We start from the raw sequence: 56,919 nt of genomic DNA on the forward strand, positions 1-56,919 counted from the left end.
CATACAAAAAAGAATCAACTAAATAATAATCTATTTTTTTCTATGTTTTTTCTCTTTTTCTTTCATCGCTTCAAACAAAGCGTGAAAAATAGTATAACGCTCTGAACTAGCAGAGGAATGCTCATCATCGCTGTTCTTTCCGTTTTTGTTTACCAAAGCCTTCTCCGAAACTGTGGACTCTTGCATGATATATCAAGGATATTTCAGCTGATGACATATAACAAAGAAACAACACATAATCTTAATTGCACGCTTACCGGTTTTGTTTTTCTCTAAACTCTGAACTAACTCGAAGGAGTGACGCTATTGCTATAATTTGCAACGTAAGGGTATAAAGGATAATCAGAATAAAAGACGCGCTCAAATCAGCAAACAGACCAAATACTGCGCCGCTAATGACGAAGCCGACACCGTAAGCTGTGTTAAATATGCCGTATGCGGTGCCTCTGGAAGAAATTGACGTAAGTTCTGAAACTGCAGCACGATAGATTGATTCTTGCATTCCAAGAACTACGCCAAATATTATTGCGGCAACTATGATTGTAGGCAATTCAAAGCTGACTAGAGTAAGCAAAGAAGGAAACATTGAAAGAACAAACGGCACAACAAGAATTTTTACGCCAAACTTATCATAGGCGTATCCACTAAGCAACGCGACGGGCGCGTCTACACCCTGAATAACTAGATAGATTAAAGGAACAATCCACGTTTGTCCTGTAGGCTGTAGAATCTGTGATGCTCTATACAGAATAAGCGTGTAAGATATCAAGCCAGCAGTGTTCAAGAGAACAGCAAAAGTGTAAATATAGAAAGACTTTGGTAACCGTTCTTTCTTATCGCCTTTCTCTTGAAGTTCTACACCGATTGCCTTTGAACCTATTTTCTTGTAAGTATAAGTTAAAAACGCTAAAAGCATCAGAAAGGGTATGAAAAGAAGGCTCAGAGTGTAATTGTAATTGTTGCTGGTTAAAAACATCAAAGTAGCTACTATCGCAGGTCCAAGCATACCGCCTATCTGGTCCAGAAATTCATGAATGCCGAAGGCTTTGCCAGCTCCTACACCTTTACTTACAACAGATAGCACAGTATCTCTCGAAGGCGACCTGAAAGCCTTTCCAAACCTCTCAAGCAAAACAAGTATTATGGCTACTTCTAAACCGAGAGGGATACCCAAAAACGGAATGGCGATAATCAAGCCGTAACCTAAAAATATGAAAAACCAATAGGCACGAGTTGTATCTGCCAAAAATCCGCTAACAAGCCTGAAAGCGTAGCCTAAAAAATCTCCTAAACCACCCACAAAACCTACAATAAACGCTGTGGCGCCTAAAAGTTCCAGATAGCTTGGAACTATTCCTCTAGAACCTTCATAGACGATGTCGCCCAGCAAACTTACAATTCCGAGAAGAAGAATGGCAAGGTACGCATTTTTTCGACTATCTAAGTTTGTTTCTTGCTGCATTTTTATCTCCGAGTACCTACGCTTAATGGCTCTTTTACTTTTTTCGTTGTTGAATAAACCGTTTTATTGCTTTTTCATGCTTTTCCAAGGATCTTCCAAATGCTTCCGTTGCGTCTTTTTCAAGCCAGTTTAGATAGGCAAGGCTTACAACAATCACGTCTGCTATGTCCACTTCAATGTCTTTTCCAAATCGTCCCTCTGTAACGTATTTTTCTGCGACTTGACCTACTTGTTCTGCCAGAAGAGTTATGAAGAAACTAGATGTGAAAATCTCTTTTTTATGGGCTTCGTAGGAAATTTTCTTCACTGCTTCCTGAGCTTTTAATAACATTAACATCAAACCTTTCGCTTTACTCTTAAAAAATTGAAGTATATAAGATTAGAAGATGAGAAAGCTATTATTGCCTTTGGGCTCTAGCACTATCCCATGCCTGCGTTATTTCCTTAACAAGTTGCGGATAAAGCATGAAAATATCTTTAGGGTCTTCAACGTAAATGTAAAACATGTAATGTCTAGCAAAACTCGTTAACTTCGTCGATTGATATTCTGGCTTTCTAGGCAACCTTTCAACATAACGCTCAACAACGGCGTCTAAGATTTTTTCAAGTTTTTCTGTAGGCAAACTATGATCAAAAGTTAACTCAAATCCGTAACAAAATAATTTTGATTCCTCTTCTCTAAAACGAAAATTTATGATATCCTTGTCCAAAATTCTTAGAGTGCTTATAGAAGCAACACTATTTGTTGGCGTTAGAATTTTTGCGTAGTTCAACGTTATTTCTTGCACTATGCCTTCAACACCGTCTATGCGAACATAATCACCTACGCGGAATGGCCTAGTGACCAGGATAAACAGACCCGCTATTAGGTTTCCAATCGTGCGCGTAGAAGCAAAACCAACCGCGGCCCCACTAAGAGCTGAAAAACTAACTATTACATCTGCTGGGACTCCTCCGAGATGCAGAAGCGCCACAGTCGCTCCGACAAGTATTATGAGCCGCCCAGTTAAGACTAGTCCATTTCCAACTTCTGGAGGCATTTCAGTTCGCTTTATGAGCCGCCTCAGCCACCTTGTGATTAAACGCTCCAAAACGGCAGCCACAACGGCTATAACAATTACCCATATTACAGTAATCAAATATGGATATTCAGCAAAGATGTCGAAAGCCATCAGCTTTAAACTTCCTATATTAATAAGGAACAGTTAGACCAAAATCTAAACTTAAGTTTATCTGATTTTACGCTTGGAAAATCAAAGAGGAAGTTTTTGTTAGCGAAAGTTTTTATTGATGTTAGAAACTTACATTGGCATTACGTTAGAGGATGAAAAGTTATGGCTTTGCAGAAAGGAGACTTCATACTAATAGATTACACGGCTAAGGTTAAGGAAACAGGCGAAGTTTTTGACACAACCATTGAAGAAACCGCCAAGAAGGAACGTCTATATAAAGAAGGTGAAATTTACGAACCAAAATTAGTCGTAATCGGTGAAAGTTGGGTTCTCAAAGCCTTAGACGAAAGCCTAGCAACAATGGAAATAAACAAACCTACAACCGTGGAAATTCCACCGGAAAAGGCTTTCGGAGCCAGAGATTCCGAGAAAGTCAAAAGAATATCCTTGAAACACTTAGCCGACAAAGGAATAACTCCAAGTCTTGGAATGCGCATCGAACACGACGGAAAGATGGCTACCATACGCGCAATAGGAGCCGGAAGAGCTCTACTAGATTTCAACCCTCCTTTGGCAGGAAAAACTCTCATATACGAAGTTTCCATCAAAAAGAAACTTGAGACAACAGAAGAGAAAATAGCCGCGCTTATTCATCGCCGAATACCAGGCGTGGAACAAGCCAAATTCAAATTCTCGGTTAAGGAAAAAGCAGTCAGTATAGAAATGCCTGAAGAATCTTTCTATTTAGAGGGGATTCAAGTGGCAAAAAGAGGCATAGCCATGGACATACAGAAATTCTTCCCAAAAATAACCACCATCAAATTCACAGAAACCTTTAAAGCTGAACCTAAAACTCAAACAGAAAAGAAATCACAGTAGGTTCCATAGTAAAACTAGTAAGTATAGTGTTACGCGTTGAGACAACTTATAGAAAGTTTTTTATCCTCTTTACCTTCAACACATTGGTAATATCTGCTTAATGTGGTAGATGAAGTAATTTAGGGATTCAAAGATGATGGCTAGAGATGTTTACATAATTAATGAGGTTAGGACCACTTCTTTCAAAGATTATTTATGGATTAAAGCTAGTTGTATGGCATATTTTTTTCTGCAAATAGCGCATTCTGAAAGGGTGGTCTCATGGTAGAAGCGTTTGGAGCTAAAACCGCTGTCTCATTCGTTTTACCCGCCTATAACGAAAGCGAAGTTATAGAAAACGCTTTGGAAAGATTAGACTCCACGATTAATGGTCATGGTTTTCGTTATGAAGTGGTTGTTGTTGATGACGGCAGTGTTGATGATACTCGTTTGCGAGCTTTAAAATACGCGTCTAGAAATGGGCATGTCAGAGTCATTGGATATAACAAAAATATTGGGAAAGGGTTTGCAGTTAAAACTGGTTTTTGGCGCGCATCCGGAGGCGCTGTTGTTTTTATTGACAGTGATTTGGACATAGATATTGGACAAATCAGACGTTACGTTAAGGCTTTGGAAAATAGTGATATTGTTGTTGGTTCCAAATGGCATCCTAATTCCGTCGTGACTATGCCCCTCATTCGGAAAGTGTTAAGCCGTGTTTTTAATCTTCTGGTTAGACTATTAACAGGCGTTAAAGTTAGTGACACTCAAACTGGAATAAAAGCTGTTAAGCAAGAATCTTTAGTTGAGGTTTTTAAGTGTTTAAGCGTTAAACGTTATGCTTTTGATGTAGAGCTGCTGGCTCTTGCCAAAATTTTCGGTTTGAGAGTTATTGAATTGCCTGTGAAGCTAAAGATTAGCAAACTGTTCAGCCTTAAGGAGTGTTGGCACATGCTTGTTGATTTGCTCGGTATTGCGTATAGACTCAGAATTGCAAAGTGGTATCAGCACAGGTTTTCTTATCTTTATGGGTCAGGATAGATGCTATTAGCAATATTCAATAATTGATATTTGATATAATCTTAGCACTTGCTCACTTGGAGCATACAAAGTATGAAAGTAGGTGTAATTTCAGTTTATCCTCCATCGAGGTTAAAACACTCAAAACATAGTGGTGTTGCATCATACACGAAGAACTTGGTTGTTTCTTTACTAGAAAATTGCCAAGTAGATGTTTTTGCAGATAAGATACCCCACACGACTGATTATTATGGGGAAGGTGAAAAAGTTTATAGATGTTGGAATAAGGGCGTTTTTTATCCGTTTCAAATTTTTAAGCAGTTATTGCGCAAGAATGTAGATGTTGTGCATATACAGCATGAAATATACCTTTATGGTGGATTTGGTTCGGCGATAATTTTTCCATTTTTGCTTTTTTTGATTAGGTTACTTCGGAAGCCCGTGGTGGTTACGTTGCATGGAGTGATTCCATTATCTAAAATTGATGAACGTTTTCTAAAGGAAAACTGGATAAGAGGTAGACCCTTTGTAATGAAAATTGGATTGACCTTACTTGTAAAAATTATAGTGTTTCTCTCAACTGCAATTATTGTACATGAAGAAAGCTCTAAAGAAACGTTAAAAAGTGAATATCGATGTCCTCCTCGTAAAATCTTTGTCATTCATCATGGCGTTGAGGAAGGATCTGATTTAATTGAGAAGGACGAAGCGAAAAGAAACTTGGGCTTAAGCGGAAAGAACTTGATTTTATTCTTCGGTTATATTGCTGGTTACAAAAACGTGGAGTTACTAATTGAAAGTGCTAAATTTTTGAAAACATCCAATTGGGTCTTGATTATAGCTGGGGGTCTGCATCCTAGATTGAATGGTGATCGTGAGTATCTTAGCTATGTCTCAAGTTTGCATGAGAAGGCTTCGGAGATATCTAAAGACCGTATTTTATTCAAAGGTTTCATTTCAGAAGGAGAGATTCCATTGTATTTTTCTGCGGCAGATTTGATAGTTTTTCCCTATAAAATTAGCATGCATTCTAGTGGTCCACTTGCTCTTGCTGCTTCTTATGGAAAACCATTTCTAATTAGTGACATGTTTAGCGAGGTGATTTTTTTCAGAGAGGCTGTGTTTAAGAATGATCCTAAAGAGCTTGCGGGCAAAATAGATAGATTTTTTGGAGATGCTGAGTTTCAATCAAAAGTTTTAAGATGTTCTGAAGAATTTAAGATGAAGCGATTGTGGAGTGATGTTGCTAGAAAGACATGTGAGCTTTATCGAGAAGTGGTATCACAAAAATGAAGTTTGAATCTGCGTTTCCAGTTAATTATAAATCGCCATATGTTTTCGTGGTTTTTTTAGTTGTCTTCGCGTCAATTATACGTCTTTATCAGTTAGGCGTGATTCCTCTTTCGTTGTATTATGATGAGATTACTAGCGTTTACTTTCCATTTCTATATTTTCAAGGCGAGAAAAGTCTTCCTGTGGTATCGATTTTAATTAGCATAGTTACTGGAACTATTTCCATTTACGGTTTTGCTGGTCCTTCTGCGTTTTGGACGAGGGTTCCATCGGTTGTGTATGGTGTGTTGTTTGTTGTTGTTTGTTGGGCATTGGGAAGAAGGTTGTATGGGCAGAGAGTTGGAATTTTAGCTGGTTTATTAGCCAGTGTTATTCCTTGGTCGCTTCATTTCAGCAGATATGGAGTAGTATGCGTGGTAAGTTACGCGTTTTATGTTGCGTTAGCGGTTTACTTGCTTGTGCTCTATTTTCAAACGGGTAAAGACCGTTTCAAGTTTGCAGCTTTTATTGTTGTAGGAGTTTCGCTTTATACTCATGCTATGGCGCTTATTTTTGACACTTTATTTTTTCCGTTAATAATTTTTGCTGGACTTGTTTATAACCGAACAAAATTGCGCAAAATATTAGGGAACATGCTATTGTTTTTTATGATTTTTTTGGTTTTCGCATCGCCTTTTTTGATTAGTTACCTTTTTATGGCTGAACAATTTTCATTTCAGACGCACACAACAATACAGCATTACAGTGGCATAATCGAAGTGGTAGAGGGCGTCGTAAAAAGGGCATACTTGCATCTTTCTCCGGACTTTCTAGTAATTTCTACTGGCAAATCATTTTCAATGCTTAATGGTTCGGGTGAGTTTATAACACAAAGCGGGCTTTACTATTTTGGTACTGCTGGAAAGACTGGAATCTTAAATACTTATGGCATATTTGTCTATTTGGGATTTTTATGGTTGATATATAAAGTAGTTAAGCGTCCAATTGTTAGTTTTCGATGGATTCTTTTAATTTGGTGGGTAGCTTCTTATGCTATTGCTAGTGGCTTTGCATATTATGATAATCCGAACGCAGCAAGAAACATCGTTGGGTTGCCCGCTTTTATTCTTGTAATTAGTTTGGTAATCAGTAAAGTTTGGCATGTATTGTTTAATTCTAATGATGGTTACATATCTAAACGAGCGTTTAAGAGGTCGTTTCCTGTGAAAATGTTGAAAAGTTTATTCTTAATTTCTCTTATAGTTCCTTCAGTGTATTATTTGCCTACATACGTTATGACCTACGAGTCTTCATATGACTACTTTGATTATGACTATAAACTTCTCTCCGATTATCTAACAGAAAACCAACTTTGGAACAATAGTATCGTTCTTAATGAGACACGACCAGATAAGTGGTATGCTAATATAGTCTTGTCTTTTTATAACCATTCTGCCAGCAAAAGAATAGTCGTCGGTAATCTGTCTACCGCTTTGTCTATGTTAAAATATAGAAAAAACACAGTTGTATATGTGACCAGAAATATATCGAACCAAAGTAGTTCATCTCCATTGTTCCGTTTTACGTTTCTGAACATAATTTATTATCCAGATAATACGCCGGTTTTTGCAGTATGGAAAATAAATCGGCTTTAAGGAGAAACGGACATGTTAACCGAGACTAAAAGAGCAACAACTAAAATATGTAGAATTAACACCAGCAAGGGACTAATAGCACTGATTCTGATAGAAAGCTTTGTTTACAGATTTGCCAAAGAACTCTTGCATTATTCATCTCATTATGATGAGCATATCCCGGTTTTCAAAATGGAAGGAGAAATTATTCAAAAAAACTCTATAATCGAAGAACGACGTAATTCACTTTTGCAGTTGCGAAAAAGATGGGTGGCAAATTAATTGAGAGTTTTGCTCATTAACCCTCACATTTTTTCAGGCGGAGCTGAACGAGTGATTATTTCATCTGCTCGGTGGCTAAACAAACTTGGAGTAAAATGTGATATACTAACACTATCACTAGAGTTAGAGTCGCTCAGAAAAGAAAAAGAGATTCGCTTGCTTTTACCTCCAAAAGAGATTAAATACAATTTTAATTTGACAATTCACGGTGCAGCAAAAAGATTATTTCTAGAACTTAAAGAATTATGCTCTTCTTTAAATGCAATAAAAGATGACTACGATATTTTCAATCCGCATAATTTTCCTGCGTATTGGGTTTTCGGTCTCGTAAAGACACCAAATAGGGCTAAAGTCGTGTGGACATGTCATAACGTCTTCGATGTCTATGGTCCGATGATAGCTATTTTCCAAAAAAACGGACTACCACATAAGTTATTTAAGATACTCACAACTTTTGATAAACGCGTAATAACTAGAAAAGTCAACGCAATAGTAACAGTATCTTCATTACATGCAAGAGAAATCACTCGCAGTTATGGCAAACAACCGTATATCATTACTCCCGGAATTGATTTTGAGTGTTATGCGCAAGGAAATGGTAGGGTATTTAGAGAAAAATACAATGTGTTAGACTCTTTTTTGGCGATTCATGTAGGCAATTTAATCCCTATAAAAAATCAAGAAATCAGTATTAGAGCCATTGCGATTTTGCGAAATGTAATCCCTAACATACGTCTTGCAGTGATAGGTGGCGGTCCTGATTTGTTAAAGCTTAAGAAATTAGTGGTAGATTTGAATCTGGAAAAGAATGTGTTTTTTACAGGAAATATGGACGAACATGAGTTAAGGAATGCCTACAAAGCTGCTAACGTCAATTTATTACCATCTGCACTTGAGAGTTTCGGTTTAACGCCTATAGAAGCGCTAGCTTCTGGTACGATTAGTATCGTTTCAAAAGAGGCTGGCGTGGCAGAATTTCTCGAAAAATACAAGGCTGGTTATGTTTTAGAGAATAGAATACCAGCTGAATTAGCAAAAGCAATCTTACACGTTTATGAGAATCCAGAAGAAGCCAAAATTAAAGTTGAAAAAGCTCAAACTATCTTGCAAGAGAAGTTTTCATGGAAGAGTTATGCACAAAGGCTTCTAGAAGTCTATAAAGACGTGTTGAGAGAGGATACACAACGTTTAGCATAGATTTTATTGAGTTAGCATATGAGTTTCCTGCAAGTTTGAGCCCTCCGAAGAACGAAGACTATTTTAGACTGCCAGTTTTGGTAGCCAAAGAGATGGGTTTACGAGCATGTGTTTATAGTATGCGGACACCAGTTAGAACTAAGAAGCAGGAATCTGTTAGCGAAGTTCTAGTGCGTAGGTTTGATGACCCATTTTTCTTATTACTCTCGACTGTTGCTCAGAAGCCACTAATTGTGCATGGACATAGTTTCGGGTGGATACCCTCTAGCACTGCTCCGTTACTCATTAAAAAATACGTGTTTACTCCGCACATTTACCGTTTAGATAAATTTAACGGAAACTTGACTAAGTTGATTCTTACTTTGATCAGCAGAGCTAATGCTATTATTGTCCTCACCAAGTTTGAGGCAGGTTGGTTTATCCCATATGTTGAAAAGGAAAAAATACACATCATACCGCATCCTATTGATTTTCACTTTTTCAGTAACCTTAAAAAGGATGAATGCGATGAAATCCGTAGACGCTTTCAAATTGATAATGAGCTTGTATTAACAGTAGCTAACCTTGTTCCACGCAAAAATCTTGAGACATTACTAAAAGGCTTCAAATTAGTAACTCAGACCCTGCCCAAAAGCAAATTAATAATCGTTGGCTCTGAGCCTCCAACAATATTGGGCGTAGTGAAAACAAGAAAGACAAAAATAAGCTATTACGAGAGTCTCAAAAAGATGGTGACTAGTCTAAGCTTAGAAAGGCAAGTGATTTTTGCCGGATACAAAAATGAGTATGAGCTGAGGAAATTTTATGCTGCTGCGGATGTCTTTGCGCTTCCATCAACCACCGAAGGCCAGTTATTGTCTGCTGGAGAGGCTGCTGCTGCCGGTTTGCCGTTGGTTTTATCCAGTTTAGAGCCGCTGGTGGAGATTTACAAAGAGTGCGCTTTATTCCATGCCCCAACAGACCATGTTTCATTAGCGAACCATATAATTAATCTGCTCACTAACAAAGAACTTGCTAAGAAACTGTCCGAAGCAGGCAAGAAAAAAATGCGAGAATATGATGTGTCTGTGATAAAACCTAAACTTAAGGCATTATATGAAAAATGCCTAAAAGACATGTAGGCAATCTGCAAGTTTCTTGTCAATCATATATGTCCAATTCTGAAAGTATGTTCTAGAACAATTGCATACTGAAAGTATTGTTATATCACATTCGTTGTCTTTGCGAGTTTTTCACAAGTTTCCTTGTTCAAGTTCAGCTTGTTGAGGATCGTGTATCTTTCCGGTCTTATCGTTGCAGCGATTTCTAACGCTTTCACAGCATCCTCTTTCTCTATGTCTAGCTCGTTTGCGTTTGTTGGCGCTCCCAGCTTCTTCAATGTGTCTCTTATTCTTTTCCAGTTTGTCCTATGCAGATAAGCCATCATAATTGTTCCCACACCGCATCTTTCGCCGTGCATGGTATGGTTTGGCTTGATCATGCCAAGGGCGTGGGCAAAGAGGTGTTCTGAGCCGCTGCAGGGGCGGCTGCTTCCAGCGATGCTCATGGAAACTCCGCAGCTTATTAGGGCTTCTATGACTACTCGCACTCCTTCTTCGTTATCAGGTTTGATTTGCTCAGCGTTTTCCATAACGAGTTTGGCACTCATCAAAGCCAAGCTTGCAGCGTAGCTTCCGTAATACTCGTTTTTTTCTTCATGCGCTAGCTTCCAGTCTCTAACTGCGGTGAATTTTGATATGATGTCTCCGCAGCCGCTTATGAGAAAGCGCCATGGCGCTTGCATTATTATGTTTGTGTCGGCTACTATGGCTATGGGTGCTTGAGCCATAATGGAGTAGGGTTTCTCGTATCCCCTCACAGAAGAGAGGGGGCTTGCAATTCCATCATGTGAGGCGGTTGTTGGAACGCTAATGAATGGAATTTTCTGTCGTGCAGAACTCAACTTTGCAACGTCGATTTTTGTTCCGCCACCCACTCCGAAAACGACTTCAGGTTTTAGAATTTTTATTTTTTCTTCTACTGTTTCTACGTCTTTAACCGTGGCTGATTCTACGAGGAAAACGTCAACTGCAATTCCCTCTTTTTCTAGGAGCTCCTTAACTGTTTTTCCAGCGATTCCGTAAGTTTTGGAACCTGCGATTATTAGTGCTGATTGGGTAAATCCGAGCCTGCGTGAGATTTCACCGATGTGTTCTATGGTTCCGTTTCCAACGATTACTTCTCTTGGAAGTTGCATGCGGTGATGTTTTAATGACAAATCAATCACATTTTAGCTGTGTTTTTTGCGATAATTCCCTTTTACTGTGTATGCTCAGAACCCTTTTAAATCCAACGGTTCTCGCGGTATAATATTGTTATATCTTTTGAACCGTAATATTAATAAATCCCATGGCGTGATTACATGGTGTCTACTTCCTAGCGAAGTAATCTTGACGTGTTTAGGTTTTGGGAGAAAAATCGACATGACAAACAGTGATTTGGAAAAGCGGTTAGTGATGAAAGGAACCACAACCATAGGCGTCGTCTGCAAAGACGGAGTCATATTGGCTTCAGACACACGGGTAACCATGGGTTTCTACGTGGCTCATAAACATGGGAAGAAAATATACAAGATAGACGATCATATAGGCATGACTATTGCTGGTTCAGTGGCTGATGCGCAGAGAACTGTGGATATAGTCACGGCTAATGCGCAGCTTTATAAGATAAATATGAACCGACCAATTCCCGTTAGTTCTGCAGCGAGAATTATTGCGAACCTTCTGTTTTCTGCTAGGTATGTGCCTTTTCTGGCGCAAGTTCTGGTGGGCGGTGTAGACGACACTGGGCCTCATGTATTTTCTTTGGACCCTTTTGGCAGCTTGACTGAAGAAAAGTGTGTTGCGACTGGTTCTGGTTCGCCGATAGCTTACGGTGTTCTTGAAGACCAATACAAGGAAGACATGTCTGTTGAGGAGCTTTTGCCTGTTATTGTTAAGGCTGTCAGTTCTGCTATGAAGCGTGATGCAGCAAGCGGAGACAGCTTTAACATTGCAGTAATCGACGGGAATGGCTATAGAGAGTTGCTTGACAAGGAGAAAAAGAAGCTTCTGCATAGTTGAGGAAGTTAAAAGTGGCGCCAAACTCTGAAAAAGACAAAATAGAAATAAGCCAGTACATATTAGGGCACGTTCCGAAAGAGGCTGAAGTAACAAGAATCGAATATGAAGGGTCAACGCTGGCGGTTTACGCCAAAAAACCAGAAATTTTAGTCGAACAAAGCAGCTTAGTTGCGGACATAGTCAATGTGATAAGAAAAAGGATAGTCATACGTTCCGACCCATCAGTGAGGCTTCCAGAAAAAGATTCAGAGCGTGCAGTGCGTGAAATAATTCCGCCGGAAGCTGAAGTGACAGACATAAACTTTGACCCAAGTCTCGGCGAAATAATAATTGAAGCGAAAAAGCCAGGACTTGTCATCGGAAAAAATGGTGCAGTTCTTCAAGAGATTATAAAGCGGACAAAATGGCGGCCTCATGTTTTGCGGAGCCCTCCATTACGTTCTAAAATAGTAACTCACATGCGCCATTACCTTCATTCTGAAAGTAAGGAAAGAGAGAGAATACTGCGGATGATTGGAGAGAGAATTTTTAGACCTAAAACTTACGAAATTGGTGACGTGCGTGTTACGGCGCTCGGCGGAGTTCAAGAGGTTGGGCGGTCAGCGTTTCTGGTTCAGACAAGAGAAAGCAGTGTATTGTTAGACTGCGGCATTAATCCTGGTTCTTCTAGGCCTTTTGAGGCTTTTCCGAGGCTTGATAACCCGTTGTTTGAGCTTGATTCTTTGGATGCTGTGGTTGTTAGTCATGCACATCTTGACCATTGCGGTTTGGTTCCGTTCCTTTACAAGTATGGGTATGACGGCCCAGTTTACTGTTCTGCGCCGACTTCGAACCTTATGACGCTTCTTCAACTTGACTATCTTGACGTGGCTAACAAGCAAGGCATAACGGCACCTTACGACCAGAAGGATGTTCGCGAATGTGTGCTGCATACTATTCCTTTACGGTATGGCGTCGTTACGGATATTGCTCCGGACATTCGTTTAACTCTGCATAATGCTGGTCACATTTTAGGCTCTTCGATGGTTCATTTGCATATAGGCGAAGGCTTGCATAACGTGGTTTATACTGGCGACTACAAGTATGCCCGAACGATGCTTTTGGAAGCGGCGACATCAGAGTTTCCAAGAGTTGAAACTATAATCACCGAAAGCACTTACGGAGGTCCAGACGATTTCATGCCTTCACGCGTTGAAGCTGAAGAACGTTTGACGGCGATTGTAAATGAAACTCTTGAGCACAAAGGCAAAGTTTTGATTCCAGTGCCAGCAGTTGGAAGAGCACAAGAAATAATGCTTATTATCGATGGTTATATGCGACGTGGTTTGATGAAGGAGGCGCCCGTGTTCATCGAGGGCATGATTTCTGAAGCCACAGCAATTCACACGGCTTATCCGGAATATTTGGGAAGAGAAGTTCGCAATAGCATACTTCATGACGGAGTTAATCCTTTCCAGTCTGATTATTTTACGGTTGTTGAGCACCCGAATGTTAGACAAGAGATTATCGAAGGTGAACCGTGCATTATTATGGCAACTTCTGGAATGCTCGAAGGCGGACCCGTAATAGAATATTTCAAAAGTTTAGCAGACGACGAACGAAACACTGTGGTTTTCGTTAGCTACCAAATTGAAGGCACTTTGGGAAGAAGAGTGCAAAAGGGCTTAACTGAAGCTACTATGATGAGCGCTGAAGGAAAAATGGATGTTGTTAAAGTTAGATTGCATGTGGACTCGATTGAAGGCTTTTCCGGGCACTCGGATAGACGACAAATAATCAACTACGTGACTCATTTGAAGCCAAAACCCGAAAGAGTTGTCATATGCCACGGCGAAAGAGCAAAATGCCACAGCATAGCAAACTTCATCCAGAGAAACTGTGGAGTACAAACGCTTGTGCCGGCAACCATGGAAACTTTCAGACTTCTCTAGACGCTTTTGTTATCATTTTTGAGCTTCAATAAGATAGTTTACGCCCCAACTCCAATGGATTTCCTTGCCGCTTATCAATTGTAAACCTCACTATTGATTTAAAAAGAAAGTTGAACCTATAAATAAGGGGGGGTATAAACTCCAGAGAGCAAATAATCTTCTTCTACTAACCATTCAGTTTCTTTATGGCTTCTTTAATTGTTAACACTGAGTTTTCAAAACGCCTTTTCACTTCTGACGTCAATTCCAATTCTAGCACTCTTTCTATGCCGTTCCTGCCAAGAACCACAGGAACACCAATGGAAACGTCTGAAAATCCATATTCACCCTGCAAGTATGTGGATACACTCATCACTCTGTTTCTGCCTCGGAGAATAGCATCAGCCATAATTGCGATTGTTGCCGCTGGCGCATAAGTTGTCGATCCCTTCAACTTTATCACGTCAGCGCCAGAACTCACCGTTAAATTCACTATTTTCTCAATCTGTTCTTCCCTAAGCAACTTCGTTATAGGTATCCCAGAAACAGAAGCATACTCAACAAGCGGAACCATAGAATCACCATGCTCACCTATAACTAAAGCACGAACATCCTCCCTAGAAACATTCAACTCAGTCGCAATGTAAGACCTGAAACGCAGAGTGTCCAAAATGTTTCCCATCCCAAAAACCCGATTTCTTTCAAAACCAGACTCCTTGTAAGCCACATAAGTCATAATGTCAACAGGATTCGTGACAACCATCAACTTACAATCAGGCGCATACTTCACAATTTCCTTAACTACAGATTTAACTATAGCCGCATTCTTGTTCATAAGGTCAATCCGTGTCATCCCCGGTTTTCTCGCTTCACCAGCTGCCAATATTACAATTTCTGAGCCTTTCATTGCACTGAAATCATTTGTTCCCACAATTTTCCCATCAAACTCAATCGCTGGTGCTGTTTGCATCATGTCTAATGCTTCGCCTTTAGCTAAATTCTCAAAAATGTCAATTAACACAACATCGCCTATTCTGTACCTTAAGATGTTGAATGCTGCTGCGCTTCCTACTTTTCCAGCGCCAATTATAGTTATCATACGAAAACGATTAGCTAATTCTAAATAGATATACTTAACTGCACTTTTCAGTCCGCTCTTCCTTTCATGTTGGTGGTCCTCGCAGCGTCCATTCGGGAACACGCGCATTCGGAACAGAATCTGCCCTAGGAAGATATGGTTTAACATCTACAATTGGCGAATCTTCGAAAGCGTCAAGCCCCCTCACAGTCAGACTGCACTCTTCAACTTTAACCAGCTCCACAACACACAAACCTATCGGATTTGGACGTGAAGGGCTTCTACAAGCAAAGACGCCCGTTTCCACGTTCCACGCGTGCTTTTTTGGAAAAACCAGCAATGTCCGTCTTTCCTCTTCTTTATCACGCAAATGCATCCAGTAAAGAATGATAATATGCGAAAAATCTTGTATGCCCTTAAGCCCAGCACAAAATTCTGGAAAAATCCGCACTATGGCTTCTTGTTCTCCAGCTTTTTCAACAACTCCAATAAAGCGAAGTTCACCCTTAACACTCATTTTCTCATACACCCAATTCTCTTTTTCACAAAGCAATTGAGAACTGCAAATCAATATTCTAAATTCATAAGTGTTTTAATATTTTTCACGTAAGCTATGTGATTGCAGGGTGAAATTGCCTTGAGCGAACAAATCTTTCAAAGTTGCAAAGAACTAATAGACGACGCAAAGATGGGCTGCGCAGACCTCGTTTTTAAAGAAGTTTGCCTTGAAATTTTGTCAAGAGCACGAAACATTTTAACAGAAAAACAGTTTAAACAATTAGTGGCTTATGCCGCGGAAAGAATGAAAGAGAAAATTCCTTTTGAGTTGCAAGAGCAATTAATGGCGCACAAGTGAAACATAAAACACGTTCGCAAGCTTACTATTTAATCATCAACGGTTTGCGGGGCAACGCAGCATCGAAGGCAATTCTACCCTGCAACCTTCACTTTTGTGAAATACCAAATTCTGCTTAGCCAAGCTTATAACCGATTTTCCTTAAGAACTCCTTCCTTGCTTTAACATCCTCAGTCTTTTCTACTCCTTTACTCTTGAACCCATCAACAACGCCTACTATCCCTCTGCCCTGTTCAGTTTCAACAATTATGACTTCAAGAGGATTCGCGGTAGCAGCGTAAATGGTGCAAACTTCTGGCACTTTTTTGATTTTGTCTAAAACGTTTATTGGATAAGCCTCTTTAATGAAAATTAGGAAACTGTGACCGCACGCAATCTCAAAGGCTTTTTCCGCCGCTAACCGTCTTAATTCTTCATCGTTTCCTTCATGTCTCACCAAGCACGGTCCCGAACTTTCACAAAAGCCTATTCCAAATTTTATGTTCGGCACGGCATTAACCAAAGCTTCGTATAAATCTTCAACTGTTTTGATGAAGTGTGCCATGCCTAAAATCACATTGCAGTCCTTTGGTACTTCAACCTTCACGGTTTTAAATTCCAACATTACACCATCTCCAAATGCTGTTTTTGTCAACGTCAGATTAAAAATTAAGCGTCACTTTCAATTTTCCTCCTTGCAACCTTTATAGCAAAAATTATCATCCCTAACACTACTATAATTGACGACATGTAAAAAGCATTTACATAAGCTGCATGTCTAGGCAAGCCAAACACTTCAATTTGAACATCTGCGATTGGTCCGCCAACCAAAAATCCGGCTGGTCCCCAGCTTAACGCCATAACAGTATTGTACCTGCTGAGCAACCGCCCTCTTTTATGCTCTGGAATTATGTCTCCAGCAAAAGCGAAACCAACCGTGTAGAGCGTCCAGAATGCTACACCGTTTAATCCATAAGTTAAAGCCATTAATGGAACATTTAAGGGCACACTGTAGAAGAGTGGCGTAATTGCCGCGAGAATCAAGCCGACGAACAGAACTTTGCTTCTTCCAATTTTATCTGCAAGCCCCCCAGATACTATGCTGGCAAGCATGCCCCCTATTGTCCAAGCGCTCAGTATAAGGCTCATTTCCGCGTCGCTTGCGTTTAGTCCTTCTGGCAAGTCGATAAAGAGAAGAAAAATCTGATTGATTGACGCAGCGCCCAAAACTATGATTATGAGAGATATCAAGAACCACTTGTAGGTTCTTTCACTTTCTTTAGCAAATTCAACATCATTTTCGTTGTTTTTCATGGCAGTTTTTTGGTTTTGTTCATGGCTTCTTGCTTTTACGCGTCTTGACGTAAACGCCATTGTCACTGTCCCAGTAAACAGTAAAGCAGTGACTATGTAAAATATTGTGCCATTCCTAAACCCCTCTCCACCGCAATATAGGAAACCAGCGAATATTATGCCAGTCATTCTGCCCAATGACGCAATGAAATTTAACGTTCCAACCACTTTTCCACGTATCTCGGGCGTTGTAACATCCGTAAGCAATGTTGCCCATCCCACATCCGACATCGACCAAAAAAACTCCAATAGGGATAAACCAAAAATTATCGCCAAACCCGCAGCGAAACTGCTTCCAACATCTATTAAGGATTTGTGCGTGATAAACACGATTATGTAACTGAATGCAGCTATTGTTTCGCCAATAATTATCAATTTTGTTCTAAGCCTATAACGGTCACTTATTCTTCCCCACAACAAGTTCTGACCCAAGGCAGAAGCCACCATGTTAAGTGTTCCAAGAGCCGCAGTTAACGTGGTTTTTGGCATTAGAGTGTAAAGGTAGTTTATCATGAAAGTGTAGAAAACTCCCCTTCTCACAAATGTTAAAAACTGGAAAAGTCCCAAATTGAAAAACACGTGCACACTAGATGCAAGGTTTAACGAGCTTCCTTTAATGGGATTTTTCATTTGAAAGATCACTTCGGTTTCTCTGCTATCTATGATGGCGTTCTTGGTTTGCATCCAAAATGAAGACAGAGGAATGGATAAAACTTGTTATATTAAGAACTTGCCGTCCTTGTAGAATATTTTGCCGTCCGCGTAGATTTCTCCGCCCTTCTTCATGTCTTTTAGAATGTCCCAGTGGATTGGCGACTTGTTCAAGCCTCCAGATTCTGGGTAAGAGTTTCCAAGAGCCATGTGTATTGTTCCGCCCATTTTTTCGTCGAAAAGCATGTTTTTAGTGAATTTTGTTATGGCATAGTTAGTTCCAATAGCCGCTTCTCCAATGCGTTCTGCGCCTTCAATTTTAAGGACTTGTTGCAGAAACTCGTCGCCCTTTTCTGCTGATGCTTTCACAACCTTTCCATCTTTGAACGCGAGTTTTATGTCTTCAACTTCTCTTCCAAAAACTAATCCTGGAAAAGTAAATCTTATCGTGCCGTTCACAGAATTTTCAATAGGTGCAGTAAATACTTCGCCGTCTGGCATGTTTTCTTTTCCACCGCAGTTTATCCATCTTCTGCCCTTTGCGTTAAAAGTTAAGTCTGTATCTTCGCCTACTATGTGAATTTCACTGGTTTTGTTCAAGAATTCACAGATTTTCTCTTGTTGTTTGTAGATTTTCTTCCATTCAGCTATAGGATTATCCTTTTCTACAAGGCAGCTGTTGTAAACGAAATCTTCGTATTCTTCAAGCGCCATTGCTGCTTCTTGCGCCTGAGCGTTTATAGGATATGGTAACGCTGTCCATTTGAGTTTGCCTTCAGCGACGCGTTTGTAGAAGATTGCGCTTATTTCATTTCTGGCAGCAGCGAAAATTCTTGTTCGAGTTGGGTCTATGTTTGTTAGTCTTTTTGGGTTTGGTTCGCAGAAGACGGATATTCGCGTGTCTATGTTTTCTATTAGGAATTTTTCAAATGGCGAAACGTAGGTGAGTTGATGTTCTTTGGCGTATTTGAAGAATGTGTAAGTAGTATCAAGTTGTGGCATTATAAAAGGATAAGCGTCACTTAACAAACACTCTTTGTAAATTTCATGCATCAGCGGAAACGCTTGCACATTCCCTTGAATAAGCACCTTCTCCTTAGGTTTTACATCCACAGAATAATGAACACAAAGCTTTGCAAGTTTCTCAACTCTCAAGTCAACCATTGCAAATCACCATTTCAGAGAGAACACTAAAGAAACACAAATAGAATGTTTAAGTTTAACGGTCACATTCGCCTACATCTCCAAAACAAAACCTAAATACTACTGAAACGAGAAAGCAAGTCGGAAAAACACTTGTGGGCCGGTAGTTCAGTTTGGTATGAACGCCTGACTTGCACTCAGGAGGTCGGGGGTTCAAATCCCCCCCGGTCCACCACCATGATGACTTCGTCATGAGTGTTTGTTTTGTTGTCTTTGGTAGATTTTTCTGACGGCTTCTTCAAAATCTGCTCCGTGCCTCAAATAAGCTGATATTTCCTTGTCAAGAAGGTCTGTTCCCGTGTCTAATCCCCAATGGTTTATGTATTTTTTCAAGAGTTCGTTGTAAAGCTCCGTGGCATCAATTTCTTCCATGCTTGTGAACTCAGTTTTCATTCTCTTATGCTCCCCCCTCACATCGTTAATGGTCAATTCATGAGGCAGCTCAGATCTTTTTAAAAAACCATAAAGAGCCATGGCAGTTCCAAGAATAAAGAAGAGGATAGTAACGAAAATGCCATCTAGAAGACCTGTGGAAACCGTCATTAACGCAGCTATTCCGCCAAAAAACAGAAAGAATACGCTTGCGTAGATAAAAGAGTCAGCTTCTTTGCGGTGTCGTTTTGCTAAGCATTCTAGACACAAGTGAAGTGTGGCTTCTGCATCACTTGTTTGAAGATTGTAGATGTAAAGGCATTCACTACAAAAATTTCCGCCACAATCATTGCAAAGACCTATTGCCAACCTCTCACCATGATTAAAACACTTAGGCAATCCACCACTGATTTCTGGAGGGACAAGAAATATTCCTCTGCAATACGTGCACTCTAATTGTAGAGTATTCGGTGGAATAAATTTTCTATATGGAGCGCCACAGAATGGACATGTTACCGCCTTTGTTTTCTTTTCTGTCAAATGCTCCCACTAAAATCTAAAATGATTCTCTATTGTAATTAGGTTTTTCTAAATATGGGGCTCGAAGAAACTCCCTTAGACTACGTGCTCAATTAATATCTTTAATCCAATGCCGATGAGAATGAGACCGCCAACAATTTCTATTTTCTTTCCAAAGACTTCTCCAAGTTTATTACCAGTAGAAGCCCCAAGGAATGATAACAAAAACGTTACAACGCCAATAATTATCACTGGAATTGCTATTGAGGCTATTTTCAAAAATGCGAAACTTATCCCTACAGCCAAAGCATCGATGCTTGTTGCAATCGATAAAATCAACAAAACGTAACCGCTAAATGCCTTAATCTTTTTCTCTTCTGTTTTTCTTCTTACTGCCTCATAAATGATTTTGCAACCAATAAAACCCAAAAGTCCAAATGCTACCCAATGGTCAAAACCCGATATAAAATCTATTAAACCGAGACCAATCGCCCATCCAATTACGGGCATGAATGCTTGAAAAGACCCAAAAAACGTTGCCATTTTCAAAGCATTGCTGGTTCTCTGATGTTTCGTTGTTGCTAGGCCATTCGCAACTGAAACAGCAAAAGCATCCATCGCCAACCCAAGCGCTATAAGTATAATCTCAACAATTTCCATTCAGCATCAACTTCTATAGGTATCCAAGGCTTTTTCGAAAGCCTCAAACGCCTCAGCAAGGTTTGGGTTATATGGGTTTATGTTACCTAACCCCAGTCTTATCATATTCGACTCTGTTAGTTTATAGTTATTTTTGAAGAGGAAGAATGCTCCTGGTACTGGAGCTAAACTGTGCTTTGGTATTGCGTGCTCATTTATCCATCTGTAGGAATCTTTTATCAGCAGTTCAATCCAGTAAGTCACGCCAGCCTTGTTAGGAAAATATCTAAAACCGCTTTCGTTCAACCATTTCTCTGTTGCGTTTTTGATGCTTATCCATTTTTGTTTATGCTTCTCAAGCTTGTCCATGTCTTTTTTGAGCAACTCCACTGCAATCAATTGCACAATACTTACACTACCGCCTATGGTGTTCACCACATCATTGTATAACTCTTCAACCAATTCCTCTTTAGCCAAAGCTATGCCGAGTCTTAATCCGCCAAGACCGTACGCTTTTGTAAAACTAGTCGTAACTATGCCTAAATTTTTGTCGATGGAAAAGAGCGTAGGAACCAAGCTTCTGTCAAACTCCGCGTATATCTCATCACATAAAACATAGAAACCGTATTCATTAGCGACAGCCATAATCTCTTTCAACTCGCTTGTATTAGCTATTGCGCCGCTTGGTGCATGAGGATTTGTCAACATAAGCAAACCAGTTTTTTCTGAAACTTTTTTCCGCAGTTCTTCCGCATCAAGTCTATACGTTTCGCTCTTTCTTCTTTCCAGTCGTTTTACACGCGGAAAATGTTCTTGCACTTGCCGCAGTAATGGCTCGTATGTTGGATACTCAACTATTGCTTCTCTTTTCTTTCCGTCCCTTTCAGCAAGATATCTAATTATCCTTGCATTTTGACCTGAGGCTCCTTCGCTGGAGATGAAAACATTTTCGGGCTTGACGTTGTATCTTTGAGCTAGAAGTTCTGACAGGAGTTTTGTATAGTTGGCGTTTAAGTCAACTTCGCCTAACGCCAAGTTATATTTGAAATAGCTGATGCCGCTTGAGCGGAAATCATACTTTACTTGTGGCATGTGGATATACCAGTTTAGATATAGGGAGGAATGTTTCGTTATTGACACCTTGTGATTTTGGAAATGTGTTGCTCATACTTAGGGATTTCCGCTTTTAACATTCTGGTTTAAATATCTTTTTATGCAATTGAGCAAACATCCTAATTGGCTTTCATTATGAAAATTAGCGAAGTAAAAGACGGTTCAATCTTGGAAGTTTACGTAAAGCCTAGTTCTAAAGAATTCAAGGTAACAGTTGAAGAGGATGAAGTTGTTGTTTTCTGTAAAGAAGAGCCTTTTAAAGGCAAAGTTAATAGAGAGCTCGTGAAAGAGTTTTCGCGACTTTTTGGTGGAAGAGTAGAGCTTGTTTCTGGATTTGCTTCTAAAAATAAAAGATTGCTAGTACATGGTATTGGGAAAAGTGAAATAGAACGTATTTTATCAAGAGTGTGAGTTTTTTATTCTCTTTGAAGATTAAATCGCAATATTGCAGCTATTCCGCCAAAAGAATTTTTGAGCATTTGGCCTTCTTCTGTTTCGCTTGATATTACTTCCACTTCCGTGTTCGTGTACTCAGCTAATTGTGCAAAATTTTCTATTAACTCCTGTGTTTCTGCGATAGCTAAAGATGGAGCTTTACATTTTGGACAAGGTTTTCCTATTAGGCTTTGTTCAAAGTTTGTGAGCATCTGATTTTTAATGGTTTCCTGTTCTTCATAGCCGCATGCGTTGCATTTTACTTTAACACGTACAATGTCGATTCCTTCTGAAAGTAGCAAAGTTCTCACAGCGCCTGCTTCTAATGCCTTTCTAACTTCTTCTTCGCCATACGTTGCCATTCCAGTGTCATGCCCAATTTCGTAAAGAAACTGCTGCATCACCTTTTTTTCTTCTATGTAACGTATCTTCCGCATTATTTCCGGCGCCTTATCAACAACTTCCTTAACGCCTTGCTCGTCAACGTAAGCCGTGTCAATAACATCTATAACCTTCTCCTTCAACATGTAATTCAAATAATCGCCCTTTTCAAAATCAAATTTAGTCGGTCCAGGACCTGCAATTATCAAGCCTTTCAAGTTTTCTATTGGCAAAAATGTTTCGTTGGCATGCTCGCCCAGCCGCCTAAAGTATTCTTGAAGCCTCATTTCTCTAAGTCGTTCATATCTTCTTGCTGATTGTCCTCCAGCGCGGGTTTTTCCCGGCACGCCTGATGATATTTGTCTTACTATTTCGAGTCTTCTGCCTTGGAGTGTTGCGAGCGTGGCGGCTGAGGCATCTACGAGGAGTATGCCATACGTTTCTTTTTCTCTCAGAAGTTCTTGCAAATGCTCAGTGTGGAATCTTGAATCGCACCTATATAGGTATATGTGTATCGGTTCGGGCGGAATAATCACGTAGGTTTCAATTCTTTCGCTTCCAGCACCATTTTGTGGAATTGCACCACAAAATATTACAAGCCCGTTCTCCGGCGTTTCCTTGAACAGTTTAAGACGCTGCTGAACCTTGACAATGGCATCTTGGACGTTTTTGCGTGTTGTTGTAGATTTTATGTTTGATGCTGTGCCATACTCGTCTCGGAGCATGTTCATAACTTCGCTTATCTGCTTTCCTGGTGGAACGTAAAGCGAGACGAGTTCTGTGCCGCGTCCTTCTTTGCGCGCTAGTGTGTCCAGTGTTTTTTTAAGTCTGAACAGCTCCAGCGAAGTTCTTTTTGGTGTGCTCAACGGTTTTCACTAATCTTGTCTAGCGTAAAGCTACATGACAAGCAGCAAAATAAGAGTTTGGGAGGAATTTAGGGTAATCCGATTACTTCCTTCAAGAATGCCTTGTATGGACCAAGCTTGCCGCCGTAGTTGCCTGCTGAAATTCTTACAACGCCTGGCACACTTGCTGCGGCTTTCACTCCTGCGCTCATAGCTTTTTTTACGGCGTCTACTGTCAAGCCGTTGACAACAATTTCGTAAACGCAATTTACGCCTTCTGAAAGCTGAGAATCCGGCACAACGGTTCTTAATCCTGGACAGAATGGATGGTTAGTTGATGCTTTAAGCTTGTATTTTAAGGAACCCGCTTTCGAGCCTGAACGGCAGATTCCACCGGGAAAAGGCATTATTACTTCGCTTGCTTTGGCTTTAATGGCGTTTACTGCTTCTTCCGCCGCTCTTAGCCCGCTTACTTTGTCTGTGGCCATGATTAGGAAGTTTCCTCCAGCAACGGCTTCTACGACTCCAAAAGTGTCTTCAACTATGAAGTCTCCTTCCATGACTGGAATTTTCCAAACTTTTCTGTTGCCAACTAAACCTTTTCTTTGGAAGCCATCGCCGAACAGTCGTATTGCTCTGCCAACTTTAAGTTTTCTTTTAGCATTAGGCAGGGCGTCAAAGGCTGAGGTAGTTGGGCAAGTCATTATGCACTGTCCTATTCGCGTTATCATCTGGTTTTTCAAGTCGAACCTATTGCGGTTGTATATTTGAATTAAAGCGCCTATACGGTTGTCTGGAGTTTTGTCTGCCGTTACAATGCCTTCCAAACCAGCTTCAGCTGGTGACATGATTACGCTTGTTGCGAAGCCTGTTGCAACCGCCGCAGCTGTCAAAGCCCACTTTTCATTGTCAGCCGTTATTAATACGCGTCCAGCCCATAATGGAAACATTTCAGCGAACGTGTCGACAATTTCGCATGTGTTTCCGTTTTCTGCTTTGTAAATGAATTTTTCTTCGGTCATAGGTTTGTTCTTCCTCTTCTCGGAATTTTACTATACAGAAAAGAGGAATTGATTTAAATTCTTTGGCATTTATAGTATTGTTAGAAGCACATCGTAGAATGGTTTTGCTTTTCCTTTAAACCGTAATCATGAAATCCTTATAAACATCATTTTCTAAATACGGCTTTAAGTTTGACTATTGGGTGTGTTCCTTGGAGAAAGTCAAAGTAGGCGTTGTTAAGTGCGGCAACATTGGCACTGCTCCTTTGCTTGAGCTTCTCTTGGACGAACTTGCAGATAGAGAAGACATCAGTGTGCGAAGTGTAACAACAGGTTCGAAAATGGTTGCTGAAGATGTGGCAGAAGCATTGCCGAAAATTTTTGATTTCAACCCTACCTTTGTAATATTTATATCGCCAAACCCCGCCGTTCAAGGACCCACAAAAGCCAGAGAGATACTTTTAGAGAAAAGAATTCCAAGTATTTTCATATCGGATGCGCCGGGAAAACGCCTTAAAGAAGAATTTGAGAAACATGGTTTTGGCTACATTATTGTTATGGGCGACCCGCTCATTGGAGCGCGAAAAGAGTTCTTGGACCCTACTGAGATGGCGATTTTCAATTCTAATGTTATTAAAGTTCTTGCGATTACTGGCGTTTACAAGATGGTGTATCAAGAGATTGATAGAGTTATACATGGCTACAAGGCTGGAGCAACTCCGGAACTTCCATGTTTGATTATAGACACCGAAAATATTAGGGACCAATCAGACTTTAGAAATCCCTATGCGAAAGCAAAGGCTATGGCGGCTTATGAGTTAACTAAGAAAATAGCTGAGGTTAACACGCGGGCTTGCTTTGTAGAGAAGGAAAAAGAAAAGTATATCCCACTTGTTGCATGCGCTCATGAAATTGCTCAAGCAGCAGCTGATTTGGCTGAAGAAGCAAGGGAAATTGAAAAGTACTCTGACACATTGGTTAGACGGCCACACGCTAAGGATGGAAAACCAAAAATCAAGGATAAATTGTTGCTGCCACCTTCCTTTGATGAGGAAATTTTTCAGAAATGGCTTAAAGGTTTTAGGTGATTAACAGAAAGCGTAGCCTAAGGATAGAAATTCGTTTTATATACACTATTAGTATGTATATATGGTATTTCGACTAGGTATATATATTTTGCACTTAACCTATACATCCAAAGGTGACAAACCCGTGAAATCACTTGAAATAACTCCGTTAGAAGGAAAAACGTTAAGGGTTATAATCGTAGAAAAAGAATACAGCGAGCCTTTCTGGCTTACAGAACCACAAAACAACTGCACTCCCAAAAACCCTCTTTCATCCGTCTTTAAACCATCAATCGCATTCACTAATTTCCTCGAAAAACTTGTTGACGAAGCAAAGCCTGACTTCGCAACAGAAGAGCTAGGGAATCGTTCTGCTGAGAAACTGAGCCAAAATAGCGCTGTTGCTCAATTGTTCCAGAAGAAAGGCATACCCTTCTCGCCGGTAGACATTGACGAAAACGCTAAGGGCTATCTCATTTCCTTAATCGAAGAAAAGAAGCAGCTCAGAGACCGCATAGTTGAAGCACTAGAATCGCTGCCATCCAAAGAAGCCAACACACGAAGCATTGAGGAAGAATATCTTATGGCTTATGGGCAATGTTTGCAACAAGAAATAGACGAAATGGAACGAGAAGCAAAGTTCTCAGTAAGGGAAAGTTGGATTGCAATGGGCATCCTTGAGAACGCTAAGAAAATCGAAAAAGAAGAAGTTACATGTCTTCACCTGTCCAGTCCAGAGCACGTCAACGGCGTAAAAAAACTGCTTGAATCCGTAGATGTGGAAGTAGAAACAATTCAGCCCACAAAAAAATTACTTTTTTCAAACAAAAAGGCACCACCAGAAGAACTTGAAGATTTACTAAAGTCCATGCAAATTCAAATCAAACCAGCAATCAAAAAAACTGCTGAAGAAGCGCCAAAAATACTTTTTTTTCTAGACACAGACAAAAGAGCAAGCCCATTTGACATTTGCATGGCATACGATGCGGGATTCAGCGTAGTAGTACCATACGAGAACGTGACGCCAGAAGAGGCAAAAAGAATAGTGCAAGACGCCATTTTCTCCAGAGACCCAAAAGGAATCAAACACACAACATTCTTCATAGGTGGAAAAGACATGGAAAAAGCTGAAGAAGTCTTGAAAGTTGCTCGCGACTCGATGTTTCCACCTTTTGAAGCTAGCACGATAATCGACCCAGCCGGAGCCTACACAACAGCCGCCGCCATGATAGCAAAAGTCGAAGAAGCGTTAACACGTTCAAAGCTTGGAAACCTAAAGGACAAACGCTGCGCGATTTTTGGCACAGGCGCTATTGGAAGAGTTGCGGCTATTCTCTTGGCACGACTTGGATGCGATGTCAAAATTGTAAGTCCAAACCCAGACCGCGCTGACGGAGAAGAATACGTTGCGAAGCTGGCGAGTATGCTTCAAAGCAAGTACGGCGTAACCGTGGAAGGAGTTTTCGCTCCGACATCTGCAAAGAAAGTGGAGGTTATAGAAAAATCAGACGTAATATTCTGCGTCTCCGTAGCTGGTGTTCGAATAATCAGCAAAGAAATGCTGAATGAGATTAAGCTTGCTAAAGTAATTGCTGACGTGAACGCTGTTCCACCATTAGGAGTTGAAGGAATAAAACTTGAAGACGACATGAGAGAAATAGCTCCGGGAATCTTCGGCATCGGCGCACTAACTATTGGCAGGTTGAAATACAAATTGGAACGAGAAATTCTTAAGGAAGCACGAAGAAACGGAAAAGGCACGATTTACAATTATAATTATGCATTTCAGTTAGCAAGAAAAATCTTGAAAGGAGAAATCTCCCCTACCAAACTTGCTGTAACCCTAAGCTATCCTTCCAAAGAAAAGAAAGGCTCATAATAAGCTCAGAAGGATGGCTTGTAAGAGCGGTTAATAGTAATTTCAGCAATATCCGCCGCAAACTCTGCTATTCTTCGAATACTATCCCGTAAAGAACAACAAGCGCAAATAACCTCAGTGCTTTTCTCTTTCGAAAAAGCCAAAGCCGCTATGTCTTGGTCTAATTTTTCTATTTTTGCTTGACTTTCAATGATTTCGTCAGAACACTTCACATCATTTGAAAGCAAGGCATTTACAGCTTTGTCGTATGAAGCCAATGCGTCGCAACCTGCAGCGTACATTTTCTCCAAAAGCTGATCGGAAACTTTTTTTCTTCTTCCTTCAAGCATTATAAGATGTTTAGCTATGTTAGCAGCTTGGTCTGCAACTTGTTCAATGCGGTGGACGAGAGTTTGATAGTCGAGGCAGTCGATGGGTTCAAGGTCAAGTTGATTAGCTAATGCGGAGTCGACTGCTGCTCTGCGAAGTAGTCGCAGTAGGAAGAAGGAGAAGTGGTCAACTTCATCGTCAAGTGTGAAAACCGATTTTGCAAGTGCTGCATCTTGATTTTTTAATGCTGTGAAGGCGTCGCGGCACATGGAACTGGATATCTTGTACATTCTGTTAATTCCGGCTTGAATTGACGCTTTGGACTCATCTATTAGCGTTGCGATTTGCATCTCTTTCGTGTCAGCTTCCATGATGCGCATGTAAAGCATCTGAACTATTCCACGGATGGCTTTTTGTTGGGCTACAGTGAAAAATTTAGTTGAAACTAACTTTATTGTTGAATAGCCGTTTAAGTAACAGGCGATTATGCTGCGAATCACAAAAATATCTTTCTCATCGGGCTCAACATGAAGGGTTATTTTGCTCATTTCTCTTTCCTTTTTTGCGCCGGGAAAAACAACGAGTGAGCGGTCACGGTTTATGGCTATTGAGACGACATCTCCCTGTTTTAGTTCGTTAAGTTGTGTCCAGTGTTTTGGAAGAGAAACCACAAGTGAAGAGCGTCCGAGGGACATGATTTTTCTTTGTTCCATGTCTGGTTCACTTCACTGTATTAGTGTGAAGATTGAGATATATACTTTTATAGACCGTATAGCGTCGCCTGTTCCAGTATACTTGTGAATATTTTTAAATAATAACTGGCATATGTTCTCTTTAGGATGTATAGGAGAGTGAACATGTTTGACAGAAGTTGTTGAGAAAGGATTAAGGAAAATTGGCATAACCGTTTCCAAACCAATACTGGCTGCAATCTGCATAATATTCGGCATAATAGTCATAGCTTGGAAAGAATCTCTAAACCTCGTAGTCGGCATATTCTTCATAATCGAAGGCGTCTTACTGTTAACTGACTACTTAGAAGTCAAACGACAACAGCCGCCACCGTCATAGTATAACAACAACCTGATTCGATTTCTCTGATTTGCTACGCCATATCTTTAAGACAATGGTTGGTCAAGATGTAAGATTCTGCGTAAACCTATCAGTAAAGGAACCCCTACAGCAAGTGTCACAACGCTTACAACTAGGTCCTCTATGTAGGAGCCCACAGCTCCTGGAATGAACCATCCATAGGCTAAAGCGTCATAAGATAAGTCAAAAAAGTTGTAAAGTCCTCCGGGGACTAGAAGAAACACGCGGGTCATAGAGTCTGCCACTGTGCTTACGAAGGCGATTAGCATTACTGATATGGGTAGCTTTTCTGTGTTTTGCCAAATCCACTTGCCAGTTTTTGAGGCTGGATAAATGAAAGCGAATGCTATCAGCAAATCTAAGATTGTCCATAATGGAAGCATTCTTCCGTAGGGGTGGATGAAATAAGCAGCAAGCATGACTCCATAGATTATGGTTATTTCTTTCCATCTGCCTTTTGCTAATAGACCTGCTGCTAAGACACCTATTGGTTCAGCGATAATGCCGAACATCCACCATATACTCGGTTTTATTACTCTCGCAATTGCGCTGCCAAGCAAAGCCGCTGAAAATCCTATTTTAGGTCCTAATATAATTCCTTCTATTGGCATTAAGTATATGACAAAACTTCGCCATGGCCCTTCTGGCAGAAAAAGAACAGCGTGAAGGGCAGCAAACACGGCGGTTGTTGCGACTTTTTGTGTCTTCTGCAATTTTCTATCCAGCTCCATCCAGTTTTGAATGTAGATAGCTGTTAATCGTGCGGAAAATGGATAAATTTTTTGTTTAGGCTCTTAAAAACAATTGTATAAGGAAAACTATCAATGCTGTGAAGGCGCCGATTGTGAGCATAACTACGCCGTAGAACCATCCATTTTCCTTTGCTATTTTTCCAAGATATATGCCAAGCAAGAAAAGAGTAACTAATGAAAGGGCTAAAGAGATGAAATAGGCGTTCCAAATGGGTATGAGTCCCATCGAAACGAGGATGAAGGGTATCAGAGAAATGATTGCCGTTAAGGCTGGTGATAGCCCATCAATGATTGCTACATACAATGTTACGAATTTTGCGGCTTCGTAGTGTATTGGGTTGACATTGTCGTTTGTTGCTTCTTCCATCTCTTTTAAGTGGCGGTCTCTTTCTGCTTTTTCTGCCATGTAAGCTCCAAAAAAGCCAGAAAGTCCCATTGCTAAGCATGCTCCTAAACCTGCCAGCACGATTATTTCTGGTTTTGAAACTCCGGCTATTAATGAGCCTAGAACTATGCCGAAAACAGTCATGGCGCCGTCGAATCCGTTCATGACAAAGTATCTTCTGGCTATGCCGCTTGCCTTGGTTATGCGTAGGTACGCCTTAGCCTTTTCGGAAAACTTTCTAAAAGATTTACTCAATGAGTATCTCTTCACCCTTGTAAAGGCGAAATGTAATGGCCCATGTCGGATTCGGTTTCTATTTACCACAATTGTTTAATATAAAGTTTTAGAATTCTAGCTAAACTCCTAGTGAGGGATTATTGATGGTGCTTGCGGAAGTTTTAGAGAAACTCTCAAATGCTTGTGGTGTTGCAGGTAGAGAAGAAGAAGTTAGAAGTTTAATGAAGAAGTTCATGAAACCCCATGTGGACGAAATCAAAGAAGACAAGCTTGGCAATGTTATTGGAATTAAAAAAGGAAAGAAAAACGCGCCAAAAGTGATGCTTGCGGGACACATGGACGAAATAGGATTACTAGTGAAAACAATTTCAAAAGAAGGTTTTCTGCAGTTCACAAAAATCGGCGGAATAGACGACCGAATTCTACTCGGCCAAAAAGTCATAGTGTACGCGGAAAAAGGTCCATTGCACGGGATAATCGGCTCAAAACCGCCGCATATACAGAAAGAAGAAGAACGCAAGAGGGTCATAACCTGCGATGAACTGTTCATCGACATCGGAGCCGGAAGCCAAGAAGAAGCCAAAAAAATGGGCGTGAGAATCGGAGACCCAGTTGGCTTTGACATAAAATTTGCCAAAATTGGAAAAAACATCATCGTCGGCAAGGCTTTTGATGACCGTGTTGGATGTGCTGTTATGGTTGAAACGATGGAACATTTGGAAAAAACGGAATGCACAGTGTATGCGGTTGGCACGGTACAGGAAGAGGTTGGATTGAGAGGGGCGACAACCGCTGCTTTTGGCATATGCCCAGACGTTGGCATCGCACTTGACGTAACTATTGCTGGAGATGTCCCGGGTGTAAGGGAGGTTGAGGCGCCAATAAAGCTAGGAAAAGGTCCAGCGTTAACTGTTGCTGATTATGGATTGATTACTCATCCTAAGGTTTTGCGATTGTTAATTGATTCTGCTGAAGAAAGCAAAATTCCATATCAGCTTGAAACGGGGTTGCCTGGGTCAACTGATGCGGCACGTATTTCTTTGACCAGAGAAGGTGTGCCAAGCGGTGTTATATCGGTGCCAACGCGTTACATTCATAGTCCAGCTTCGCTTTTGAGCCTTGATGATGCTGAAAAAGCTGTGAAACTTTTGGTTGCGGCAATCAAGAAGATTCCAAAATACTTCTAACACCCTTTTTTCCTTTAAGAATTAAGGAAACATTTGCATAGGGCAAAGTAGGTAAACGCGAACATGACTAGTAAAAGTGTGCTGGGCGAAAAGGCAGTAAAACATTTTCTGGAGGGATACAACTGCGCTCAAAGTGTCTTGTTAACAATTTTTGAACATTGGAATATTAAGAGTGATTTGGTTCCGAAAATTGCCACGGGCTTCGGCGGTGGAATAGGAAGATGCGGTTCCGTCTGCGGAGCATTAGCAGGCGGTGTAATGGCTATAGGCGCTAAATACGGCACAAATGAACCATCACCTGAAAAGAGGCTGAAAACCTACGAGCTCGCGAATGAATTCTACAAAAAGTTTGAAAAGCAACATGGAAGTGTACTATGCCGAGAATTAATTGGATACAACTTGTCCAATCCTAAAGAATTGAAAAAAGCTCAACAATCCAAAGTTTTTGAAAAGAAATGCGTCAATTTCGTAAGGACAGTAGTAGAAACCTTGATTGAGCTTGATGCGCACGCAGAATGATTTTGGATGAAGCTTGTTTTGCTGGGAAAATTTTATATTTAGAATCAGGTAAGGAACAGAATCCGCATCAATTACGGAGGTGTCTTACATGAAGATTAAATGGTTAACATTATCATTCCTAATAATATTATGTGGTTTGACACTTTTCACTGTAAATGGTAAATCTAATGCATCTGCAGAAAGCCCCGCAACAGTTGATGTTGGAATCTGGCTTGTTAACGTTGAGAAGGTTGATTTATCCGCAAACAGTTACAAACTGGACTTCTATTTGTGGTTTAGATTTAACTCATCCGAAATAAGCGCAGACAATGTGGCAAATTTTGAATTTGTCAACGGCGCCCCTTCAATGTACGTGGTCAGCAGAGAAGAAGGTTATTTAGAATACCGCGTTAGAGGAGACTTCATTAAAACATTTGATTTTAGGCAATACCCTTTCGAAACTCACAAACTGGTTGTGGAATTAGAACACAAAAATCTTGATGTTTCTAGTTTAGTTTTCAGAGAAGACCCAACGTCAAAAATTGATGAAACGGTAAACGTGGCTGGCTGGTCTGTCGGCGATTTTGAAACAGCTGTTGTGGAGCATTCTTATGGGGAAGAAACATATTCACGTTTTGTCTTTAGCATTACTTTAGGACGACCAATACTCTCTGCATTTGTTAAAAGTGTTTTACCAATAACCGTTATAACTACCATATCTTTGCTTGCCTTTTTCATATCGCCACAGAATTTCTCTCAAAGAATAGGTTTAGGTGTTACCACGCTTCTTTCTGCTACAGCCTTCCATCTTTCGCTTTTAAGCGGTATTCCGCCAACTGGATATCTTACTTTAGCGGACAGAATTATGCTGTCCGTTTACATAATTTTTCTCTACAACCTTTCTGCTTCGGTTTACATTATGCGTCTTGTAGATGCAAAGAAAACAGAGGAAGCCACAAAATTCAACGCAAAGGCGCTTAAAACTCTACCAATCCTAATAATCATCCTCGTAGTAATTCAAGCGGTTGCCACCCTTCTAGCTTTCTAAAACAAATGATTTTAAAACCAAGAGACCCTATTATCCACTTGGCTGAAGCTATGAGGGCTAAGAAACGCTTTGAATTCTTGGAGCACACGGCAGACGCTTACATTGTTGCTTACGGAAAAGATTTGATAGAAGCTTTTGAAAATGCCGCGCTTGCAATGTTTGAAGTCATGACAAACGTGGAAAAAGTCAATCCGCAGATTGAAGATTACGTTGAAGTTTCAGCAGAAGACGAGTATGCACTTCTCTACAGTTGGCTTGAAGCTTTACTCATAAAATTCGAAACAAACGAAAATCTCTATTCAAAATTCAAAATTTTAGAATACAGTAAAACTTCAAGTGGTTTTCAATTAAAAGCAAAAATCTGGGGAGAAAAATACAATCCACAAAAACATCCACAAAAAGTCGGCGTCAAAGCAGTCACATACCACCGAATGGAAATCATCAAAACACCAAACAAAACCACGTTACGATTCATCCTTGATATATAAAGAGTATTTAGAAGGGAGGGGTCTATCACCAAAAAGCACACTAAACCATCTTCAACTGCTTCAAACCTTTCATAATTTCTTCAACAGCCACGTCAGGCGGCAAATCAATCTTCTCACATTTAAACTCCACAAAAGGAACCTTCTTTTCCCTATAATACTGCAGAATAGGCTGAGTTTGTCGCTCGTAAACATCAATCCTATTCTTAATCACATCCGGCGTGTCATCTGGACGCTGATAAAGTGGTCCACCACATTTGTCGCATACCATGTCCTTTTTTGGTTTTAAATAGCGCAAGTTGTAGACTTCACCGCAGTTCTTGCAAATTCTCCGCGTAGACAAGCGCTCAATAATTATCCAGTCTGGCACAGTCAATTGAATAACAACATCTATCTTCACAATCTTATCCAACGCTTTCGCTTGCTCAATCGTGCGTGGATAGCCATCCAAAATGAAACCTTTCGCTGACTGCGCCTTTGCTAAGCGATTTTTCAAAACTTCAATTACGACATCATCTGGAACCAGCAAGCCCTTCTCAACGTATCCCTTCACCTTCCTTCCCAAGGAAGTATTTTCCTTCATTATTTCCCGAAAAATGTCGCCCATAGCAATCACGTCAACACCCAGCTTAGTTTGTAACCGCGAAGCATATGTTCCCTTACCAGAACCTGGCGCACCGAAAATCAACGCCTTCAATCTTATTACTCTCCCTTACTTGTTCAGCGTCTGTTATTATCATTAATAATTAAGTATTACTGTAGACCATCCTAACGAATTAAGAAAGTTATCTCCTTCACAAGAGTTTCTGGAACAAAAATTCTACCCTTTCGCCTATTCATTCTAACAAAACCAAGTTTAGCAAGCGCCTGCAAATCCTGATAAACATTCTTCACGTCTCTCCTTATTTTCTGAGCCAAATCATTTATCGACTCAGCCCTTAAAGCGGCAATCTGAAACAACAACTCTATTCTTTTAGGCGTTAACAAAGCAACTTGTTGCGGCTTAAAGTCTCTAATTTCTTCAATTGTATAGTCAAGGGTTCCTTCTTCAATGTAACCCTTATAACTGTCAACAAGTTCAGCCCATTCAAAATAAGCCTTTGCAGACTTAGTGTCCAACTTATGTTTAAGGAAAAGCTCCTCAAACTTTTCAAACTGCATGCCAAACTCTTTCTCAAACCGCCTTATTCGCCCTTCAACTTCTTCCGGTGTTAAATCACGGATGATTCTGAGAAGCATAAGCGTTCACAATTAAGGAATGCGCTATTCTGTTTAAATGTTCTTAATGAAAACGTTTAAAGCAGTAACTGGAAACTTTAAGATTCTACCAAAGCCAATGGAATGACGCAAAATGCACGTAAGCAAACTTGAAGAACACCTTCACCTCATCGATGTCGAAACCGGTGGAATCGAAAATTTCGTTGCAAGCTACGTCTTAAAAGGAGAACAAGTAGTAATAGTTGAGTCGGGTCCAATTTTTTCTGTTCCTAATTTACTTTCTGGACTGAAACAATTAAACATAAAACCCGAACAAGTAGCGTATGTAGCAGTTTCGCACATTCACCTTGACCATGGTGGAGGAGCAGGAGCACTGTTAAAGCATCTGCCTAAAGCAAAAGTTGTCGTTCATCCAAGAGGCGCACCACACTTAGTGAACCCGGAAAAACTTTGGCAACAATCAAAGCAAGTTCTCGGAAACATAACTGAAATTTATGGGCCGCCAGAACCTGTTCCAGAAGAGAGAATCATCGCAGCAAATGATGGCATAATTCTCGACGTTGGAGACAATGTTAAATTAAAAGTCATAGAAACCTTAGGGCATGCATCACATCATTTAAGCTACTATGAACCGTTAACTGAAGGCATTTTTCCCGGAGACGCTGCAGGAATTTACCTAAACAAGATTGATGTGATTGTGCCAACAACTCCTTCGCCTTTCCGTTTAGACATTGCTTTGGCATCTTTAGATAAACTAATTAATCTAAAGCCTAAGGTTTTATATTATAGCCATTTTGGCAAGGCAGAAAATGCCATAGAAAAGCTTCAAGCCTACTCGAATCAACTTAAGCTTTGGGCAAGAATCGCGAAGCAAGGTTTAGAAAACGGAGAAGGTTTGGCGGCTATAAGCAAAAGGATACTTGAAAGTGATGAAGCGATTAGAAAAGCTAAAGATTACATTGAGACACATGCTGTTTTAAGCGAAACTGTGCTTGGCGAAAGCGTGCAAGGCGTTGTTGATTTTGTGGCAAAGTTTAAGCAAATTCCAGAATGATTTTGTTTTGGTGTAAACGCCAAAATCACTTATATTGCCCAAACCGCTTTTGTCTATTAGGTGAAAACATGGAAGAAGGAGAAGGTCGTGCTCCTTCAGAAAAAGTTCCACTCGAAAAACTAGACAATTACATGTGGCGAATCCCAAAATACAAGCCAGGCATGCGCGTTCCAGGCGTTGTTTTCGCAGACAAAAACTTACTTGAGAAGATGCAAACAGACCGCACACTCGAACAATGCGCAAACGTTGCACACTTACCGGGCATTTACAAGTATTCCATAACTTTACCAGACGGTCATGAAGGCTACGGTTTCCCAATAGGCGGTGTCGCCGCAACAGACTATGATGAAGGAGTCATCAGTCCAGGTGGTGTAGGCTACGACATAAACTGTGGAGTGCGTTTGTTAACCACAAATCTCTCAGAAGAGGACATAAGACCAAAACTTGCTGACCTGTCAAACACAATCTTTGAGAATGTGCCTTGCGGACTTGGAAGCCGCAGAAAAGACCTCAAAGTAACAGCACATGATTTAGATAGGCTTGTTGTTGAAGGTGTTCAATGGGTTATTGACCAAGGTTTAGGTTGGCATGAAGATGCTGAGCACTGTGAAGAGCGAGGGTGCATGAAAAACGCAAATCCAGACAAAGTTTCAACAACAGCTAAAAACAGAGGACTAACGCAAATCGGCACGTTAGGCTCAGGAAACCACTTCCTCGAAATCCAGAAAATCGACAAAATCTACGATTCCACAATAGCCAAAACCTTTGGAATCACACATGAAGGTCAAGTAACAGCCATGATCCACTGTGGTTCTAGAGGTTTTGGCCATCAAATATGTTCAGACTATCTGCGAGTTATGGAAAGAGCCGTGCACAAATACAAGATTGCTCTGCCTGACAGAGAGCTTGCTTGTGCACCGGGAAACAGCAACGAAGCCGAAGATTATTATCAAGCAATGGCTTGCGCCGTGAACTATGCGTTTGCTAATCGTCAAGCAATAATGCATTGGGTTAGACAGAGTTTCCAGCAAGTCTTCAAGCAGGACCCGGAAAAGTTTGGGCTAAAACTTGTTTATGACGTAGCCCACAACATTGCAAAAATAGAAAACCATAGGGTTAATGGCGACCAAAAGAAAGTTTGGGTTCACAGAAAAGGCGCAACCAGAGCTTTTCCACCTATGCATCCAGAAATTCCGCCAGATTACCGTTCTGCTGGGCAACCTGTGCTTATTCCTGGTAGCATGGGGACAAGTTCTTGGCTTTTAGTAGGCACAGAAAAAGCTATGCAGCTAAGTTTCGGTTCCACAGCGCATGGTGCTGGAAGAATGCTAAGTCGGAATGCTGCCAAGCGACGATTCTGGGGTGGCGACATCAAGAAGGCTTTGGAACAACGTGGAATCTATGTTAGAGCTGCAAGTTCGGTGGTTTTGGCTGAAGAAGCAGACCCAGCTTACAAGAATGTGGATGTAGTTGCCGATGTCAGCGACAAAGTTGGAATTGCAACGAAAGTCGCGCGGATTGTTCCTTTGGCAGTTGTGAAGGGCTAAAGTGCGTTTAAGTAATTTTCTCTTTTCTTTTGATTTGTTGTTCTTCTCGTGCATGCGCCTTGTGCAGTTCCTTCATATACCATGCTCTTTCTTTTGCATAATGGATGCTTAAGGCTATTCCCAAGGATAAGAGGACAATACCAAGAGCTGTTAGGGCTATTCCTAGAAGGCTGTATGGATGCTGTGTTATATGATATGGGAAAATTAGGAACCATTCTGGGTTTTCTGCAGTTATCACAGTTTCGAGTAAGCCTCCTACGAAAAATACTGAGCCCATCATGGCTAGTAAGTATCCAACAGTCTCATTGTGTCTTGATTCTTCTGCTTTTTCGTGGAGATATTCGCTAAAAAGCATTGGTTTCCACTGTTTGAGCACCATTAGAGCGGTTCTCTATAAGTATTATCGCGGTTTTCGAATAATTTTGGGTCATGCTTATATGAGAAAATTCTATTTTTAATAATGCATAAGCCGTGTTGCCTCTGTTTGTGGTCTAGATGCCGTTAAAAGATGAATGTGGAATCTGCGGTAGAGTGCTGCCTTACAACTTTCTTAAACGATGCTACCGCTGTGGAAGGCTTCACTGCAGGGACTGCATGGTGCCGGATATCTCTACAGGTGACACAACGCGAATGTTGTGCCTTAACTGTGCCCGAAGAATTGTTTCTCCAAAATCAACCACTAAATATGGCGAGCTTACGCGTTATTTGAGGTTTAGGGGAGACTTCACGGATACTGTTAAGCTTCCTTTTGCAAAAATAGATGGTATAATTGGCGACAACTTGCCAATGAACGCGTATAAAACTGAAAGTTGGTGGAACAACTCTCCCAACAGTCCACATGCAAAGGCTTGGTTGGATGCTGGCTGGAACGTGCAAGAAGTAAATTTGAAAGAAGCTTATGCAGTTTTCAAAAAAGTAAAAGAAACACAAACGCGCAGAAAGCGAAAGACTTCATATAGCGAAATTAAAAAGCCTTTTACGCCAGTTCGCGTTCGCACGCCCCAACGGAAAATTCCGTCGAAAACAAAAGTTTCGAAGCTTTATGCTCGGATTAAGAATTTGGAGCGGCAGAGAACATCAATGCCTCGATATGTGGGCGGTTTTAAGTCAAAACCGATGCATGAGAAGAAGTTGTATAAGTCAGAAGAGAAACCGTAATGTACACGTGTATTCGCTGTTCAGTTTGGCATTTGATGAAACGAGAGAATCTACGATGTGCGGCTTGAGGAAGCCACAGTTAAGTTGTCGTTAACCCATATTGTTACAGTTGTCCCTGTTAACTCTTTTAGGCGGCTTTCAATGGTTGTCTGAATTTGTGTTCTAAGTTTGTCATCGTATGAAGGGTTTAGCCTTTCTATTTTTTTGGCAAGCTCAGAGTCGCCAAGAGTTTTTTCAATCCAGTTTTTGAAATCCTTTCTCTGGTGGTGAAATATTATTGTTTCCAGTTTTGCAGATTTTATTTTTTCAAGGAAATCGATGAGGTTTCTGGCATTTTCTCCTGTTGGTTTTCCAATGTCTTCGTAGAAATAGAAGGCTTCGTTCTCGCTTACGGTTCTTAGAATTCTTGATGGGTCTACGTTAATTTTTGATTTTCTGTTTTTTGGAGTTTTCTTCTTTTTTATACTCATGGGTAGGTCATAGATTGATGGTTTGGGTTTGAGATAATCTTTGTGAATTTAGAATCTAAATTGGAAATGCTGATACTGGCTTCTTAAATCAAATATCTAGCAATTGCCTATGCAAAGAATAGGTTTGAAAATTGAAAAGTGAAGGCGAAGAGACTTCTGAGTCTAAAAGCGCTAATTCCCTAAGCAGCACGTCTAGAAAAGAAAGAAAAAGAGACGCAAGAAAACCGTTATACTTAACTCGATATGAATAAACCTCTGTTCCTCAAAATTCAAACGTTAATTGCTAATTGATGATATTTTAAGCTAAAGCGTTTGCAGACAAACATGCTTTCTGAAACTCCAAAGCGCTTAAGTTTAATTAAGGTGTTTGTAATTTTCTCTTTACCTGAAACCTTAACGCAGCAAAAGCGGTCGTCGTCTAGTCTGGTTTAGGACACAAGCCTTCCAAGCTTGCGATCCCGGGTTCAAATCCCGGCGACCGCACCAACAATTTTTTGTGCAGTTGGTGTTGGTTGTGCCGTAAGCTATTTTATGTTATTGTGCTAATCAAGCATTTTGTGGGATTGGTGTTGGATGAGCTTGAAGAGTTTAGGCATTATCGTGAACGTATGAATAAGCGCATTTTGTCTGTTGGCAATTTGGGGATTAAGCGGTTTTTTGCTTTGGATTCGCGTGTGTATGAGAAGGGTGCTTTGGATGTTAAAACGAAGGAACTGCTTGGCTTAGTAGCTTCAACTGTATTGCGTTGCAATGATTGTATAGCTTATCATGTTATTCGTTGCGTTCAGGAAGGGGTTTCGGAAGAAGAGTTTTTCGAAGCCTTGAACATCGCGCTTGTTGTTGGCGGTTCGATTACTATTCCTCATTTGCGTTGTGCAGTAGAAATGTTTGACCAGTGCAAGAAAAAACAGCGCAAAGGTCAGCTGTAAAGCTTTGATGTGCGTGTTGGTCTTTCTGTTTGTCTCTAGCCCTCCCTTATAAATAGGTTGAAACCGCGTTTTACTCGGTGTTTCTATGACAAATTGAATGTTTTATGGATGGTACGCCTATGGAAAGGCGGCGGGTCACAGAGGTTCGACGCCCAGAATCCGCCTGGCCCTCAAACCCTACACTCGTACCCGCACCCCCTTGAGCGCTGAACGCCCAGACTTAGGTTGCTCCCTCCCGGGCCTGGCCAGGTTCGCCTGACAAACGTTGAAGGCGATTTCCCTGCGGAAACCGTTCAACGCCCGCCAGCCCCAAGGGACGGATAGTCTTCGCTTCGGAAGTGAGGGTTTAGGCAGCCACGGACGCCTCTGCCTCAGCTTTCGGCCCATCCTATAGAGGGTTTATGGTACAGGGGACCCCTAGCCCCCCGCCTAAGACCCACCGCCAATCAAACAAACACAACTCAAACAATATAAAAGTTACACAACACAAACCAACAACGATCCACCATCTCTAACTCAACTACGAAACCAAAACATATTGGTATCCTCTTTGGATTCAAACAGAGAACTGGAAACCATTACACACAAAAATATTCAACTCAAATTTAGATTCATCTTTAACTTCTTCAATCCGTATTTCTGATTAGTTTAACATATATCCGTCTGCTGACATTCTACCAATGTGAAGGAGTGCTCCTTGAAAACCATTGGCGTGGTTACAAGCGGCGGAGACGCACCCGGCATGAACGCCGCCATCCGAGCGGTCACACGCTTAGCCTACGCAAAGGACTTCCAAGTTTTGGGTTTTGAGAAGGGCTGGGAAGGCTTAATGACAAGCACGTTCAGAGCATTAACGCCACGTTCAGTAGGCGGCATAATGCAGTTAGGCGGCACAATCCTCCTAACTTCAAGGTGCCCCCACTTCAGAAAGCCAGAAAGCATCAAAAAAGCCGCTGAAACCCTCGCCTCAAACAAAGTAGACGGCTTAATTGTCATCGGCGGCAACGGCTCCTTCAAAGCAGCAAACGAACTAAGCCAAAAAACAAACACGCTCATCGTAGGCGTCCCAGCAACAATCGACAACGACGTTTACGGCACAGACGAAACCATAGGCTTCGATACCGCCGTGAACACTGCAGTAGCCGAAATCGACAAAATCCGCGACACCGCCATTTCCCACGAAAGAATCTTCATAGTCGAAGTCATGGGAAGAACAAGAGGCTTCCTAGCACTAACCGTGGGAATCACAGTCGGCGCCGAAACAATCCTAGTCCCAGAAGTCAAAACCCCAATAGAAGAAATCTTAAGGAACATTAAAGAAAACAGCGAAAAAGGAAAAAGGTCTGGCATAATAGTAGCCGCAGAAGGCATCGGCGACACACGCAAAATCGCAAACGAAATCGAAACACGCACAGGCGCAGAAGTAAGACTCAGCATAATAGGCTACGCACAAAGAGGCGGCTCTCCAACAGCCAGAAGCCGACTACTGGCCAGCCTATTCGCAAACGAAGCAGTCGAGCTATTGGCAAAAGGACAAGGAAACAGAATAGTTGGACTGCAAAACGGCAAAATAACCAGCATAGAGCTTGAAAAATCATGTCAGACAGAAAAGCCCTTAGACTTAAGCCTACTCAAAATGGCAAGAACACTGGCAACATAACACTTTCTTCTTAACCGAAAAACACGCTCGCTATTTCATAAAGTTCCAAATCCACAGGTTTACGCTTACCAACCACGTCTTTAAGCGAAACCGAAACAATCTTGTTCCCTTGAACAGCAACCATGAGCCCAAACTTTCCTTCATGAACAAGGTCTATGGCGGCTATCCCAAACCGCGTGGCTAATATTCTGTCAAAAGCTGTTGGAGAACCGCCGCGTTGAAGATGCCCCAAAACTACTACACGTGTTTCTATGCCCGTACACTTTTCAATTTCTTTCCCAAGAAAATAACCAACACCGCCAAGGCTTATGTGCCCAAACTCGTCTATGCTTTCACTGTAAACAATTTCTTTTCCACCCTTCGGTTTTGCACCTTCAGCAACAACAATCAAACTGAAGTTTCTGCCACGCTCCTGCCTACGCCTAATATACCTGCAAACTTCATCTATGTCAAAAGGTTTCTCCGGAATCAAAATAACATCTGCACCACCAGCAAGTCCCACTTCCAAAGCAATGTGACCAGTGTATCTTCCCATAACCTCGAGAATTATTACCCGATTGTGAGCTTCTGCAGTCGTATGAAGCCTGTCAAGAGCTTCAGTGGCAATTGCAACAGCCGTGTTAAAGCCAAAAGTGTAATCAGTACCAGACAAATCATTATCAATAGTTTTTGGAACACCCACGCATTTGAGCCCAAAAGTTCCCATCTTGTAGGCTACACTTAACGTGTCGTCGCCGCCAATAACAACCACAGCGTCAACACCAGCCTTTTCAATGTTTTTCATAATTGTCTCTGGTCCCTTTTCACGTTTAAACGGATTCGTCCTTGAAGTGCCTAATATGGAGCCACCACGCGGAAGAATACCCGAGACAGCATTCAAATTTAAGGGCAAAAATTCGTCCTCAAGCAGTCCACGCCAGCCATCTTTTATACCTACAATCTCATAACCATAATTCTGAATACCTTTCCTAACAACCGCTCGAATAACAGCGTTAATTCCCGGAGCATCGCCTCCACCACTTAAAACTCCAACCTTCATATGCGCTGTTCACCGTAAACTATGCTTTTCCAGAGCTTCCAAACAACCGCATTTTACCCTTAACAACCTCTTTCATTGCTTCCTTAGCTGGACCCAAAATTTTTCTCGGGTCAAACTCCTTCGGCGATTTCGCCAAAACTTCACGGACAGTGGCTGTAAAAGCCAATCTCAAATCAGTGTCAATGTTTATTTTTGCAATTCCCAAAGAAATCGCCTTTTTAATGTGCTCTTCTGGAATGCCCTTCGCCCCAGCCAATTCAGCGCCGTATTTCACGGCTTTCTCAATAATCCACTGAGGAACACTTGAAGCACCATGTAACACAAGCGGCACATCCACCTTTTCCCTAATCTGCCTCAACCTTTCAAAATCAAGTTTCGGTTCAGCCTTAAACTTGTAAGCACCATGAGACGTCCCAATCGCCACTGCAAGAGCATCCACACCAGTTTTTTTAACAAATTCTTTCGCCGTTTCAGGGTCTGTCAATACAGCCTCTTTCTCCTCAACTGTCTTCTCCTCCACACCCGCAAGTCTTCCAAGCTCAGCCTCAACCGCCACCCCTTTCGGATGCGCCAAATCAACCACACGCTTCGTCAAAGCAACATTCTCCTCAAACTTCAAAAAGGAACCATCAATCATAACAGACGTGAAACCAGCCCCAACACACTTCGAAACTGTCTCAAAATCTTCGCCGTGGTCAAGGTGAAGCGACATTGGCACTGGCACCGATTTCGCAGCAGTCTTCACAATTTCGGATAGATAAGCCAAACCACCATACTTAATCGCGCTCGGCGTAACAGCAACTATAACAGGCGATTTCTCCTCAACAGCCGCCTCACTAACAGCCAGCAAAGCCTCCAAATTATTTATGTTAAAGGCTCCAACAGCATAGCCTTTCCGGCTAGCCGGCACCAACAAATCCTTGTTAGTTACGAGCATTTTTCCCACCACAGTTTGTTATTAACTGAATCGATATAAATCATTTACACCACCAAGAAACTAATGTGGTTTTCCCATAAGAATAAAAGCTGCCACCGCAGCCACACAAACTGCCGCGATTGTCAGCGTAAAGAAAAACATTTGCGGAATTCCGAAGATGTAGTGTTGAATTTCATAATTTAACGTGACAAGCACATCCTGCGATGAATATTTATTAAAGAAATGCAAAACATATTCGCCTTTGAAATCGCAGACAAACCTATAATCGAGAGACGCTTTTCTACCGAATTCCTTCACAGTTCCATTAGGAAAGGTCATGTAGAAATCAATGGTGCCTTCAGTTAATCCGCCGACCGTAAATATTATCGTAACGTGGTCTTCTACTGCGAGGTTGAGAACTTCTGTGACTTCTTCGCCGCTTGGCACGGTAAAGCTTCTGGTGGCCGCTTTAACCTGACATACAGTGCTCAATAGTATAATGGCGAGAAAAAGAAAATTTAGCACGGTTCTGACTCGGAACATCATACATTTTTGTGCGTTCGAAATCAATAACCATTGTGAATCTCAAATACAGATAAATAATAAGAATTTACAAGACAACTTTAGAAAGTTATATGGGAGGAAAAGTCGAATATTATTTAGAGGCATGCGCCATGACTTGTTATTTTAGGCATCTTAAAGAAATTTTCAAGAAAGCAGGAATACAAGTTACTGACGAGAACAGAAGAGAAATTGACAGGATAATCCACAGCATTGTCCATGTGAAATATAAGGATTGTCCGGCTGCGTGGAAAGAAGTTAAAAAGCAACTAGCAGAAAACGAAGAAGACTTTCTTTTGAAATTGAAAGAAGCATGGAATAAGCAAGCGCAAGCGTAACTGTTTACTTCTTAGCTTTCGGTTTCATCTCTTTCATAGGAACCCCGCAACAAATCAAATCGCAAGCAGCACATCCACACGCCTTGTCAACAACCACAACAAGCCCACATTCTTCACATTTATATTGCGAACCTTTCTTCGCCATTCACTCTCACCTCCAATCACTATTTTACAGCCTAATTCTTCTATATTGATTATGCAAAAATAAAACTATCTAATGCTTAACACCTAACACTTGCATTGAAAAATCTTATAAGAAAAAAATGAAACATAAACTCTAAAACTGGCATGTTCGCTCAATCATGGAGTGATTCACATGGTAAAACTGAACAAGGTTGATGAACTCGTCATTGAAACGTTAAAAAATTCTGATAAGCCTTTGACACTCGCGGAAATCGCCCAGAAAACTGGAGAGTCTGAGAAGAAAGTTTTCAAGGCTTTGCGTAAGTTGTTTGAGAATGAAATGGTTGATTGTCAGAATCGCCAGTACAAACTGGCAAATTGCTAGTTAATTTTTTAGCATTTATTCAGCGTTTCCGGTAATCACGTTTAATGTATGATTCAGTTAGTGTGTTTAGTTTGTTTTGGTGAGTTGCAAAGTGTTGATTATTAAATCGCAATATTTAAGTTATTAAATATTCACAAATAAAACTAATCAAACGAGTTGTGCATTTAATTGAGAATCCTTAGAAAAAAGAAACCTGGCTACGCATTGGGAATAACGCTTTGTCTAATAGGATTAGTTCTCATTTCCATAACCATCTGGGAAGCTTGGCCTAACATTTCCGCTCAAAATCCACTCCAAAGTTTCTGGACAGCTATTTGGACGCAAAAGCTTGATTTCATTCTAGCCGTCGAATTCAAACTTGCATATTTAATAATCCTAGGAGCCGCGCTAATCTCTACAGGCTTCATAGTATTAATTTTAAGTCGACAATGGCTAACTATTTATAGCGGCACCATACTATTTCAATGTCCCTTCTGCAAAAAACGCTGGAGAGCCCTACGAGACAAAGGACTAGTACACTGCCCACATTGCAACCAACTAATTCATCCCACAATGGTTGAATAAACTGTGGCGCGGGGTGCGGGATTTGAATAAGTGGATTTTTCGCGTGTTATATTAAAGTTTTACGGAAAGCGTTTCTAAGCGTTGTTGTCTAGGCTGAGGGGCTTAAGGAAAACTGTTTTGGGGATTAACAGAACACAATCTTCCACGACTTAAGACTGGCAGGCAGGATTTTCTGAATAGAAAAAACGTTCCAAAAAGCAAAAACAGCGAAACAGTGAGAGTATAAGTATATAATTTCTTACATACTACGCTCGGGGAGGGAGCCCAAAACCACATTTAAATAGAAAATAACCGAACCACACGTAAAACAATACAGAGTGAAGAAAATATAGGAAGCGAAAGTTTTGCATTAACGCAAGCTAAAGACTATTAGGAGACGAGAAGAGTTTTCGTTGGGCTTTTTGTCCCGGGGCAAATTTTTAATAGTCTAAGATGCGGGAGTGTTGTTGCTGTTTTGGGTTTTCTTTGATATTGCTATTCTGATTTGTGTGAGTTTTCGTTCTAGTTCTTTTTTCTTTTTGGCCTTTTCCATTAGGGTTATGAACTGGTGGGTTTGTCCTCGGTCTTCCCAGCTTTCCATAAGCTCCGGCACAATATCCCACATGTTATGCAAATCACCAAAGTCTAACCCCAATTCACACACTAAGCTCATCAGCTCATCGTAACATCCAATCTTTTTGAGCGCTGTCTTAAGGCGCTCAACTTCATCAAAGAGCTTGGCATACTCACGCTTTAGAGCCTCATAGTCAGCAGCCTCATGGGCAGGTGGCTGCGTGCCCTCCAATTCAGCTAAACGCTTCCGCAATAAGTCATTAACCTCTTCACTTATGGACCTGCTAAACTTTTCCGCCAATACATGCTTAAGCCTAGCGTACACTTGACCGTCAACATGAAAACAATGCGGTTCCGCATCAACATACTTTTTCGGACGAGGCATACGCGTTTCCCATTAGAAAAATAGAAAACTCAAACACCCCCTCCCCTCCACACTAGTAATAATAATATACTATTATAGAGAATAAGCCTCACATATTTATACTCTCATTGCGTTCTCACTTTGGCAAATTTTCTGGTTTTCCTGTTAGAAAACCGCCCACCCGCCCAGAAACCCATGAACGGGCATGTTCTGTTAATTCACGTTAACAGACAACGCCAGAAAAATAAATATTAGAAAATTTTCAAAAACTTCAAGCCGCGCTTTATATAGAGCCTTTCCACGTCAAGTCTGTCAAGGGCTAACCACATTAAATCAAAGCCAACCTTTTCCAGTTATCGATTAAACGTTACTAACAGAATATCTAAAAAAGAATTTCTGGATATATTATTGCTTATTTTTTGGTTGTTTTTCGTTTTATTGCTGTGAAGGCCATTGTTAGGATTGCTGCTAGCATTATGTATGGTATAATTGGTTCTTTGTTTGCTTTAATGTTTATTGGAATTGAGTATCCTCCAACTGGGATTGCAGCAACTGTTATGCGTGCTGTGTCTGATTGGGCTGTGTTGCCTTTATCATCTGTGACCTTAAGATAAATGTAGTAGATTCCACTTGTAGTTGGCGTGAAGGCCCATGCGCTTGAAGTGGCCCCTGAAACTGGATTACCATTAAGATACCATTGGTAGGCGTATGGTGTGTATCCGCCCGAAACTGTTGATGTGAAGGTTACCAATTGGCCTACGAGGATTGAGGCTGAAGGCGGACTTATGGAAACTGAAAGTGGCGGCGGAGGCGGCAAGTATGTGAATACTGCTTTTAGTGTGTGATTGTTATCCATTAGGACATAGTAGGGGTTCGCTGAGCCGACATTTATTGTGTCGAGTTCCCAGTGGTCGAAAACATAGTTTGTGTCTGGGATTGCTGTAACTTGAACTGAAGAATTAGCCAGATAAATGTATGTTCCTGGCGTTGGACTTGTTGTTCCACCCGTAGTGGTTGAAATGGTCAAAGAATATGTTGTTGGAGGAGGTTGTCCCATTATGGCGAATAGGCTTAGGTGATATATTTTTGCCCAAACATAGCCTGCATAACCAGGAATGTCTGAAGGTGTAACCACGCCTGTATCATTTTCAAGTATCCAGCTTGTTCCATTCCAGTAGAACATGCGCAATGTTGACTGGTCAACATACGCTGATATCACTTCCTGGTTCGTGTAGTAGATGCGGATTTCTATTGGAAAAGTTATGCTCTCAGGGGGTAAATCTGTTTCAACAGTTACACATTTGACACAGTGAACTTCTATGCCCATTTCAATTGTTCCTTCAAGGTTGATGTCATAGCTGTTTATGGTAATGTTTCCTGGAGATGTCGTGTTAATTAATACCATAGTGTCGGTAGATGAGGTATCATCAACAATGTTTTCGCCGGAATTTAATGAAATCGGAGGAATATACTCTTTCCACTGAACATAAAAGTAATTACTTCCATAAGAGCCTATTACTGTGTTGTAATACCATCCTTGAACCCATTCACGTTCAAACCTTCTTCCAATTGGTTGAAAGAGGGTTACTGCTGGGCAATCTTCAAAATAAAGTCTCTGTAGTTCGTAGTAAATCTCCTTACGTAGCATTTCATTCGTTTCAGCCACCCCAAGATCCACAAGCTCGTCAATTGTTTCATTCATGTAATTTTGCATCGCAGGAAAAACTCTACCGCTTCTCATGAAACCATAAGCAAAATCATGCGGATCAGCAAAATCGGCAAGCCAGCCCATAATAAATATTGGTGCCTCATGTCTATTGATCAGATAATTATATATATTCCAAGTTACACCTTGTATTTGGACATGAAACTTTGGATTAAGCGCTTCAACATTTTCTTTAAGAATCTCACATTCTCTTAAGCGAATAATGCTTTCTACGTTATAAAGAATAGTGACGTTAAAGCCGTTAGCCCACACTTGTCCGTTCCACGCTTCTTGGAAATACTCAGCAGCCTTCGTTAAATTGAATGTGTATTTTTCTTGCGCGGGATTATGGTAAAGCAAACCCGGTATTATAGGCGTCGCTGGTTGACGAGAGTCTCCAAGCAAAACATCATTTATTAACTTTGTGTAATTAAAGGAGTAGGCGAAACCCCTTCTAACGTTTATATCATTGAAGAAATCTGGCGGAATTCCATTTTCACTAAATGTTCCCGGTGGCAATCCTCCTGGAACGCCGAGGTATTCGCTTGATGTTGAAATGTTAAAGGTAAAGAACATAGCTTCGCACACCAACTCAGGTAATGGATATACGCAGCGAACACCAGGTTGTCCCAAAACTTCGCTCCAAGAAGTTCGTGGAACATCAACACTGTCAAGTTCCCCTGAAAGAAACAGATCCCTTCTCGTCGCCCAGTCTGATATCCCGCGAACAGTGACTCTCTGGAGAAAACCATTTGCGCCAGGAGCAGGCCAACCGCCCCAATAATCATCGAATTTAACCAGAGAGTAATTGACTCCACGCTGATAATAATCAAGCATGAAAGGACCAGTTCCACACATTGCATCAATGTGTGGTCCCGGTGGCTCAGTATTCATCATATTTATCTGAGAGTTTTCTGGTTTGTTATATAGCGTCCAATTGTTCCATGTTCCCGGCCACTCGCCATGCGCAATGCACCAGTCCTTGTTGACAATAAATCCGAAAACTGACAAGACTTGCAAGAATGGCCCATAGGGTCTGGATAGATGGAAAGTAACGGTTGTGTCGGTTCTGGTGATTGCACCATCCAGTAAAGACGCATTAACGATGATGTTTCCATACTCATCTCTACTTCCGGCTAAACCAAACAACGCATCGTAGAGAAAAGCAGACGGCCAGTTGATGTCCATCACAAGTATGCGTTCAAAAGAATATTCAACGTCCTCTACTGTAAGTGTATCATTATTATGAAACTTTACTCCTTGCCTTATCTCAAATGTATAATTAAGACCGTCAGCACTCATATTCCAAGAGGTGGCAAGCCGCGGAACGAAACTGTTAATGCGCTCTCTATCATAGAATATCAAAGGTTCATAAACATTCAAAGCCAACTCAAAATCATTACTACTCCATAAAAGTGCAGGGTCAATGTTTCCAGGCAAATTACTACGCGCAATTATCATATGATCTGGATTCGGCACTGTTTCCGAATTAACCATTGGAATCAACCCAAACAGCAGCAAAACGGATGTCACAATGACAAACAATTTTTCTTTACTCATCATTCTCCCTTCTCTCGTAATAGCTTTTCTAAAAAATAAAAATTTAACATTTGTGGAAGTAACTTCTATAAAAAGGAAAATCAAAATAAAAATTATTCAGACTTTTTGTTATGTTCTTTTAGTGTCTCCTAACAGAACTAATGGCATTCAAAGTTTAAAACTTACTTCGAGACCTCCAGCACTTGCTGATATGTGTTTGCTCGCGTATTTTCCTGAGTGTCTTACATAATCCAGATAGTCCGGCGCATGGTCCACGTTATCTGCGATCACAACACTTCCTTTGTGGAGTTTATCCTCGATTAACCGTAGATAATCCAGATATTGCCGTTTCTCAGCATCTATGAAAACAAGATCAAACTTTCCCCTTAACTTCGGAATTATCTCAAGAGCGTCGCCGACCAAAACTTTAACCTTCGGCGGTATTTCCGCCTTTTTTATGTTATCTTTTGCAATTTCTGCTGCATGAGGATCAATCTCTATGGTGATCAGTTGGGCATCGCTTCCCAATTCTTTTCCCATGAGAATCGCTGAATAACCAATAAAAGTTCCAATTTCCAAAACATGTTTAGGTTTAATCTCGCGAATAATTTCAACTAAAATTCGACCTCTATCAGGCCCGACAATGGGTAAAAACTTACCTTTTTTAATTTTGCTCTCAATTTCGCTCAAAACCTTCTCCACTTTGCCCATCTGTTCTTATCCAACCTACAGGCTGCGCCAATACTGTGGTCGTGCCAAAATAAAAACTCATCGAGAACATCAAAATGTTAAAGCGTAGAATCATATTCTATTAGTCATCGTTAACAGAAAACCTAACCCTTGATGGTGTTTGTTGCCGCTGTCTTTTACGAAAATTTTTAGCTTTCCTTCGTTTTACCTATTTCATTCTGCAGGTTTTTCTCATGTAGTTAATAGGGTTGTTTTTCCGTAGTATGTGGGGGTTGTTTTGATGTTTTTGAAGCCTGTTTTGGACATGAGGTTTTCGATGTATTCTTTTTTGTAGTGGATTATGTTTGTTTTTAGTTTCATGGGGAGGTTCATTAGGGCTACAGCCAAGTAGAATGGTGTTGAAGTTATTGCTTGGAGCGGTTTCTGTTTTATAAGCAGCTTGTAGTCGCTTACTCCTTTTGTGTAGGCGACCGTTTGCACGTATACGAGGCTTAGCCTACCGCCCTTCTTTAAAACCCTTTTTACCTCTGAAACCAGCCTTTGCACGGAATAGGGTGGTATATAGCTGATGAAATTAACTGCGGAAATTCCATCTAAACTTTCATCCTTGAAAGGCAGTTTATCCACAAACCTATAAAGGTGAATTTTGGCGGAATACGCCGCTTTTTGCCTTTTCATTTTTGCGTAAGCCACTTTCAACGCTGAAAAGGAATAGTCTAACCCATATACGATTGCGCCCTTTGATATGAGCAGTTGTATTAGGTTGCCTGTTCCACACCCCAAATCAAGGTATACGCTATTCTTTTTGGGAGACAAGCTTTCAGCAACCTTCTCCATCATCTCCATATATGAGGGGAGAATGCGCATCCTATCATAGAAAAAGGGATTGTGGAGGAAAGCTCCATTTGTTATGCTAAAAACTTTCTCCTAAATTGTTTGGGCTCTCGCATAATTGATGGCATTATGTTGTTCTAGATAATTGTGTGTCCTCCGTATATGTAAAGTCAAAATGGAAAAATTTATAAAATGTTATCATATAAAAAAATTTATGCGCCAACAACGGAACTTACTAATAACAGATGACTTATTGATATTGGTAGGATCGATTATATTATGCGTATATGGTTTTGATGTGCCAAAAAATATGAAACTTATAGTTGACGGAAACGATCCATATTTTACTCCTCGAATATTTAATGACGCAAACATGATTAAGCTTATGAACCTAATTTGGATAGCAGGAATTATTGGTATAATAGGGTCCGTCTTAAGTTTGTCATATAAGTTAATTACTAAAAGAGAACAAGGAAAGGAGCTCTATATATTTAAGTTGGTTAAGGAGTTTAGTATCCTAGGTGTTTTCTTGTTGTTGCTAGTTTTAATTCAAGCCTGCTTTTTTAACTTTATTTTCATGACAGCATCTCAAAAGGAGTTGTTTGGCATTTGGTTCGGAGAATCTTTTCTGAAGCTCTTTTTAGGAGCATGCTTGATTTCCGCTGGAATTTTGTTATCGTCACTTAAGCCTATATCATGGCGTATGGGAGGAAAAAAAGAAGATGCAAAACATCAAGCTTGTTGAATCAAAAACTCTCAAGTTTTCAGTAATCTTCTGCGCGGTAATATTGATTCTTTCGGCTTTTTCTTTGGATATTTCACTTGTTCTCAATTTTTCTGAAGATGAAAGTAGCATTTTAAGGAAAGCAGAGTATTCTCCCTACGGAAGAAATAAATACTTTGCTATAGCGCTAGGGATTGACGTTACATGGTTAAATTTAGTTTTTATATTCGCCCTGGCATCATTAATATTAGGAGGTATGCTTTTTTTGAATCGGTTCCTCGTCGAGGTTGACGAAGCCTATCTAGAAAGGGAAGCGAAAGTCATTAGGAATATAGCAAGGTTTTTTGGAATAATATCAATGTTAGGAGTGATATTGTTCATAGCAGAAATTTTAAAGTTCAATATGCATGCCTCAAACGTGCCAACGCAACTGAGCGTGTCCCCTGATATAGGCTGGTATACATGTCTCATAGCAAGCATTCTTTTCTTTGTCGTAGCGAAAAAAACTCCAGTTAAGAGGGCTAAAAGTACTGAATCGTTAACACTCAATAAAGATAAGAAACTAGAAGAAAAATAAGAATCTAGACTCTTCGCGTTTCCAGTTTACACCGCTATTTACTTATCCTCTATCCTTCTCCATGAGTGCCTTTTTTGTTTGTCCATATCTTCTTAAGAGTGGGCGGAAGGAACTTCTGCTAGTAAAGTGATCGCTGAAGCATGCATTTCTGCATATCTCACAGAGTCTATGGAAATGCCTTGCGAATGACTTAAGCTACATGAAGGAAATTAAAAATAAAAGTTCAGGTCAACCTTCGTTTGTTTTCTGTTAGTCGCTGTTAATGGAATAGATCGGATATTAATTGCTTTTTATGTTAGGTTCTTAATGCGTGTGTTATGTCGCTTCTTGTTAGGATTCCAAGCAGTGTTTCCTTGTTTTCCTTGCTGACGACCAGTAGTCTTCCAATGTTGTGTTTGTTCATTTTTTCGAAGGCTTCTGCTACTGATTCTTCTGGAAAAGTTGTGACTAATTTTTTTGTGCAGATTTCCCCGAGAGATGTTTTGTTTCTTCTTTCTTTTGGAACTTTCATTACGTCTTGCAATGTAACTATTCCTAAGAGTTTGCCGGACTCGCTTACTATTGGGAAGCCTATGTGATGGTGCTCTGCTACTTTGTCAAAGAATTCATTTATTGTCATTGTAGGCGTTAGCGTGATGACGTTTTTGGTCATAATTTGTTCTACTTTCATTTCATTTAGTATGCTGATTTCGGTTGGTGTTGGCTTTGTGTGGAACTCTGCGGCTGTGGGTATTGTTATGCCTTCTTTTTCCATGTTTCTGCTTTCTTGCAATGCGTGGTTTCTTTTTTGAGTTGATATGTTGATTAAGTGTGCTAGTGTGTCTGGTTCTGTGGCTATTTCTTTGGTTGTTAAGATTTCCTTTTCAACTGCTAGGTTAAGTAAGTCTTCGCCTTTTTTGGTTCTGACTATTATTATTGACCAGTCTTTTAGTGGGGGTGCTCCGCCAACGCTTATGTCTGCAAGTTCAGATGTGAAGTCTGTACATGTTCTGCAGCGGTTCATGATGTGAGGTTTGACTTTTGCTATAGGAATTCGGAATATGTGATTTCCCGTTGTCACCACATAATTGTCTCCTTCCAAGTCAACATTCTTAATTTCGTTAGCTGCAACGTTATGTTCTTGCAGAAGATATTCTAACAGTCGGCCAATTGAGAAAGTCCATAGGCAAAAAAGCCCTATTGTTATTTCCAAGCTGTCGATAAATTTATGTTGCCAAGCCTCAAGTTTTCGAAGGGCGAGGACATGGCACGGGATTCCAACGAAGGCTATGTGAACTTTTCCATGTTCAAAGACTGCGCGACCAAAGGCTTCTGCAACTGCGCTGGGCATGATTTTTGAGTCTACAGCGGAAAGGGCGTCGTCTGGCACGAGGCTTATTTGAGGCTTAACTTTTATTGGTAAGCTTGGAGAAACCTTTGAAACAATGGCGCTGTCGATTATTTTTTGATTGATGGCGAAATTGAGTAAAGCGTTTATAACTCCACCGCTTTTTGTTGCTTCTCTTATTGTTGGGTTAGTTGCTTGTGCAAGTAGAATCTTCCTATAATAGCCTAATGCTTCTCTTCTATGTGGTGCATCCGCCACGAACCTTAATGTTTCATATAATAGTGCGTCGGTGTGTGGGCATATGTCGTAACAGACCGGGCAAGTGTTCAAATGTTCAGAACAATCATACAGTCTATCAGGCTTGTTCTCTACAAGTTTTATGGCGTGGATTGGACAAGCGGCTTCACATGCGCCACACGCGGTGCAAAAATCATGATCTATTACAAGTCGTTTTAAATCATCGAAAGCTATTAATCTATTTTTGTTTGTCTGCGTTTGCGACTCCTCCATTTAATATTTAGAGAAAGTTATGGCATAAAAGGAAACTGTTGCATTACTGGGTCTATGAGGTTTAAAACTGCTGCTGGATAAACGCCTAAAACGATTATCGCGATGGCAAGGATGAACATTGGAACAAGCAGTTTCTTTGGTTCTTTAATTTTAGTTTCTGTTTCTCGCATCAGTTTTTTTCCATACATATAGTTGATTAGCCTCAAAAGGTATGCAGCTTGGATGACGCTGGTTAAGACGCCTATTACCGCTAGCCAGCCAAGGTTGCCTTCTATTGCTGATGTAAAAACTAAATACTTAGCCATAAAACCAGCAAAGGGTGGAACCCCAGCGAATGAAAAGGCTGATAGAAGTAGAATTAAGCTTGTAAGTGGCATTTTTCTTCCAATTCCAGAAAAGTCTTCTAAAGTTTTGAAGCCCATGCTGTTAAATATTCCTACGGTCATGAACGCGAGGGCTGTTGTTATTCCACCTATAAGGAAGAAGTAGAGGTTCCCCATTATGCCTAGTGGTGTTACGCTTGTTATTGCTACAAGATTGTAGCCTACATCTGCAATACATATGTAAGCGATTAAACGTTTCACGTTTCTTTCGGTCAAAGCGAACAGGTTGCCAACAACCATTGTTAACGCTGAAAGAACTGCAAACAAGAAGTTCCATGGCAAAACGGTTGGCGGGGTCAAAATGTAGATGAGAACTCTTAGCAAGACATAGTAGCTTCCTTGGTCAACGATGGCTGAAAGAAAGGCTGAGGAAGAGGCTGGCGCTGCTGTGTATGCGTCTGGCAACCACATGTGGAATGGCACGACAGCCGCTTCTATCGAGTATCCTGCTGCAATAAAAATGAATGCCATCTCAAGTAAGTGCTTATCCGCAAGAGAAGCCAGTGCATGTTTTACCTCCCAAAAATTAAGCGAACCTGTAAGGGCGTAAATCACTGAAAGCCCATAAATTATGAAGGCTGAAGCTATTATTATCATGATCAGATACTTTAGCGTGGCATGCAATGACTTTGCTGTTTTTTGGTATAGCATTAAGAAGCTTGAGCCAGCGGCTGTTGCTTCCCAAAAAATGAAAAGCGTCAATAAATCGCCAGCAAGGGCTGTTCCTATAACGCAGCCAATAGTCATTAACATAACAGTGTAATAGCGTTCTGAAAGCTCTCCATCAGAACCTATGGAAAAGAGGCTGTATACGGTAACAACTGCCCCTACGCCTGTGAAAATTATCGCCATGTAAACTGACACTGCATCCACCAAAAACCTGCTGGAGAAAATAGTTGAGGAACCTTCAATTAGAGACAGGTTTATAAAAGGCTGAGGGGATGGTTCAGCATAATATTTCAGTGCAAGGTTCGCTACAGTCAGACCGGCGATAACGAAAATTGTTAAGAACCAACAAAGAATCAAAACATTTTTCCCGCTTCCTTTTTTACGAGTAATTTTAACAATTGGAATCGTTAAAAGAGAAAACAAAACGAAGGCGATTATTGGTAAAGATGCATCCAAAAGCTCTATCATCTGCGTTCCTCACTAGACAAAGCTTACGCTTGAAATTAGTTGTATGAAGAATGTGGGCCATATTCCAAGTATAACTGTGAGCACGGCTAGAATAATCATGGCTAACTTCATATAGGGGGGAGCATCGGAAACTTTTTCGTGTTTTGTTTCGCCGAGATAGACGTGGCTTAAAAATCTTAGAGCGTAGGCTAGGGACAAAACTGTGGCTACAAGCATCAGTGCTGTTGGAATGAGATAGAAGTTTTCAATTTTGATTGTTTGAAATGCTCCAACAAATATCAGAAATTCGCTTATGAAACATGCAAATGGTGGTATTCCTGCAATACTTAACGCTGCTATTGTAGAAACGGTGGCTGTAATTGGCATTTTCCCCGCAAGCCCGCCCATTTCACGTATGTCGCGAATTTCAAGTTGTTTCATAACGGCGCCTGCCGACAAAAAGAATAAGCCTTTACTCACGGCATGGTTTACAAGGTGTAAAACTGTTCCTGTGACGGGTTCTTGGAATGGAAAGAGTGAAAGCCCGAAGAGAACATAGCCCATGTGGGCTATGCTAGAATAGGCGATTATCCGTTTTATGTCAGTTTCCACCAAGGCGATTAAGGAACCAAAAAAGGCGGATATTATTCCAAAAATAGTTAATCCGTGCAGGAAGATGTTTCCAAAATCTGTTGCCATCACTGCTGGAAAAACTGTCCCTAGAGATACGCGTAGTATTGCGTAAGCGCCGGCGCTGATTATTACGCCGCTTAATAATGCAGACATGGGTGCAGGTGCTTCGGAATGTGCGTCGGGCAACCACATGTGAACCGGAACTGCAGCCATCTTGACTGCGAAACCAACTGTCAGAGATAGCAGTATCCATTTGACGAGCTCTGGGTTAGCTATCATTAGCGCGGTTTGCGCTTGGAACATGTCCAAGTCGCCTGTGACCATGAATATTGCGCCTATGCCCAATAAGACGAAGACTGCACCAGCGTGGGTGAATATGAAGAATTTGAAGGCTGCTCTGTATGGTTCCTTGTAGCCCCATCCGCCAATTATGAAGTATGATGGTAGAAGCATCAGTTCCCAGCAGAAATAGAATAACATAAGGTTTGATGTAATGAAGACGCCAACAAGCCCTATTGAAAGCAATGTTAAAAGAGCGTAGTATTCAGCTAGCCCCTTCCTCTCTTGCATGTAATTTATTGAAAAGAGCGCGGCTGCTAGAATGAGTATTAGGGTTATTATTGCCATTGAGAGGCTTATTCCGTCTACGAAAAGTGTAAAAGAAGCGTGGAGAACCGGAATCCAATAGTAAGATTCGACATACTTGTGGTCTGTACTGTTTAGGATTGTTG

Annotated in this window: 62 protein-coding genes, 2 tRNA genes and 1 other RNA gene (2 of these 65 running past the window's edge); 31 read left to right on the forward strand and 34 right to left on the reverse strand. The window is 40.8% G+C overall.

The annotated features are described in order from the left end of the window. Positions 1-26: the 3' end of an Lrp/AsnC family transcriptional regulator gene (locus QXW63_08760; protein ID MEM3461979.1), read on the forward strand. Its footprint begins 475 nt before the window's first position; only the last 26 of its 501 coding nucleotides appear in the window; its start codon lies off the left edge, out of view; it ends in the stop codon at positions 24-26. 4 nt (positions 27-30) lie between these two features. On the opposite strand, the gene QXW63_08765 is transcribed toward QXW63_08760, so the two are convergent. From QXW63_08765 to QXW63_08780, 4 genes are all read right to left on the reverse strand, one after another. Then, positions 31-156: a hypothetical protein gene (locus tag QXW63_08765; protein ID MEM3461980.1), complete on the reverse strand. Its 126-nt coding sequence runs from the start codon at positions 154-156 to the stop codon at positions 31-33. A gap of 97 nt (positions 157-253) precedes the next feature. Beyond that, positions 254-1,462, reverse strand: coding sequence for an MFS transporter (locus QXW63_08770; GenBank protein ID MEM3461981.1), 1,209 nt, complete (start codon positions 1,460-1,462; stop codon positions 254-256). A gap of 34 nt (positions 1,463-1,496) precedes the next feature. Beyond that, a complete protein-coding gene (locus tag QXW63_08775; protein ID MEM3461982.1) occupies positions 1,497-1,799 on the reverse strand; it encodes a hypothetical protein in 303 nt (100 codons plus the stop codon). Positions 1,800-1,860: 61 nt separating this feature from the next. Then, on the reverse strand, positions 1,861-2,634 hold the full coding sequence (locus QXW63_08780) for a mechanosensitive ion channel (protein ID MEM3461983.1): 774 nt from the start codon (positions 2,632-2,634) through the stop codon (positions 1,861-1,863). A 162-nt stretch (positions 2,635-2,796) separates the two neighbouring features. Here QXW63_08780 and QXW63_08785 point away from each other — a divergent pair, with 162 nt between their 5' ends. The 7 genes from QXW63_08785 (at position 2,797) to QXW63_08815 (ending at position 10,018) form a co-directional block, all read left to right on the forward strand. Further along, complete coding sequence (locus QXW63_08785; protein MEM3461984.1) at positions 2,797-3,513, forward strand: FKBP-type peptidyl-prolyl cis-trans isomerase; 717 nt, start codon at positions 2,797-2,799, stop codon at positions 3,511-3,513. Between the two features lie 261 nt (positions 3,514-3,774). Beyond that, positions 3,775-4,533 carry a glycosyltransferase gene (locus QXW63_08790; protein ID MEM3461985.1) on the forward strand — a complete coding sequence of 253 codons (759 nt, stop codon included), beginning with the start codon at positions 3,775-3,777 and terminating at the stop codon, positions 4,531-4,533. 72 nt (positions 4,534-4,605) lie between these two features. After that, entirely contained in the window at positions 4,606-5,805 is a 1,200-nt protein-coding gene (locus QXW63_08795; protein MEM3461986.1) for a glycosyltransferase, read from the forward strand. Further along, on the forward strand, positions 5,802-7,439 hold the full coding sequence (locus QXW63_08800; GenBank protein MEM3461987.1) for a glycosyltransferase family 39 protein: 1,638 nt from the start codon (positions 5,802-5,804) through the stop codon (positions 7,437-7,439). The genes QXW63_08795 and QXW63_08800 overlap by 4 nt, the downstream gene beginning before the upstream one ends. 12 nt (positions 7,440-7,451) lie before the next feature. Then, entirely contained in the window at positions 7,452-7,700 is a 249-nt protein-coding gene (locus QXW63_08805) for a hypothetical protein (GenBank protein ID MEM3461988.1), read from the forward strand. Continuing rightward, complete coding sequence (locus tag QXW63_08810; GenBank protein MEM3461989.1) at positions 7,701-8,897, forward strand: glycosyltransferase family 4 protein; 1,197 nt, start codon at positions 7,701-7,703, stop codon at positions 8,895-8,897. A 35-nt stretch (positions 8,898-8,932) separates the two neighbouring features. Beyond that, positions 8,933-10,018, forward strand: a complete 1,086-nt coding sequence (locus QXW63_08815) for a glycosyltransferase family 4 protein (protein MEM3461990.1) — start codon at positions 8,933-8,935, stop codon at positions 10,016-10,018. 80 nt (positions 10,019-10,098) lie between these two features. Here the strand turns inward: QXW63_08815 and QXW63_08820 are convergent, their stop codons facing one another. Beyond that, positions 10,099-11,154: an NAD(P)-dependent glycerol-1-phosphate dehydrogenase gene (locus QXW63_08820; GenBank protein MEM3461991.1), complete on the reverse strand. Its 1,056-nt coding sequence runs from the start codon at positions 11,152-11,154 to the stop codon at positions 10,099-10,101. A gap of 205 nt (positions 11,155-11,359) precedes the next feature. Here QXW63_08820 and psmB point away from each other — a divergent pair, with 205 nt between their 5' ends. Next, the gene (gene psmB, locus QXW63_08825; protein MEM3461992.1) at positions 11,360-11,998 is read left to right on the forward strand and encodes an archaeal proteasome endopeptidase complex subunit beta; all 639 of its coding nucleotides are present in this window, start codon (positions 11,360-11,362) and stop codon (positions 11,996-11,998) included. Next, on the forward strand, positions 11,995-13,929 hold the full coding sequence (locus QXW63_08830; protein MEM3461993.1) for a beta-CASP ribonuclease aCPSF1: 1,935 nt from the start codon (positions 11,995-11,997) through the stop codon (positions 13,927-13,929). The genes psmB and QXW63_08830 overlap by 4 nt, the downstream gene beginning before the upstream one ends. A gap of 166 nt (positions 13,930-14,095) precedes the next feature. Here QXW63_08830 and QXW63_08835 read toward each other — a convergent pair whose 3' ends face one another. Further along, positions 14,096-15,007 carry a malate dehydrogenase gene (locus QXW63_08835; GenBank protein MEM3461994.1) on the reverse strand — a complete coding sequence of 304 codons (912 nt, stop codon included), beginning with the start codon at positions 15,005-15,007 and terminating at the stop codon, positions 14,096-14,098. A gap of 64 nt (positions 15,008-15,071) precedes the next feature. After that, a complete protein-coding gene (gene tsaA, locus QXW63_08840; GenBank protein MEM3461995.1) occupies positions 15,072-15,503 on the reverse strand; it encodes a tRNA (N6-threonylcarbamoyladenosine(37)-N6)-methyltransferase TrmO in 432 nt (143 codons plus the stop codon). Between the two features lie 120 nt (positions 15,504-15,623). Here tsaA and QXW63_08845 point away from each other — a divergent pair, with 120 nt between their 5' ends. Further along, positions 15,624-15,842: a hypothetical protein gene (locus QXW63_08845; GenBank protein MEM3461996.1), complete on the forward strand. Its 219-nt coding sequence runs from the start codon at positions 15,624-15,626 to the stop codon at positions 15,840-15,842. 115 nt (positions 15,843-15,957) lie between these two features. Here the strand turns inward: QXW63_08845 and QXW63_08850 are convergent, their stop codons facing one another. The 3 genes from QXW63_08850 to QXW63_08860 all read right to left on the reverse strand — a co-directional run bounded on the left by QXW63_08850 (position 15,958) and on the right by QXW63_08860 (position 18,989). Continuing rightward, positions 15,958-16,443, reverse strand: coding sequence for an adenosine-specific kinase (locus tag QXW63_08850; GenBank protein MEM3461997.1), 486 nt, complete (start codon positions 16,441-16,443; stop codon positions 15,958-15,960). A 47-nt stretch (positions 16,444-16,490) separates the two neighbouring features. Then, on the reverse strand, positions 16,491-17,804 hold the full coding sequence (locus QXW63_08855) for an MFS transporter (GenBank protein MEM3461998.1): 1,314 nt from the start codon (positions 17,802-17,804) through the stop codon (positions 16,491-16,493). A gap of 87 nt (positions 17,805-17,891) precedes the next feature. Continuing rightward, complete coding sequence (locus QXW63_08860; protein ID MEM3461999.1) at positions 17,892-18,989, reverse strand: aminopeptidase; 1,098 nt, start codon at positions 18,987-18,989, stop codon at positions 17,892-17,894. 136 nt (positions 18,990-19,125) lie between these two features. Between QXW63_08860 and QXW63_08865 the strand changes: the two genes are divergently transcribed. Further along, positions 19,126-19,203: transfer RNA gene (locus tag QXW63_08865), tRNA-Ala, on the forward strand. Positions 19,204-19,217: 14 nt separating this feature from the next. Here QXW63_08865 and QXW63_08870 read toward each other — a convergent pair. The 3 genes from QXW63_08870 to QXW63_08880 form a co-directional block, all read right to left on the reverse strand. Further along, complete coding sequence (locus tag QXW63_08870) at positions 19,218-19,940, reverse strand: hypothetical protein (protein MEM3462000.1); 723 nt, start codon at positions 19,938-19,940, stop codon at positions 19,218-19,220. Positions 19,941-20,015: 75 nt separating this feature from the next. Beyond that, positions 20,016-20,579 carry a manganese efflux pump MntP family protein gene (locus tag QXW63_08875; GenBank protein MEM3462001.1) on the reverse strand — a complete coding sequence of 188 codons (564 nt, stop codon included), beginning with the start codon at positions 20,577-20,579 and terminating at the stop codon, positions 20,016-20,018. A 6-nt stretch (positions 20,580-20,585) separates the two neighbouring features. Further along, the gene (locus tag QXW63_08880; protein ID MEM3462002.1) at positions 20,586-21,650 is read right to left on the reverse strand and encodes a pyridoxal phosphate-dependent aminotransferase; all 1,065 of its coding nucleotides are present in this window, start codon (positions 21,648-21,650) and stop codon (positions 20,586-20,588) included. Between the two features lie 156 nt (positions 21,651-21,806). Between QXW63_08880 and QXW63_08885 the strand changes: the two genes are divergently transcribed. Beyond that, the gene (locus QXW63_08885) at positions 21,807-22,082 is read left to right on the forward strand and encodes a DUF167 family protein (GenBank protein MEM3462003.1); all 276 of its coding nucleotides are present in this window, start codon (positions 21,807-21,809) and stop codon (positions 22,080-22,082) included. Positions 22,083-22,087: 5 nt separating this feature from the next. Here QXW63_08885 and prf1 read toward each other — a convergent pair whose 3' ends face one another. Together prf1 and fhcD are read right to left on the reverse strand one after the other, a co-directional pair. Continuing rightward, entirely contained in the window at positions 22,088-23,353 is a 1,266-nt protein-coding gene (gene prf1, locus QXW63_08890; GenBank protein ID MEM3462004.1) for a peptide chain release factor aRF-1, read from the reverse strand. A gap of 68 nt (positions 23,354-23,421) precedes the next feature. Further along, positions 23,422-24,354, reverse strand: a complete 933-nt coding sequence (gene fhcD / locus QXW63_08895) for a formylmethanofuran--tetrahydromethanopterin N-formyltransferase (GenBank protein ID MEM3462005.1) — start codon at positions 24,352-24,354, stop codon at positions 23,422-23,424. 191 nt (positions 24,355-24,545) lie between these two features. On the opposite strand from fhcD, the gene QXW63_08900 reads away from it, so the two are divergent. After that, complete coding sequence (locus QXW63_08900) at positions 24,546-25,421, forward strand: F420-dependent methylenetetrahydromethanopterin dehydrogenase (protein ID MEM3462006.1); 876 nt, start codon at positions 24,546-24,548, stop codon at positions 25,419-25,421. A 124-nt stretch (positions 25,422-25,545) separates the two neighbouring features. Further along, positions 25,546-27,279, forward strand: a complete 1,734-nt coding sequence (locus QXW63_08905; GenBank protein ID MEM3462007.1) for an NAD(P)-dependent methylenetetrahydromethanopterin dehydrogenase — start codon at positions 25,546-25,548, stop codon at positions 27,277-27,279. Between the two features lie 5 nt (positions 27,280-27,284). Here QXW63_08905 and QXW63_08910 read toward each other — a convergent pair whose 3' ends face one another. Then, entirely contained in the window at positions 27,285-28,301 is a 1,017-nt protein-coding gene (locus QXW63_08910; protein MEM3462008.1) for a PhoU domain-containing protein, read from the reverse strand. Positions 28,302-28,449: 148 nt separating this feature from the next. Between QXW63_08910 and QXW63_08915 the strand changes: the two genes are divergently transcribed. Next, the gene (locus QXW63_08915; protein ID MEM3462009.1) at positions 28,450-28,659 is read left to right on the forward strand and encodes a hypothetical protein; all 210 of its coding nucleotides are present in this window, start codon (positions 28,450-28,452) and stop codon (positions 28,657-28,659) included. 47 nt (positions 28,660-28,706) lie between these two features. On the opposite strand, the gene QXW63_08920 is transcribed toward QXW63_08915, so the two are convergent. Then, positions 28,707-29,393: a hypothetical protein gene (locus QXW63_08920; GenBank protein ID MEM3462010.1), complete on the reverse strand. Its 687-nt coding sequence runs from the start codon at positions 29,391-29,393 to the stop codon at positions 28,707-28,709. A gap of 73 nt (positions 29,394-29,466) precedes the next feature. After that, positions 29,467-30,072 carry a VIT1/CCC1 transporter family protein gene (locus QXW63_08925; protein MEM3462011.1) on the reverse strand — a complete coding sequence of 202 codons (606 nt, stop codon included), beginning with the start codon at positions 30,070-30,072 and terminating at the stop codon, positions 29,467-29,469. A gap of 125 nt (positions 30,073-30,197) precedes the next feature. Between QXW63_08925 and QXW63_08930 the strand changes: the two genes are divergently transcribed. From QXW63_08930 to QXW63_08945, 4 genes are all read left to right on the forward strand, one after another. After that, positions 30,198-31,241 (forward strand): M42 family metallopeptidase, encoded by a 1,044-nt coding sequence (locus tag QXW63_08930; GenBank protein MEM3462012.1) that lies wholly within the window; start codon positions 30,198-30,200, stop codon positions 31,239-31,241. A 63-nt stretch (positions 31,242-31,304) separates the two neighbouring features. After that, entirely contained in the window at positions 31,305-31,760 is a 456-nt protein-coding gene (locus tag QXW63_08935; protein MEM3462013.1) for a C-GCAxxG-C-C family protein, read from the forward strand. Positions 31,761-31,848: 88 nt separating this feature from the next. Next, positions 31,849-32,787: a hypothetical protein gene (locus tag QXW63_08940; GenBank protein MEM3462014.1), complete on the forward strand. Its 939-nt coding sequence runs from the start codon at positions 31,849-31,851 to the stop codon at positions 32,785-32,787. A 38-nt stretch (positions 32,788-32,825) separates the two neighbouring features. Beyond that, complete coding sequence (locus QXW63_08945; protein MEM3462015.1) at positions 32,826-33,275, forward strand: archease; 450 nt, start codon at positions 32,826-32,828, stop codon at positions 33,273-33,275. Between the two features lie 40 nt (positions 33,276-33,315). On the opposite strand, the gene QXW63_08950 is transcribed toward QXW63_08945, so the two are convergent. Both QXW63_08950 and QXW63_08955 read right to left on the reverse strand, forming a co-directional pair. Then, positions 33,316-33,969 carry a nucleoside monophosphate kinase gene (locus QXW63_08950; protein MEM3462016.1) on the reverse strand — a complete coding sequence of 218 codons (654 nt, stop codon included), beginning with the start codon at positions 33,967-33,969 and terminating at the stop codon, positions 33,316-33,318. A 71-nt stretch (positions 33,970-34,040) separates the two neighbouring features. Continuing rightward, positions 34,041-34,511: a hypothetical protein gene (locus tag QXW63_08955; protein ID MEM3462017.1), complete on the reverse strand. Its 471-nt coding sequence runs from the start codon at positions 34,509-34,511 to the stop codon at positions 34,041-34,043. 112 nt (positions 34,512-34,623) lie between these two features. Here QXW63_08955 and QXW63_08960 point away from each other — a divergent pair, with 112 nt between their 5' ends. Beyond that, positions 34,624-35,544 (forward strand): MBL fold metallo-hydrolase, encoded by a 921-nt coding sequence (locus QXW63_08960; protein MEM3462018.1) that lies wholly within the window; start codon positions 34,624-34,626, stop codon positions 35,542-35,544. Between the two features lie 68 nt (positions 35,545-35,612). Continuing rightward, positions 35,613-37,091: an RtcB family protein gene (locus QXW63_08965; GenBank protein MEM3462019.1), complete on the forward strand. Its 1,479-nt coding sequence runs from the start codon at positions 35,613-35,615 to the stop codon at positions 37,089-37,091. A 7-nt stretch (positions 37,092-37,098) separates the two neighbouring features. Here the strand turns inward: QXW63_08965 and QXW63_08970 are convergent, their stop codons facing one another. Next, positions 37,099-37,470, reverse strand: a complete 372-nt coding sequence (locus tag QXW63_08970; protein MEM3462020.1) for a hypothetical protein — start codon at positions 37,468-37,470, stop codon at positions 37,099-37,101. A gap of 116 nt (positions 37,471-37,586) precedes the next feature. Here QXW63_08970 and QXW63_08975 point away from each other — a divergent pair, with 116 nt between their 5' ends. Further along, the gene (locus tag QXW63_08975; protein MEM3462021.1) at positions 37,587-38,249 is read left to right on the forward strand and encodes a hypothetical protein; all 663 of its coding nucleotides are present in this window, start codon (positions 37,587-37,589) and stop codon (positions 38,247-38,249) included. A 50-nt stretch (positions 38,250-38,299) separates the two neighbouring features. On the opposite strand, the gene QXW63_08980 is transcribed toward QXW63_08975, so the two are convergent. After that, positions 38,300-38,719 carry a DUF5752 family protein gene (locus QXW63_08980; GenBank protein MEM3462022.1) on the reverse strand — a complete coding sequence of 140 codons (420 nt, stop codon included), beginning with the start codon at positions 38,717-38,719 and terminating at the stop codon, positions 38,300-38,302. A gap of 407 nt (positions 38,720-39,126) precedes the next feature. Between QXW63_08980 and QXW63_08985 the strand changes: the two genes are divergently transcribed. After that, positions 39,127-39,205: transfer RNA gene (locus tag QXW63_08985), tRNA-Gly, on the forward strand. A 122-nt stretch (positions 39,206-39,327) separates the two neighbouring features. Beyond that, positions 39,328-39,648, forward strand: a complete 321-nt coding sequence (locus QXW63_08990; GenBank protein ID MEM3462023.1) for a carboxymuconolactone decarboxylase family protein — start codon at positions 39,328-39,330, stop codon at positions 39,646-39,648. Between the two features lie 128 nt (positions 39,649-39,776). On the opposite strand, the gene ffs is transcribed toward QXW63_08990, so the two are convergent. Next, positions 39,777-40,090: signal recognition particle sRNA (ffs, locus tag QXW63_08995), an RNA gene on the reverse strand. A gap of 255 nt (positions 40,091-40,345) precedes the next feature. Between ffs and QXW63_09000 the strand changes: the two genes are divergently transcribed. Further along, positions 40,346-41,308 carry an ATP-dependent 6-phosphofructokinase gene (locus QXW63_09000; GenBank protein MEM3462024.1) on the forward strand — a complete coding sequence of 321 codons (963 nt, stop codon included), beginning with the start codon at positions 40,346-40,348 and terminating at the stop codon, positions 41,306-41,308. Positions 41,309-41,318: 10 nt separating this feature from the next. On the opposite strand, the gene QXW63_09005 is transcribed toward QXW63_09000, so the two are convergent. From QXW63_09005 to QXW63_09015, 3 genes are read right to left on the reverse strand one after another with little or no spacing between them, the layout of a single operon-like run. Beyond that, positions 41,319-42,347 carry a 6-phosphofructokinase gene (locus QXW63_09005; protein MEM3462025.1) on the reverse strand — a complete coding sequence of 343 codons (1,029 nt, stop codon included), beginning with the start codon at positions 42,345-42,347 and terminating at the stop codon, positions 41,319-41,321. A 19-nt stretch (positions 42,348-42,366) separates the two neighbouring features. Then, entirely contained in the window at positions 42,367-43,284 is a 918-nt protein-coding gene (fba, locus tag QXW63_09010) for a class II fructose-1,6-bisphosphate aldolase (protein MEM3462026.1), read from the reverse strand. A gap of 60 nt (positions 43,285-43,344) precedes the next feature. Then, positions 43,345-43,710, reverse strand: a complete 366-nt coding sequence (locus QXW63_09015; GenBank protein ID MEM3462027.1) for a hypothetical protein — start codon at positions 43,708-43,710, stop codon at positions 43,345-43,347. 227 nt (positions 43,711-43,937) lie between these two features. Here QXW63_09015 and QXW63_09020 point away from each other — a divergent pair, with 227 nt between their 5' ends. Next, a complete protein-coding gene (locus QXW63_09020) occupies positions 43,938-44,162 on the forward strand; it encodes a hypothetical protein (GenBank protein MEM3462028.1) in 225 nt (74 codons plus the stop codon). A 4-nt stretch (positions 44,163-44,166) separates the two neighbouring features. On the opposite strand, the gene QXW63_09025 is transcribed toward QXW63_09020, so the two are convergent. After that, entirely contained in the window at positions 44,167-44,307 is a 141-nt protein-coding gene (locus QXW63_09025) for a hypothetical protein (GenBank protein ID MEM3462029.1), read from the reverse strand. 171 nt (positions 44,308-44,478) lie between these two features. On the opposite strand from QXW63_09025, the gene QXW63_09030 reads away from it, so the two are divergent. After that, complete coding sequence (locus QXW63_09030; GenBank protein MEM3462030.1) at positions 44,479-44,670, forward strand: MarR family transcriptional regulator; 192 nt, start codon at positions 44,479-44,481, stop codon at positions 44,668-44,670. A gap of 168 nt (positions 44,671-44,838) precedes the next feature. Next, positions 44,839-45,234 carry a hypothetical protein gene (locus tag QXW63_09035; GenBank protein MEM3462031.1) on the forward strand — a complete coding sequence of 132 codons (396 nt, stop codon included), beginning with the start codon at positions 44,839-44,841 and terminating at the stop codon, positions 45,232-45,234. Positions 45,235-45,661: 427 nt separating this feature from the next. Here the strand turns inward: QXW63_09035 and QXW63_09040 are convergent, their stop codons facing one another. The 4 genes from QXW63_09040 to QXW63_09055 form a co-directional block, all read right to left on the reverse strand. Beyond that, the gene (locus tag QXW63_09040) at positions 45,662-46,171 is read right to left on the reverse strand and encodes a hypothetical protein (protein ID MEM3462032.1); all 510 of its coding nucleotides are present in this window, start codon (positions 46,169-46,171) and stop codon (positions 45,662-45,664) included. A 391-nt stretch (positions 46,172-46,562) separates the two neighbouring features. Beyond that, on the reverse strand, positions 46,563-49,415 hold the full coding sequence (locus QXW63_09045; GenBank protein MEM3462033.1) for an ABC transporter substrate-binding protein: 2,853 nt from the start codon (positions 49,413-49,415) through the stop codon (positions 46,563-46,565). Between the two features lie 147 nt (positions 49,416-49,562). Then, positions 49,563-50,105 (reverse strand): O-methyltransferase, encoded by a 543-nt coding sequence (locus QXW63_09050; protein ID MEM3462034.1) that lies wholly within the window; start codon positions 50,103-50,105, stop codon positions 49,563-49,565. A gap of 210 nt (positions 50,106-50,315) precedes the next feature. Beyond that, positions 50,316-50,921, reverse strand: coding sequence for a class I SAM-dependent methyltransferase (locus QXW63_09055; protein MEM3462035.1), 606 nt, complete (start codon positions 50,919-50,921; stop codon positions 50,316-50,318). A gap of 172 nt (positions 50,922-51,093) precedes the next feature. Here QXW63_09055 and QXW63_09060 point away from each other — a divergent pair, with 172 nt between their 5' ends. Beyond that, on the forward strand, positions 51,094-51,663 hold the full coding sequence (locus QXW63_09060; protein MEM3462036.1) for a hypothetical protein: 570 nt from the start codon (positions 51,094-51,096) through the stop codon (positions 51,661-51,663). After that, complete coding sequence (locus QXW63_09065) at positions 51,641-52,219, forward strand: hypothetical protein (protein MEM3462037.1); 579 nt, start codon at positions 51,641-51,643, stop codon at positions 52,217-52,219. Before QXW63_09060 ends, QXW63_09065 begins: the two co-directional genes overlap by 23 nt. A gap of 295 nt (positions 52,220-52,514) precedes the next feature. Here the strand turns inward: QXW63_09065 and QXW63_09070 are convergent, their stop codons facing one another. The 3 genes in view from QXW63_09070 to QXW63_09080 are tightly spaced (at most 17 nt apart) and all read right to left on the reverse strand, a layout consistent with a single transcriptional unit that may run on beyond the window. Beyond that, a complete protein-coding gene (locus QXW63_09070; protein MEM3462038.1) occupies positions 52,515-54,056 on the reverse strand; it encodes a Coenzyme F420 hydrogenase/dehydrogenase, beta subunit C-terminal domain in 1,542 nt (513 codons plus the stop codon). A 17-nt stretch (positions 54,057-54,073) separates the two neighbouring features. Then, entirely contained in the window at positions 54,074-55,576 is a 1,503-nt protein-coding gene (locus QXW63_09075) for an NADH-quinone oxidoreductase subunit N (protein ID MEM3462039.1), read from the reverse strand. A 12-nt stretch (positions 55,577-55,588) separates the two neighbouring features. Further along, positions 55,589-56,919 carry the 3' portion of an NADH-quinone oxidoreductase subunit M gene (locus QXW63_09080; GenBank protein ID MEM3462040.1) on the reverse strand. Its footprint extends 148 nt past the window's final position, so the window shows 1,331 of its 1,479 coding nt (coding positions 149-1,479); its start codon lies beyond the right edge, outside the window; the stop codon is at positions 55,589-55,591.

The organism is Candidatus Bathyarchaeia archaeon, assembly GCA_038873195.1.
In the GTDB taxonomy this organism is placed as follows: domain Archaea; phylum Thermoproteota; class Bathyarchaeia; order Bathyarchaeales; family Bathycorpusculaceae; genus DSLH01.

What these genes read in the sequence shown, in the direction of transcription:
- QXW63_08770 (MEM3461981.1), bottom strand. Translation starts at nt 1,462, where the DNA reads ATGCAGCAAGAAACAAACTTAGATAGTCGAAAAAATGCGTACCTTGCC.
- QXW63_08775 (MEM3461982.1), bottom strand. Translation starts at nt 1,799, where the DNA reads ATGTTAATGTTATTAAAAGCTCAGGAAGCAGTGAAGAAAATTTCCTAC.
- QXW63_08780 (MEM3461983.1), bottom strand. Translation starts at nt 2,634, where the DNA reads ATGGCTTTCGACATCTTTGCTGAATATCCATATTTGATTACTGTAATA.
- QXW63_08785 (MEM3461984.1), top strand. Translation starts at nt 2,797, where the DNA reads ATGGCTTTGCAGAAAGGAGACTTCATACTAATAGATTACACGGCTAAG.
- QXW63_08790 (MEM3461985.1), top strand. Translation starts at nt 3,775, where the DNA reads ATGGTAGAAGCGTTTGGAGCTAAAACCGCTGTCTCATTCGTTTTACCC.
- QXW63_08795 (MEM3461986.1), top strand. Translation starts at nt 4,606, where the DNA reads ATGAAAGTAGGTGTAATTTCAGTTTATCCTCCATCGAGGTTAAAACAC.
- QXW63_08800 (MEM3461987.1), top strand. Translation starts at nt 5,802, where the DNA reads ATGAAGTTTGAATCTGCGTTTCCAGTTAATTATAAATCGCCATATGTT.
- QXW63_08805 (MEM3461988.1), top strand. Translation starts at nt 7,452, where the DNA reads ATGTTAACCGAGACTAAAAGAGCAACAACTAAAATATGTAGAATTAAC.
- psmB (MEM3461992.1), top strand. Translation starts at nt 11,360, where the DNA reads ATGACAAACAGTGATTTGGAAAAGCGGTTAGTGATGAAAGGAACCACA.
- QXW63_08835 (MEM3461994.1), bottom strand. Translation starts at nt 15,007, where the DNA reads ATGATAACTATAATTGGCGCTGGAAAAGTAGGAAGCGCAGCAGCATTC.
- tsaA (MEM3461995.1), bottom strand. Translation starts at nt 15,503, where the DNA reads ATGAGTGTTAAGGGTGAACTTCGCTTTATTGGAGTTGTTGAAAAAGCT.
- QXW63_08855 (MEM3461998.1), bottom strand. Translation starts at nt 17,804, where the DNA reads ATGAAAAATCCCATTAAAGGAAGCTCGTTAAACCTTGCATCTAGTGTG.
- QXW63_08860 (MEM3461999.1), bottom strand. Translation starts at nt 18,989, where the DNA reads ATGGTTGACTTGAGAGTTGAGAAACTTGCAAAGCTTTGTGTTCATTAT.
- QXW63_08875 (MEM3462001.1), bottom strand. Translation starts at nt 20,579, where the DNA reads ATGGAAATTGTTGAGATTATACTTATAGCGCTTGGGTTGGCGATGGAT.
- QXW63_08880 (MEM3462002.1), bottom strand. Translation starts at nt 21,650, where the DNA reads ATGCCACAAGTAAAGTATGATTTCCGCTCAAGCGGCATCAGCTATTTC.
- QXW63_08885 (MEM3462003.1), top strand. Translation starts at nt 21,807, where the DNA reads ATGAAAATTAGCGAAGTAAAAGACGGTTCAATCTTGGAAGTTTACGTA.
- fhcD (MEM3462005.1), bottom strand. Translation starts at nt 24,354, where the DNA reads ATGACCGAAGAAAAATTCATTTACAAAGCAGAAAACGGAAACACATGC.
- QXW63_08910 (MEM3462008.1), bottom strand. Translation starts at nt 28,301, where the DNA reads ATGGAACAAAGAAAAATCATGTCCCTCGGACGCTCTTCACTTGTGGTT.
- QXW63_08930 (MEM3462012.1), top strand. Translation starts at nt 30,198, where the DNA reads ATGGTGCTTGCGGAAGTTTTAGAGAAACTCTCAAATGCTTGTGGTGTT.
- QXW63_08935 (MEM3462013.1), top strand. Translation starts at nt 31,305, where the DNA reads ATGACTAGTAAAAGTGTGCTGGGCGAAAAGGCAGTAAAACATTTTCTG.
- QXW63_08940 (MEM3462014.1), top strand. Translation starts at nt 31,849, where the DNA reads ATGAAGATTAAATGGTTAACATTATCATTCCTAATAATATTATGTGGT.
- QXW63_08955 (MEM3462017.1), bottom strand. Translation starts at nt 34,511, where the DNA reads ATGCTTCTCAGAATCATCCGTGATTTAACACCGGAAGAAGTTGAAGGG.
- QXW63_08960 (MEM3462018.1), top strand. Translation starts at nt 34,624, where the DNA reads ATGCACGTAAGCAAACTTGAAGAACACCTTCACCTCATCGATGTCGAA.
- QXW63_08965 (MEM3462019.1), top strand. Translation starts at nt 35,613, where the DNA reads ATGGAAGAAGGAGAAGGTCGTGCTCCTTCAGAAAAAGTTCCACTCGAA.
- QXW63_08970 (MEM3462020.1), bottom strand. Translation starts at nt 37,470, where the DNA reads ATGGTGCTCAAACAGTGGAAACCAATGCTTTTTAGCGAATATCTCCAC.
- QXW63_08975 (MEM3462021.1), top strand. Translation starts at nt 37,587, where the DNA reads ATGCCGTTAAAAGATGAATGTGGAATCTGCGGTAGAGTGCTGCCTTAC.
- QXW63_08980 (MEM3462022.1), bottom strand. Translation starts at nt 38,719, where the DNA reads ATGAGTATAAAAAAGAAGAAAACTCCAAAAAACAGAAAATCAAAAATT.
- QXW63_08990 (MEM3462023.1), top strand. Translation starts at nt 39,328, where the DNA reads ATGAATAAGCGCATTTTGTCTGTTGGCAATTTGGGGATTAAGCGGTTT.
- QXW63_09005 (MEM3462025.1), bottom strand. Translation starts at nt 42,347, where the DNA reads ATGAAGGTTGGAGTTTTAAGTGGTGGAGGCGATGCTCCGGGAATTAAC.
- fba (MEM3462026.1), bottom strand. Translation starts at nt 43,284, where the DNA reads ATGCTCGTAACTAACAAGGATTTGTTGGTGCCGGCTAGCCGGAAAGGC.
- QXW63_09020 (MEM3462028.1), top strand. Translation starts at nt 43,938, where the DNA reads ATGACTTGTTATTTTAGGCATCTTAAAGAAATTTTCAAGAAAGCAGGA.
- QXW63_09025 (MEM3462029.1), bottom strand. Translation starts at nt 44,307, where the DNA reads ATGGCGAAGAAAGGTTCGCAATATAAATGTGAAGAATGTGGGCTTGTT.
- QXW63_09030 (MEM3462030.1), top strand. Translation starts at nt 44,479, where the DNA reads ATGGTAAAACTGAACAAGGTTGATGAACTCGTCATTGAAACGTTAAAA.
- QXW63_09040 (MEM3462032.1), bottom strand. Translation starts at nt 46,171, where the DNA reads ATGCCTCGTCCGAAAAAGTATGTTGATGCGGAACCGCATTGTTTTCAT.
- QXW63_09045 (MEM3462033.1), bottom strand. Translation starts at nt 49,415, where the DNA reads ATGAGTAAAGAAAAATTGTTTGTCATTGTGACATCCGTTTTGCTGCTG.
- QXW63_09050 (MEM3462034.1), bottom strand. Translation starts at nt 50,105, where the DNA reads ATGGGCAAAGTGGAGAAGGTTTTGAGCGAAATTGAGAGCAAAATTAAA.
- QXW63_09055 (MEM3462035.1), bottom strand. Translation starts at nt 50,921, where the DNA reads ATGGAGAAGGTTGCTGAAAGCTTGTCTCCCAAAAAGAATAGCGTATAC.
- QXW63_09060 (MEM3462036.1), top strand. Translation starts at nt 51,094, where the DNA reads ATGGAAAAATTTATAAAATGTTATCATATAAAAAAATTTATGCGCCAA.
- QXW63_09065 (MEM3462037.1), top strand. Translation starts at nt 51,641, where the DNA reads ATGCAAAACATCAAGCTTGTTGAATCAAAAACTCTCAAGTTTTCAGTA.
- QXW63_09070 (MEM3462038.1), bottom strand. Translation starts at nt 54,056, where the DNA reads ATGGAGGAGTCGCAAACGCAGACAAACAAAAATAGATTAATAGCTTTC.
- QXW63_09075 (MEM3462039.1), bottom strand. Translation starts at nt 55,576, where the DNA reads ATGATAGAGCTTTTGGATGCATCTTTACCAATAATCGCCTTCGTTTTG.